We start from the raw sequence: 51,845 nt of genomic DNA on the forward strand, positions 1-51,845 counted from the left end.
AGACGGTCGCGGAGCGGGTGAAGGAGCGGGGGTGGCGGCACACCTGGTTGCGGGTGAGTCACGCGTTCCACTCGCCGCTGATGGAGCCGGTCTTGAAGCGGTTCCGGGAGGCGATCGCGGGTGTCACCTTCAGCGCCCCGACCATTCCCTTCGTGTCCACCGTGGACATCGACGCGGCTCCGGTGGACGCCGACTACTGGGTGCGCAACGTCCGGGACACGGTCCGTTTCGCCGATGCGGTGGCTCACCTGCACGAACAGGGCGTCAGCACCTTCCTGGAGGTAGGCCCGGACACCGCGCTGACCGCCGCCGGGCCGGGCTGCCTGCCCGAGGAGAGCACGGCGGCGTTCGTCTCGCTGTTCCGCCGCGACCAGCCGGAGGTCCGTGCCCTGGCCACGGGTCTGGCCCGCTTCCAGGTGCACGGTGGGACGGTCGACTGGGCACGGTACCTGCCCGCCGCGGCCCGGGTCGAGTTGCCCACCTACGCCTTCCAGCGCCGCCGCTACTGGCTGGAATCGGTCGCCGGTGGCGATCTCGGCGCCGTAGGGCTGCTCCCGGCGGGCAACCCCCTGCTCGGCGCGGTCACCGCGTTGGCCGGGTCCGATGCCTACTTGCTCACCGGCCGGCTGTCGGTGCTGTCCCAGCCCTGGCTGGCCGACCACCGTGTCTCCGGAGCGATCGTGCTGCCCGGCGCGGCGTTCGTGGAACTGGCCGTGCAGGCCGCCGACCGGGTCGGCTGCGACCGGGTCGAGGAACTCGTCCTGCGGGCGCCGCTCGTACTCCCCGACAGCGGCGCGGTGCGGCTGCAGCTGGCCGTCCGCGAAGCCCAGGACTCGGGCCGTCGTGCCGTTGACATCTACTCGCTGGCCGTGGACGCGCCCGAGGACGAGCCGTGGACGCTGCACGCCACCGGCACCCTCGCCACCGGCCCGGCCGAACCCGTCGTAGCGGAAGAGGCCTGGCCACCGCGGGACGCCATCCCGCTGGCCGTGGACACCGCCTATGCCGATCTCGCCGCCCGCGGCCTGGACTACGGCCCCGCGTTCCAGGGCCTGCGTGCGGCCTGGCGGCGCGGCGCGGACATCCTCGCCGAGGTCGCCCTGCCCGACGAACACCGTGCCGGGGCCGGCGCGTTCGGCCTGCACCCGGCGCTGCTGGACGCCGCACTGCACGCGCTCGCGCTCACCGACGACAGCGGCACCGCGCGGCTGCCGTTCTCCTGGGCCGGCATCCGGCTGCACGCCGCCGGAGCGTCCGTCGCGCGGGTCCGGCTCACCCCCACCGGGGAGGGCAGCGTGGCCCTGGACCTCTTCGACGCCACCGGCTCCCCGGTCGCCTCCGTCGGTGCGCTCACGTTGCGTGCCACCACCGGCCGCACCACCACCCGGGTGGACCGCGACTCGCTGTTCCGGCTGGACTGGGACACCATCCCGGCCCCCGCCGAACCGGCCACCGGCTCCTGGGCGGTCGTAGGCACTCTGCCCGAGACCCTGGCCGACGCCCTGCGTGCGACCGGAGTCGATCTCGTCGCCGACGCTGCCGCCGTGGGCGACGACGGTGCCGCCGAGGGGAAGCACGGTGCCGCCGAGGTCACCGTGCTGGCCGTTCCGCCGGGGCAGCCCGCCGAGCAGGTGACCTCCGCCGTGCTGCGGCAGGTGCAGGACTGGCTGGCCGCCACCGCCGCGCCCGCCCGGTTGCTGGTGGTCACCGACGGGGCGGTCGCCACCGAACCCGCCGACCACCCGGCCGATCCGGGCGGCGCGGCGGTGTGGGGGCTGCTGCGCGCCGCGCAGGCCGAGCAGCCCGACCGGATCGTGCTGGCCGACCTCGACGGCACCACCGCATCCCGCCGCGCACTCCCGGCCGCTGCGTCCACCGGGCAACCGCAGGTGGCGCTGCGCGACGGCGCGCTGCTCACCCCCCGGCTGGTCAGGCCCGAGCTGGTGCCGCCCGCGGACCCGCACTGGCGGCTGGCCGTCACCCGTCCGGGGACCCTCGACAACCTCGCGCTGGTGCCTGCCCCGGCCGCTTCCGCCCCGCTGGAGCCGGGCCAGGTGCGCATCGCCGTGCGCGCCGCCGGGCTGAACTTCCGCGATGTGCTCATCGCCCTCGGGATGTACCCCGGGGAGGTGCCCCTCGGCGGGGAGGGTGCCGGTGTGGTCACCGAGGTGGCCGCCGACGTCACCGACCTCACCCCGGGCACCTCGGTCACCGGACTGTTCGGTGACGCGTTCGCGCCGGTCGCGGTGGCCGAGCGGGCCGCCGTCGCGCCGATCCCGGACGGCTGGACCTTCGAGCAGGCCGCCGCCATGCCGATCGCGCACCTCACCGCATACCTCGGCCTGGTCGAACTCGCCGGGCTGCGGGCCGGCCAGTCGGTACTGATCCACTCCGCGGCCGGCGGCGTCGGCATGGCCGCCGTGCAGCTCGCCCGGCACCTGGGTGCCGAGGTCTACGGCACCGCCAGCCCCGGCAAGTGGCACGTGCTGCGCGAACTCGGCCTGGACGACGCGCACATCGCCTCCTCCCGCGACACCGGCTTCGCCACGAGGTTCGGCCCGGTCGACGTCGTCCTCAACTCGCTGTCCGGCGAGTTCGTCGACGCCTCGGCGGGACTGCTGCGCCCCGGAGGCACCTTCCTGGAGATGGGCAAGACCGACCTGCGCGACCCGGCCGGCTTCCCGGAGATCGGCTACCGGCCGTTCGACCTGATGCAGCTGCCGCCGTACGAGATGCAGCGGCTGCTGGTCGCGGTGCTGGACCTGTTCGCCGCGGGCGCCCTGACCCCGCCGCCGCTGTCGGTGTGGCCGATCGCCCGCGCCACGGACGCCTTCCGGTTCCTCAGCCAGGCCCGGCACACCGGCAAACTGGTGCTCACCCTGCCCCGCCCGCTCGACCCCGAGGGCACCGCACTGATCACCGGCGGCACCGGCACCCTCGGCGGGCTGGTCGCCCGGCACCTCGTGCGCGAGCACGGCATACGGCACCTGCTGCTCACCGGCCGCCGCGGCAGCGCACCCGAACTGGCCGCCGAGCTGACGGAACTCGGCGCCGAGGTCCGCGTGGTGGCCTGCGACGCCGCCGACCGGGACGCGCTCGCCGCGCTGCTCGCCGGCATCCCCGCCGAGCACCCGCTCACCGCCGTGGTGCACGCGGCCGGGGTCGCCGACGACGGGCTGTTCAGCGCGCTGACCCCGGAACGCCTGGCGGCGGTGCTGCGGCCCAAGGTGACCGCCGCGGTGCACCTGGACGAGCTGACCCGCGGGCACGACCTGGCCGCGTTCGTGCTGTTCTCCTCGGCCACCGGCACGCTCGGCGGCCCCGGCCAGGCCAACTACGCCGCCGCCAACGCCTGCCTGGACGCGCTGGCCGGCCGGCGGCGCGCCGCCGGGCTGCCCGCCCAGTCGCTGGCCTGGGGCCTGTGGGCCCCGCCCAGCGGCATCACCGGCGACCTGTCCGCGGCCGACCTGGCCAGGATGGCCCGCGCCGGAGTGCAGGCGCTGTCGGCCGAGGAGGCGCTGGCGCTGTTCGACACGGCGCTGACCCTGGACGACCCGGTGCTGCTGCCGGCCAAGGTCCGGTTGCGCACCGCCGACCCCGCGCTGCTGCCACCGCTGCTGCGCGCTCTGGTCCGCGACCGCCGCCGGACCGCCGCGGCGACCGAGCCCGGTACGGTGAGGCCGGCCGAACCGACGGCCGAGGAGCTGCTGGCGCTGGTGCGCGCCGAGGCCGCCGCCGTCCTCGGTCACGCCGACGCCGACGCCATCGACCCGCAGGCGGAGTTCCGCGCGCTGGGCGTGGACTCGCTGTCCGCTGTGGAACTGCGCAACCGGCTCACCGCGGCCATCGGCGCCCCCCTGCCGGCCACGCTCGTGTTCGACTACCCGACCCCCGCCGCGCTGGCCGGCCACCTGCGCCGGGACCGGCCCGAGGAGACGGCCCCGGCCGTGCGGCCCCCGGCGCGCACCGGCGCCGACACCGACGAGCCCATCGCGATCGTCGGCATGGCCTGCCGGTTCCCGTCGGAGATCCGCTCCCCGGAGCAGCTGTGGCAGTTCCTGCTCGACGGCGGCGACGGCATCACCGAGTTCCCCGCCGACCGCGGCTGGGACCTGGACGCGCTGTTCGACCCCGACCCCGACCGGCCGGGCACGTCGTACACCCGGCACGGCGGCTTCCTGCGCGACGCCGCCGGCTTCGACGCCGAGTTCTTCGGCATCAACCCGCGCGAGGCGCTGGCCACCGATCCGCAGCAGCGGCTGCTGCTGGAAACCTCGTGGGAGACCTTCGAACGCGCCGGGATCGACCCGGCCTCGGTGCGCGGCAGCAGGACCGGCGTGTTCGTCGGCGTGATGCGCCAGGACTACGGGCCGATGCTGCACCACGCCGCGGACGGCGTGGAGGGCTACCGGCTCACCGGCAGCGCGGCCAGCGTCGCCTCCGGCCGGCTCGCCTACACGTTCGGTCTGGAAGGCCCCACGCTCACCGTGGACACCGCCTGCTCGTCCTCGCTCGTGGCGCTGCACCTGGCCGCCCAGGCGCTCCGTCGCGGCGAGTGTGACCTGGCGCTGACCGGCGGCGCCACCGTGATGGCCACCCCCGGGCTGTTCGTGGAGTTCTCCCGGCAGCGCGGCCTGGCCGCCGACGGCCGCGTGAAGGCGTTCTCCGCCACCGCCGACGGCACCTCGTGGTCCGAGGGCGCCGGCATGCTCCTCGTGGAGCGGCTGTCCGACGCGCGGGCGAACGGGCACCCGGTGCTGGCCGTGGTGCGCGGCTCCGCGATCAACTCCGACGGCGCGTCCAACGGGCTCACCGCGCCCAACGGCCCCTCCCAGCAGCGGGTGATCCGCACCGCGCTGGCCGCGGCCGGACTGTCCGCGCAGGACGTCGACGCGGTGGAGGCGCACGGCACCGGCACCACCCTGGGCGACCCCATCGAGGCCCAGGCCCTGCTGGCCACCTACGGCCGCGACCGGGACGGCGAACCGCTGTGGCTCGGCTCGGTCAAGTCCAACCTCGGGCACACCCAGGCCGCCTCCGGCGTCGCCGGGATCATCAAGATGGTCCTGGCCCTCCGGGAAGGCCTGCTGCCGCGCACGCTGCACGTCCGCGAACCCAGCCCGCACGTGGACTGGGCCTCCGGCGCGGTGTCCCTGCTCACCGAACCGCGGCCCTGGCCCGAGACCGGCCGCCCCCGCCGCGCCGCGGTGTCCTCGTTCGGCGTCAGCGGCACCAACGCCCACATCATCATCGAACAGGCCCCGGCCGAGGCACCGGCGGCGGCACCGGCCCGGGCGGTCCTGCCGCTGCCGGTCGTGGTCTGCGCACGCACCGCACCGGCGCTGCGCGCCCAGGCAGCCCGGTTGCTGACCCACCTCCGCGAACACCCCGACGTCGAACCGGCCGTGCTGGCGCACTCGCTGCTGACCACCCGCACCGCGCACCCGCACCGGGCCGCGATCCTCACCGACCCGCCCGCCGGGCTGGCCGCCCTCGCCGACGGAACTCCCCACGCCGACGTGGTCACCGGCATCGCGGCCGACGCCGGGAAACTGGCCTTCCTCTTCCCCGGCCAGGGCTCCCAGCGCCTCGGCGCCGGCCGCGAACTGGCCGCGGAGTTCCCCGCCTACGCCGCCGCGTTCGACGCGGTGTGCGCCGAACTCGACCGGCATCTGCCCCGGCCGCTGCGCGAGGTGCTGTTCGCCGCCGAGGGCAGCCCCGAGGCCGAACTGCTCGAGCGCACCGACTTCACCCAGGCGGCGCTGTTCGCCGTAGAGGTCGCGCTGGTCCGGCTCGTGGAGAGCTGGGGCCTGCGACCGGACCTGGTGGCCGGCCACTCGGTCGGCGAGATCGTCGCCGCGCACGTCGCCGGGGCGCTCACGCTGCCCGACGCCGCCGCGCTGGTCACCGCCCGCGGCAGGCTCATGGCACGGGCCACCCCCGGCGGCGCGATGGTCGCCGTCCAGGCCACCGAGGCCGAACTCGCCCCGATGCTGGCCGAGCACGCCGGACAGGTGCGGCTGGCCGCGGTCAACGGCCCCGGCTCGGTGGTGGTGTCCGGCGACGCCGACGCGGTCGCCGCGATCGGCGCGCACTGGCGCGAACGGGGCCGCCGCACCCGGCAGCTGCGGGTCAGCATGGCCCCGCACTCCCCGCACGTGGACGGCATCCTGGCCGAGTACCGGGAGGTCGTCACCCGCATCCCGATCACCGCGCCGCGGCTGCCGGTGGTGTCCACGGTGACCGGGGCGCCGCTGTCGGAGCGGGAGATCACCGACCCGGAACACTGGGTGGCCAACGTCCGCGACAGCGTGCGCTTCCTGCCCGCCGTGCGCGCCCTGGCCGAGGCCGGGGCCACCGCGTTCGTCGAGATCGGCCCGGCCGCGGCGCTGACCGCGATGGCCCGCGACTGCCTGCCCGGCGCGGACGGCGGCCTGTCCGGCGCGGACGGCGGCCTGACCGGCGCGGGAGGCGGTACCGCACCCGGCACCGGACCCGCTGTGGAACGCATCGTTCTCCCCACCCTGCGCGACGGCCGGGACGAGACCCCGGCCCTGCTGGACGCGCTGGCCCGGCTGCACGTGCACGGCATCTTCCCGGACTGGGCCGCGGTCACCGAAGGCCGCGCACCGGCGCCCGTCGCGCTGCCCACCTACGCGTTCCAGCACCGCCGGTTCTGGATGACCGGCGAGACGGCCGCCGACGCCGGCGCGGTCGGCCTCGGCCCGGTCGGGCACCCGCTGCTCGGCGCGGCCGTCACGCTGGCCGACGGCGCAGGCGTGCTGTTCACCGGACGGCTGTCCACCACCACCCAGCCCTGGCTCGCCGACCACGTGGTGGCCGGCCGGATCGTGCTGCCCGGCACCGCGTTCGTCGAGCTCGTCGCCCGCGCCGGGGACGAACTGGGCTGCGGCCGGATCACCGACCTGACCCTGGACGCGCCGCTGGTGCTGGCCGAGCGGGGCGGCGCCGCGGTGCAACTCGTGCTCGGCGCGCCCGACGAACACGGCCGCCGCGCGGTGACCCTGTACTCGCGGGCCGAGGCGGGCACCACCGACGAGCCGTGGACCCGGCACGCCGCCGGCACCGTCGAGCCCCCGGCCGGCACCGCGCCGACGCAAGCGGACCGGCCCCCGGCCGAGACGGCCGGCACCGAGTGGGACGAGACCGACCCGGGCGAGCTGTACGAGGTGCTGGCCGACCGCGGTCTGGCCTACGGACCGGTGTTCCGCGGGCTGCGCGCGGCCCGGTGGCGGGACACCGGCACCGGCACCGAGGTGTTCGCCGAGGTGGAACTGCCCGCCCCGGCCGAACCCGGCGGCTATGGGGTGCACCCGGCGCTGCTGGACGCAGCGTTGCACGCCCTGGCCACCGACCCCGGGGCGAGCACGGCCGCCCTGCCGTTCGCCTGGACCGGGGTGACCGTGTGGCAGCCCGGTGCCGCGACGCTGCGGGTGCGGCTGACACCGGTCGACGGCGGTGTCGCGATCGCCGCGTACGACGCCCACGGCGCTCCGGTGATCACCGTGGAAAGCCTGACGCTGCGCCCGATCCCGGCCGGACTGGGCACGGCGGACCCCGGCTCCGAGGCGCTGCACACCGTGGCCTGGATACCGGTGCGCACCGGCGCCCGAGGACCCGCGCCTACCGCACTCGGTGCCGCTGTGTCCGGCGGCCTTGGTGCCGAGGGTTCTGTGCCCACCGGACTCGGCGTCGAAAGTTCCGTGCCCACCGCACTCGGTGCCGAAGGTTCCGTGCCCACCGGACTCGGTGCCGAAGGATCCGCGCCCACCGCGCTCGGCGCCGTAGGATCCGTGCCCACCGCGCTCGGCCCCGAAGGACCTGTGCCCACCGCACTGGGCCCCGATCTGGACCTCGCCGCGGTGACCGAACCGGGGGAGTGGCTGCTGGCCGCGCTGCCCGCCGCGGCGGACGGCCCGGCCGGGATCGCCACCGCCACCCACCGGGTGCTGTCCCTGCTGCAGGCGTTCCTGGCGGAGGAGCGGTTCGCCACCACCACGCTGGTGCTGCGCACCTCCGGCGCCACCGACGGCACCGACCTGGGCGCAGCGGCCGCCTGGGGCCTGGCCCGCTCGGCCCAGTCGGAGAACCCGGGCCGGATCGTGCTGCTGGACAGCGACGACAGTGTGCCCGACCCCGTCGCCCTCGTCACCGGCGAACCCCAACTCGCCGTCCGCGACGGCGCGGTGCTCGTTCCGCGGCTCGTCCGCGGCAGTGCCGGTGAGCCCGCCGCATGGCACCCCGACGGCACCGTGCTGATCACCGGCGGCACCGGCGCGCTCGGCTCGGTACTGGCCCGGCACCTGGCCGCCGAGCACGGCGTACGGCACCTGCTGCTCGCCGGGCGCCGGGGCCCCGACACCCCGGGCGCCGCCGAACTGGTCGCCGACCTCGCCGCTCTCGGCGCCACCGCCGAGGTGGTGGCCTGCGACGCCGCCGACCGGGACGCGCTGGCCGCGCTGCTGGCCGGCATCCCCGACGAACACCCGCTCACCGCCGTGGTGCACACCGCCGGGGTGCTGGACGACGGCATGCTCGCCGCGCAGACCCCCGAGCGCGTCGACCGGGTGCTGCGGCCCAAGGCGGACGCCGCGCTGCACCTCGACGAGCTGACCCGCGGGCACGACCTGGCCGCGTTCGTGCTGTTCTCGTCGGCCGCCGGGATCCTGGGCAGCCCCGGGCAGAGCAACTACGCCGCCGCCAACGCCGTGCTGGACGGCCTGGCCGTCAGACGACGCGCGGCCGGCCTGCCCGCCGTGTCGCTGGCCTGGGGCCTGTGGGCCGGCGCCGGCGGCATGGGCGACACCGCGGACGGCGCCGCCCGGCAGCGCATCGAACGGCTGGGTGTGGTGCCGCTCGACCCCGCCGAGGGGATGCGGCTGTTCGACGCCGCCGTAACAGGCGGGACCGCGCTGGCCGTCCCGGTCAAGCTGAACCTGCCCGCGCTGCGCGAACAGGCCCGCACCGTCCCGCCGGCCCCCGTGCTGCGCGCGCTGGTCCGCGTCCCCGCCCGGCGCACCACGGGCACCGGCGCACTGCGGACCGCGTTCACCGGGCTCGACGAGGCCGCTCGAACCAGGCTGGTCCACGACACCGTACGCACCGCGGTGGCCGCCACCCTCGGCCACGACGACGCGACCGCACTGGGCGACCGGCGCGCCTTCACCGACCTCGGGTTCGACTCCCTGACCTCGGTGGAACTGCGCAACCGGCTGGCCGCCGCCACCGGACTGTCCCTGCCCGCCACGCTCGCCTTCGACCACCCCAGCATCTCGGCCACCGCCGAGTACCTGCTCGGCAGACTCACCGCGGCCGCCACCCCGGCGCGCACCGCACCCCGCCCCAGCGGCCCGGCCGACGAGCCGATCGCCATCGTCGGCATGGCCTGCCGCTACCCGGGCGGCGTGCGCTCCCCGGAGGACCTGTGGCGGCTGGTGGCCGGGGACGGCGACGCCATCTCACCGTTCCCCACCGACCGCGGCTGGGACACCGAACGCCTCTACGACCCCGACCCCGACCGGGCCGGGCACACCTACCTCACCTCGGGCGGCTTCCTGCACGACGCGGCCGAGTTCGACGCCGCGCTGTTCGGGATCTCGCCGCGCGAGGCGCTCGCCATGGATCCGCAGCAGCGGCTGCTGCTGGAGACCTCCTGGGAGGCGCTGGAACGCACCGGCATCGACCCCCTGTCACTGCGGGACACCGACACCGGCGTGTTCGTCGGCGTCATGTACCACGACTACGCCACCCGGCTGCCCAGCACGCCGCAGGACGTGGAGGGCTACCTCGGCGCGGGCACCGCGGGCAGCGTCGCCTCCGGCCGGATCGCCTACACCTTCGGCCTGCAGGGCCCGGCGGTCACCGTGGACACCGCCTGCTCCTCCTCGCTGGTCACCCTGCACCTGGCGGCGCAGGCACTGCGCGCCGGGGAGTGCTCGCTGGCGCTGGCCGGCGGCGCCACCGTGATGTCCACGCCGGGCACCTTCATCGAGTTCTCCCGGCAACGCGGCCTGGCCGCCGACGGCCGCGTGAAGGCGTTCTCCGCGGACGCGGACGGCACCGTCTGGTCCGAGGGCGTCGGCCTGCTCGTGGTGGAGCGGCTGTCCGACGCACGCCGCAACGGCCACCGGATCCTCGGCGTGCTGCGCGGCTCCGCGGTGAACCAGGACGGTGCGTCCAACGGGCTCACCGCGCCCAACGGCCCCTCCCAGGAGCGGGTCATCCGCACCGCGCTGGCCGCCGCCCACCTGTCCCCCTCGGACGTCGACCTGGTGGAGGCGCACGGCACCGGAACCGCGCTCGGCGACCCGATCGAGGCGCAGGCGCTGCTGGAGACCTACGGCCAGGGCCGCGACGACGACCCGCTGTGGCTCGGCTCGGTCAAGTCCAACCTCGGGCACACCCAGGCCGCCGCCGGCGTCGCCGGGGTGATCAAGGTCGTACAGGCGATGGAGCACGGCCTGATGCCGCGCACCCTGCACGTCGACGAACCGACGTCGCACGTGGACTGGTCGGCAGGCGAGGTGCGGCTGCTCACCGAGGCGCGGCCCTGGCCGGAACGGGACCGGCCGCGCCGGGCCGCGGTGTCCTCGTTCGGGATCAGCGGCACCAACGCGCACGTGATCCTCGAGCAGGCCCCGCAGACGCCGCCCCCACGGACCCCGGTGCCCCGGCGGGTGGTGCCGGTGCCGCTGTCCGGCAACAGCGAGGCCGCGTTGCGCGCCCAGGCCGGCCGACTGCTCGGCTGGCTGGCCGCCGAACCGGACGCCGGACTGGTCGACGTGGCCGCCGCCCTGGCCACCGGGCGCTCCGCACTGACCCACCGCGCCGTGGTGGTCGCGGCCGACCGCGCGGACCTGCTCACCGGGCTGACCGCGCTGGCCGCCGGGGACACCGCGTCCCACCTGGCCACCGGAACCGCCGGGGCCACCGGTCGCACGGTGTTCGTGTTCCCGGGTCAGGGTGCGCAGTGGGCGGGGATGGCGGTCGGACTGCTGGAGTCGTCGCCGGTGTTCGCGGCGCGGATGGCCGAGTGCGCGTCGGCGTTGGGCGAGTTCGTGGACTGGTCGTTGCTGGGTGTGCTGCGGGGGGAGGCCGGGCAGCCCGGGTTGGACCGGGTCGATGTGGTGCAGCCGGTGTCCTTCGCGGTGATGGTGTCGCTGGCGGAACTCTGGCGGTCGTTCGGGGTCGAGCCGGACGCGGTGGTCGGCCACTCGCAGGGTGAGATCGCGGCCGCCTGTGTGGCGGGGGCGCTGTCCCTGCGCGACGCCGCGCTGGTGGTCTGCGTACGCAGCAGGCTGATCGCCGAGGAACTGACCGGACACGGCGGGATGGTGTCCGTGGCGCTGCCCGCCGACGAGGTGACCGGCCTGCTGCCCGCCGGGGGCCAGGTGACCGTCGCCGCGGTGAACGGCTCCGCCTCCACGGTGGTCTCCGGCGACCCCGCGGCCCTGGACCGGCTGCTGGCCGACTGCGCCGAACGCGCGGTACGAGCCCGCCGTGTCGCGGTGGACTACGCCTCGCACTCCGCGCACGTGGAGCGCATCGAGACCCGCCTGGTCGACGCCCTCGCCGGGATCCAGCCGCGGGCGGCACAGGTGCCGATGTTCTCCACGGTCACCGCCGACTGGGCCGACCCGGCCGAGCTGGACGCCGGCTACTGGTACCGCAACCTGCGCCGCACCGTCCGGTTCGAACAAGCCGTGCGCGCCCTGGCCGAGCAGGGGCACCGCGCCTTCGTCGAGGTCAGCCCGCACCCGGTGCTGGCACCAGGGATCGACGAGACCCTGGACGAGGTGACCGTCGTGGGTTCGCTGCGCCGCGACCGGGGCGGCCTCGACCGGTTCCTGCTCTCCGTCGCCGAGGCGCACGTCGCGGGGCTGCCGGTGCGGCCGACCGCCGCCTTCGACGGCCTGCGGACCGCCCCGGTGGACCTGCCCACCTACGCCTTCCAGCGGCAGCGCTACTGGCTCGCCGCCCCGGAGCACACCGGGACCGGCGCGGCGGACGGCGCGTTCTGGGCGGCGGTCGACGGCGCCGACCCCGCCGACCCGAAGGTGCTGGCCGACCTGCTCGGCGTCCCCGCCGAACCCCTGGCCGAGGTGCTGCCCGGACTGGCCGCCTGGCGCGCCGCCCAGGAGACGGCCGCCACATCCGACGACCGGCGCTACACCGTGGGCTGGCGACCCGTCGAACCGGCCGAGGCGGTGCTGACCGGCACCTGGCTGGTGGTCGCCCCGGACGGCTCGGACCTGGCCGCGGACTGTGCCGCCGCGCTCACCCGCGCCGGAGCCGCGGTCCGCCTGGTCGGCCCGGACGCCGTGGCGGCCGAGGCCGGTACGGCGTCCGGGGTGGTCTCCCTGCTGGGCCTGGCCGAGGGCCCGCACCCGGAGCAGCCCGCCGTACCCGCCGGCCTGGCCGCCACCCTGGAACTGGTCCGCGCCCTGGCCGCCACCGACACCACGCTGTGGCTGGTCACCACCGGCGCGGTCGCCGCCACCCAGGCCGACCGGCTGCCCCACCCCGAACAGGCCATGCTCTGGGGCCTGGGCCGCACCCTCGCCCTGGAACAGCCGAAACTGTTCGGCGGCATCGTCGACCTGCCCGAGGACCCGGGCCGCGCCCTGGACCGGCTGGCCCCGCTGCTGGCCGGCACCACCGAGGACCAGGCCGCCCTGCGCGACACCGGGGTGCTGGTGCCGCGGCTGGCGCACGCCCCGCTGCGCGGGCGCACCCCGGCCCGGCGGTGGCAGCCCACCGGCACCGTGCTGGTCACCGACGGCCTCGGCCCGATGGGCCTGCCCGTGGCCCGCTGGCTGGCCGCGAACGGCGCGCAGGCGCTCGTCCTGACCACCGACGACCCGGCCGCCACGGCACCGGACGACCTCGGCGTCCCGGTCACCCTGAGCACCTGCGACCCGGCCGACGAGGCCGCGCTGGCCGCACTGCTCGCCGGGATCCCGGCGGACCTGCCGCTGACCGCGGTGGTGCACGCCGCGGGCACCCTGCGCTCCGGCACGCTGACCGGCACCGACCTCGCCGAGGTCGCCGCCACCCTCGACACCAAGGTCCGCGGCGCGGCCAACCTGGACCGGCTCACCGGCGAGCTGGACGCGTTCGTGCTGTTCTCCTCCGTCGCGGCCACCTGGGGCGGCAGCGAACAGGGCGCGTTCGCGGCGGCCAACGCCTACCTCGACGCCCTGGCACAGCAGCGGCACGCCCGCGGGCTGCCCGCCACCGCCATCGCCTGGGGCCCGTGGAAGGGCGCCGGACTCGGCGGGGCGGACGCCGACACCGAGGCCGAGCGCCGCGAGCAGCTGCGCCGCCGCGGTGTGCTCGCGCTGGACCCCCAGCAGGCGCTCGTGGCCCTGGCCGACGCGGTGCGGCACGCCGACACCGTGGTGACCGTGGCCGATGTGGACTGGGCCGGCTTCGCGCCCGCGTTCACCGCCGCCCGGCCCAGTCCGCTGCTCGGCGAACTGCCCGAGGTCCGCGAGAGCCTCGCCGCCGACACCGACGAACCGGCCGCGGCCGAACCCGGGCTCGCCGCCCGGCTCGGCGCGCTGCCCGAGGCCGACCAGCAACGCGAACTCGTCGAACTGGTGCGCAGGGAGGTCGCCGTCGTCCTCGGCCACGACGACCCGGACGCACTGCCCACCGGGCGGCCGTTCACCGAGCTCGGATTCGACTCGCTGGCCGCGGTGAACCTGCGTAACCGGCTCGGCGCGGCCACGGGCGTGCGGCTGCCGGCCACCGCGGTCTTCGACCACCCCACCCCCGCCGGACTCGCCGATCACCTGCGCAAGCAACTGGTGGTGCCCGCCACGGCGGCCGTCGGCTCGCTGGACGAGGAACTCGACCGGCTGGCCGGAGTGCTGGCCGAGGTGTCCGGCGAGGACGACCGGCGGCGCGCGCTGACCCGGCTGCAGGGCCTGGTCAGCCGGCTGAGCCCGCGCTCGGACGGTACCGGCGACTCGGTCACCGAGCAGCTCGGGGCCGCCAGCGACGAAGAGATCTTCCGGTTCATCGACTCGGAGTTGAGCTGATCATGAGTGATGTCAACCGTCTCCGCGACTACCTGCGCAAGGTCACCGTCGACCTGCACGAGACCCGGCAGCGGTTGCGCGCGTACGAGCAGCGCGACGCCGAGCCGATGGCCGTCGTCGGCATGGCCTGCCGCTTCCCGGGCGGCATCACCTCCCCCGAGGACCTGTGGGAGGTGGTGGCCTCCGGCCGCGACGTGATGTCGGCCTTCCCCACCGACCGCGGCTGGCCGCTGGACCGCCTCTTCGACCCCGACCCGGACCGGCCCGGCACCACCTACGTCAAGCAGGCCGGGTTCCTGCACGACGTGGCCGACTTCGACGCCTCGTTCTTCGGCATCTCCCCGCGCGAGGCGCTGGCCATGGACCCGCAGCAACGGCTGCTGCTGGAGACCTCCTGGGAGGCGCTGGAGCGCGCCGGCATCGACCCGCTGTCCCTGCGCGGCAGCCAGACCGGCGTGTTCGTCGGCAGCGGAGCGCAGGACTACGGGATGCTCGCGGCGCAGGCCGCCGAGGACCTGGAGGGCTACCTGCTGACCGGCAACGCCATCAGCGTGCTGTCCGGTCGGCTGTCCTACACCCTGGGCCTGGAGGGACCGGCGCTGTCCGTGGACACCGCCTGCTCGGCCTCACTGGTCGCCCTGCACCTGGCCTGCCGTTCGCTGGCCCGTGGCGAGTGCTCGCTGGCGCTGGCCGGGGGAGCGTCGGTGCTGTCCACCCCGGCCGGGTTCGTGGAGCTGTCCCGGCAGCGCGGCCTGGCCCCCGACGGCCGCGCCAAGGCGTTCGCCGAGGCCGCCGACGGCACCGCCTGGTCCGAGGGCGCCGGGATGCTGGTGGTGGAGCGGCTGTCCGACGCGCGCCGCAACGGTCACCGCGTGCTGGCCGTGGTGCGCGGCTCTGCGGTCAACCAGGACGGCGCGTCCAACGGGCTGACCGCCCCCAACGGGCCCTCCCAGGAACGGGTCATCCGCGCCGCGCTGGCCGACGCGGGCCTGGCCGCCGCCGACATCGACGCGGTCGAGGCGCACGGCACCGGCACCGCGCTGGGCGACCCCATCGAGGCCAACGCGCTGCTGGCCACCTACGGCCGCAACCGGCCCGCAGACCGCCCGCTGTGGCTGGGATCGCTGAAGTCCAATCTGGGCCACGCCGGTGCGGCCGCCGGGGTCGGCGGAGTGATCAAGATGGTGATGGCGCTGCGCGGCGACCACCTGCCGCGCACCCTGCACGTCGATGCGCCCACCTCCAAGGTGGACTTCTCCTCCGGCGCGGTCGCGCTGCTGACCGAGCCGCAACCGTGGCCGGAGACCGGCCGCCCGCGCCGCGCCGGGGTGTCCGCGTTCGGCATCAGCGGCACCAACGCGCACGTACTCCTGGAACAGGCCGACGAGTTCGCCGCACCCGAGCCGCCGGACAGCCCCGACACGGGTCAGGCGGCACCGGCCGGCACGAGTGCACTGGACGGGCCGAGTGCGCCGCGTGGTACGACTGCCCCCGTTGGCACGATTGCCCCGGCTGGCACGGCGGTCCCAACTGGCACGGCTCCGGTGGGCACGGCCAGCCCGACTGGCACGACCCCAGTGGGCGCGACTGTCCCAACTGAATCGACCGCCCCGGCAGGCACGACCGCACCGTCCGGTGCCACTGCCCCGGCGGGCGCGCCCGCCCCGGCCGCGACGACCGGCCCGCCCCGTCCGGTGCCGCTGGCGGTGTCCGCCCGTACCCGAGAGGCGCTGCGCGCTCAGGCCGAGCGGCTGCTGCCCCTGGTGCGGCGCGGCACCCCGCTGCCCGACCTCGCCGCGGCCCTGCTGCACCGCCGCTCCACCCTTGAACACCGCGCCGTCGTCGTCGCCGACGACGCCGACACCACCGCCGAGGGCCTGCGCGCCCTGGCCGAGGGCCGGCCGCACGACGCCGTGGTCAGCGCCGCCGCCGCGCCGACCGACCGGGTGGTGTTCGTCTTCCCCGGCCAGGGCTCGCAGTGGGCGGGCATGGCCGCCGAACTGCTGGACTCCGCCCCGGTGTTCGCCGCGCACCTGGCCGAGTGCGACACCGCGGCCCGCGCCTTCGTGGACTGGTCCATCGCCGACGTACTGCGCGGCGCGCCCGACGCGCCCGACATGGAGCGCATCGAGATCCTGCAACCGGTGCTGTTCGCGGTGATGGTGTCGCTGGCGGAGCTGTGGCGCTCCTACGGCCTCACCCCGGCCGCCGTGGTCGGCAGCAGCCAGGGCGAGATCGCCGCCGCCTACACCGCGGGGGCGCTGTCCCTGCACGACGCGCTGAAGATCGTGGTGCTGCGCAGCCAACTGTTCGCCGACGAACTGCGCGGCAACGGGGCGGTGGTGTCGGTGGCCGCGTCCGAACAGCAGGTCCGCGCCCGGCTGGCCGCCCAGGGCGACGCGCTGCACATCGGCGGCGTCAACGGCCCCAACGCGGTCACCGTGGTCGGCGCGTCGGCCGCACTGGAGCGGTTCGTCGCCGAGGCCACCGCCGACGGGCTGCGCGCCCGGCTGGTCGGCTCCACCGTCGCCTCCCACTGCGACCAGGTCGACCCGCTGCGCGAGCGGATCCTGGACATGTTCGCCGATGTGCGGCCCACCGCCGCCGCGGTGCCGTTCTGCTCGACCGTCACCGGCACGTTCACCGACACCACCACCCTGGGCGCGCCGTACTGGTTCGACAACGCCCGCCGGCCGGTGGCCTTCGACCCTGCCGTGCGTACCCTGCTGGACTCCGGGCTGCGGTTCTTCGTCGAGGTCAGCCCGCACCCGGTGCTGCTCACCGCGGTGCAGGACATCGCCGAGGACGCCGGGGCCGACGCCGCCGTGGTCGGTTCGCTGCGCCGCGACCAGGGTGGCCTGGACCGGTTCCTGCGCTCGGTGGCCGACGCGCACACCCGCGGCGCCCCGGTCGATCTCGGCGTCGCCCTGGCCGGCCGGGACACCGCCTGGGTGGACCTGCCCACCTACCCCTTCCAGCGGCAGCGCTACTGGCCCGAGCCCGACCCCACCGCCGTACCCGCCACGGCCGACCCGGTGGAGTCCGGCTTCTGGGAGGCGGTGGAGAACGCCGACCTGGCCGGCCTCACCGATGTCCTGGAACTGGACGCCGAACCACTGGCCGCCGTGCTGCCCGCGCTGTCGGCCTGGCGGCGGCAGCGTCGCGAGCAGTCCGTCGTGGACTCCTGGCGTTACGCGCTGGACTGGCGGCCGGTGTCCGACCCGGCGAGCGTCCGGCTGTCGGGCGACTGGCTGGTCGCCGTGCCGCCCGGGTACACCGGGCCGGAACCCGACGCACTGGCCCGGCACGGCGCCCGGGTGATCCGGGTCGAGGTCACCGCCGACCCGCCGGCCCCGGAAGCCCTGCGCGGCGCGCCGGCCGGTGTGCGGCCCACCGGCGTGCTCGCCCTGCTGGGCTGGCCGGCCGCCGTGACCCTGGTCCGCGCCCTGGTCGAGCTGGGCGTGGAGGCCCCGCTCTGGTTCACCACCACGGGAGTGGTGGCACTGGACGCCGAACCGGACGGTGACCCGGACCAGGCCGCGCTGTGGGGCCTGGCCCCGACGGTGTCACTGGAACATCCCGGCCTCACCGGCGGCGTCGTCGACCTGCCCGCCCGGCCCGACGAACGCGCGCTGACCCGCTGGTGCGCGGCGCTGTCCGGGCGGACCGGGGAGGAACAGCTCGCCGTCCGCCCGGCCGGGCTGTTCGCCCGCCGCCTGGTGCGCAGCCCGCTGACCGGGCTGACCGGCGCCGCCTGGCGGCCCACCGGCACCACCCTGGTCACCGGCGCGGACACCGCCATGGGCGCGACCGTGGCCCGCTGGCTGGCCGCGGCGGGCGCCCCCGCGCTGCTGCTGGCCGTCGACCCCGGCGGCGCGGTGCCCGAGGACACCACCGCCGAGCTGCGCGAACTCGGTACCGATGTGCGCACGGCCGCCTGCGACCTGACCGACCGTGCGGCGCTGGCCGCGCTGCTGGCCGGCGTCCCCGCCGGACATCCGCTCACCGCCGTGGTGCACACCGCCGTACCGCTCAGCGAGGCGCCGCTGACCACCCTCGACGGCGCCGCCGCCGCGGCGGCGCTGCGCCCCGGCGTCACCGCCGCGTGGCATCTGCACGAGCTGACCCGCGACGCCCCGCTCACCGCGTTCGTGCTGTTCTCCTCCCTCTCCGGCACCTTCGGCGGCGTCGGCCAAGCCGCGTACGCGGCGGCCACCGCCGCGCTCGACGCGCTGGCCGAGCACCGTGCCGCGGCCGGGCTGCCCGCCCTGTCGGTGGCCTGGGCACCCTGGGCCGACCCGGCCGACACCACGGGGGTCGCGGCCACCCGCCGGGAACGGCTGGCCGGCCGGGGGATCGCGGTGCTGGACGAGCAGCGCGCCCTCGCCGCGCTCGGCGACGCGCTCACCGCCGGGGACACCCGTCTGATGCTGGCCGACGTGGACTGGCCGCGGTTCCGTGGCGCGTACACCCTCACCGGCCCGCGCCCGCTGATCGCCGAGTTCACCCCCGACCGCGGCGGCCGGGAGGCCACCGGACCGGCCGGCCCGGACGCCGGCCAACTGGCCGCGCTGCCGGCCGCCGAGCGGTTCGGCGCACTGCTGTCCACGATCACCGGGCAGGCCGCGGCCGTCCTGGGCTTCCCGGACGGCTCCGCGATCGACCCGGCCCGCCGGTTCCTGGAACACGGCTTCGATTCGCTGACCAGCCTGGAGCTGCGCAACCGGCTGTCGGCGGCCACCGGCGTGCGGCTGACCGCGGCCACCCTGTTCGAGTACGACACCCCCGAGGCGCTGGCCCGCCACCTGCAGGGCGAACTCGGCGCGGAACCGGCCGCCACCACCGGGGCCGGACCCGGCTTGTTCGGAGCCCTCTACCACGAGGCGGCCGAGGCCGGGAAGACCGGCGAGTTCGTCGAGGTGCTCGGCGCCGCCGCCAAGCTGCGCACCACGTTCGGCTCCGCCGAGGAGGCCGGCGCGCTGCCCGAACCGGTGGAGCTGACCGCGCACGAGGACGGCCCCGTGCTGGTCTGCCTGCCCACCGTGCTGGCCACCTCCGGCCCGCACCAGTACGCCCGGTTCGCCGCCGGGCTGCGTGACCGGCGCGCGGTCTCGGCCGTCACGCTGCCCGGCTACCTCGACGGCGAACCCCTCCCCGCCGACCGGCCTGCCGCGATCGAGGCCGTCACCCGCCAGGTGCGGGCGGTGGGGGAGCGGCCGGTGGTGCTGGTCGGCTACTCCTCGGGCGGCCTGCTGGCCAACGGCGTCGCCGCCCGGCTGGCCGCGCTGGGCCGCCCGGCCGCCGGACTGGTACTCATCGACACCTTCGTGTTCGGCCCCGAGCTGACCACCACCGGCGCCGCACTGTTCGAGCAGATGTTCGCGCGGCTGGCCGACAGCGGCGCCGTCACCGACGCGCGGCTCACCGCGATGGGCGCCTACCTGCGGCTGCTCACCGACTGGGAGCCCGTCGACTGCGCGACCCCCATCCTGGTGGCCCGCACCACCGAGCCCCTCGCCGGATTCGACCGGCCGCCGGCCGACTGGACGTACCCGCACGACGCGGTGGAGCTGGTCGGCGACCACTTCACCGTCCTCGAAGAGCACGCCGACCGTACTGCCCAGGCGGTGCACGAGTGGTTGGAGAAGCGATGACGCGACGCACTACCGTCCTGGTCGTCGGCGCGGGCCCGTGCGGCCTGGCCATGGCCGCGCAGCTGAGCCGGCTCGGCGTCCAGGTCACCGTGGTGGACGCGGCGGAACACCCCCACACCGGCTCCCGGGCGATCCTGCTGTGGCCGCCGGTGCGGGAGGTGCTCGGCGAACTCGGCCTGGCCGAGCGTGCCGCCCGGGACGGCATCCGCCCCGCCGCGCTCCACTACCACCTGGGCTCCGGCGGCAGCGCGCGGGTGCCGCTGACCGACGTCAACGCCCCGCTGGTGCTGCCCCAGGAGCGCACCGCGCGGCTGCTCGCGGAGGCACTGGCCGACCGCGGCGCAGGCGTCGAATGGGGCACCCGGGTCACCAAGGTCGTCCCCGACGAGCACACGGTCACCGTCACCGCGACCCGCGCGGACGGCGGCACCACCGAGATCGAGGCCGACTGGGTGGTGGGCGCGGACGGACTGCGCAGCCAGGTGCGCACCCAGTTGGGCATCGACTTCTCCGGGGCCCGCTTCCCGGCCACCTACCTGCTCGCCGAGGGACGCATCGCCGGAAAGATCAGCACCGAGGAGATCCACTACTTCCTCGCCGACACCGGCGTCGCGCTGATCGCCCCGCTGCCCGGAGGCGAGTTCCGCATCTCCGGCGCCGTCCCGGCGGGCACCGAGGCCACCGCCGAGCACGCCCAGGCACTGCTGGACGAGCGCGGCCCCGGTGGGCTCCGCTTCACCGAGGTGCGCACCGTGACGCTGTTCTCCAGCGACGAGCGGGTGGCCGGCGCGCTGCGCTCCGGCCGCTGCTTCCTCGTCGGCGACGCCGCGCACGTCCACAGCCCGATCGGCGGCCAGGGCCTCAACCTGGGCATCCCGGACACCCGCAACCTGGCCTGGAAGCTCGCCGGCGTGGTGCACGGCCGGCTGCACGAGTCGATCCTCGACAGCTACGACCCGGAGCGGCGCGCCGCGATCGCGCAGACCCTCCGGGCCACCGGCCGGATGGCCCGGCAGGCCGAGGCCGGCCCGATGGCCCGCCGGGTCCGCGACCTCACCTGGCGGCTGCTCCAGGCCACCGGCGCGCTGGCCCACGGCTACGCGCCGATGCTGGCCGGCTGGCGCAGCCGCTACCCGGACGTGCTGCTCGGCGACCCGGCCGGCGGCCGGGACCGCACCCGGCCGCGCCCCGGAACCAGGGATCCCCGGTGGATCCCCAAGGCCTCCGACGAGCTGGCCGGCCGGTTCCAGCTGATCACCTACGGCGGTCCGTCCGGCGAACTCGCCGCCGCGGCCGCCGAGTTGGCCGACCGGTTGCCCGAGCTGGTCGCGCACTTCCCGCTGAACGGCCGTACGCAGCGGTTCGTGCTGCTGCGCCCGGACGGCTACGTGGCCGCCTCCGGTGGCGCCGACCGGCTCCCCGGCGTCGCCGCGAAGCTCGCCGCGCTGGTCCCCACCCCGTCGTCCCCGGCCGCCACCGCACGGTGACGGCCGACCACCAACGATGAAAGGACACGACATGCCCAACCCCGACGGTGATGTGGCCACCGGCTGTCCCGTGCACGCCGACGCCGCGGCGGGCCCCCGCCCGTGGACGCCCGGGCTCCCCGAGCCCCGCCCGGTGGAACAGCTGCTGCTGCCCGACGGCAACCCGGTATGGATGATCACCCGGTACGAGGAGGCGCTCGCCGCGCTGAACAACCGCAAGCTGAGCAAGAACTTCGACAACGCGCTGCCCGAGCTGTGGCCCGCACTGGGCTACGACGGCCGCAAGTCCATCCTCAACCAGCACATGAACCTCGCCGACCCGCCCGAGCACACCCGGCTGCGCAGACTGGTGTCCAAGGCGTTCACCCCGCGCCGGGTGGCCGACCTCGAGGAGCGGATACAGCAGATCACCGACGAGCTGCTCGACGCGGTCGCCGAGGCGGGCACCGCCGACCTGAAGGACGCGTTCATCTCGCCGCTGATCTCGACGGTGCTGTACGAGATGCTCGGCGTGCCCCTGGCCGACCGCGACGAGTTCGAGCGCAACACCTACATCTTCGTCGGCCTGGGCAACTCCTCCAGCCCCGAGGAGGTCATCGCCTCGGTCGGCTGGTTCGAGGAGTACCTGACCAACCTGACCGCGCAGCGCCGCGCCGACCCCGGCCCGGACCTCATCTCCGGCCTGGTGCAGGCCAACGAGGACGGTGACGCCCTCGCCGACCTGGAGATCCGCTCCACCGTCATGCTGCTGCTGCTCGCCGGCGCGGAGACCACCATCAACCTGCTGTCCAACGGCATCCTCGCGCTGCTGCGCAACCCCGAGCAGCTGGCCGAGCTCAAGAACGACCCCGAGGCGCTCGGCCCGGCCATCGAGGAGCTGCTGCGGCTGACCAGCCCGGTGTTCACCGTGGTGTACCGCTTCGCCACCGAGGACATGGTGCTGGGCGGCGCGCACGTCAAGGCGGGCGAGCACGTGATGATCTCGCTGGCCGCGGCCAATCACGACCCCGGCCAGTTCAGCGACCCGGAGACGCTGGACATCCACCGCGACGCGTCCAAGCACCTGGCGCTGGGCCACGGCACGCACTTCTGCATCGGCGCCCCCCTGGCCCGGCTCAAGGCCCGCATCGCGCTGCGCACCCTGTTCGACCGGTTCGACGATCTCCAGCTGGCGGTTCCGGAGGTAAAGCTCACCTGGACGCCCAGCCTGGTGGCCAACAGCCTCGACCACCTGCCGGTCACCTTCACCGCGGCCACCCCGGCCGCCGCGGGGTGACACCCGGCGCAGCACCCCGCACTCCCCGGCCGCCGCAGGCTGACACCCGGCCCACCCCGAACACCTCTGGCGCCCGCACCACCACCCCGAACCGAGACGACACCTTTCCGCGCGGCGACCGCCGTCCCGCGCGGGGTTGGGAACGCGAGACATGACCGAAGCACCCATGCTCGACCCGGGCTTCATCGCCCAACTCCTGCCCTTCGACCCCTTCGACCCGGCCTTCCTGGTCAACCCCTACCCGAGCTACGCGCAGGTCCGCGACAAGGGTCCGGTGACCCGCACCCCGCTGGGGCTGTGGGCGGTGACCGGGCACGAGGCCTGCTCGGCGGTGCTGCGCGACCAGCGGTTCGGCTGGGGCGACGGCGCCACCGTCGCCGACCACTTCCGCACCGAGGCCGACGGCTCGGTGGTCCGGCCGTTCATCTTCTCCGACCCGCCCGAGCACACCCGGATCCGTGCCCTGGTCAGCAAGGCGTTCGCCGCGCGCCAGGTCGACCGGATGCGCGCCACCGCCGAGCGGGTGGTGCGCGAGCTGATCGAGACCGCCCGCGCCGAGGCGGGCGACGGGCCGATCGACCTGATGCGCGCGATAGCGCACCCCCTGCCCGGCCGGATGCAGAACGCGCTGCTCGACGTCCCGGCCGAGCACGCCGCCCGGTTCGACGAGCTGTCCGGCGACATCGCCCGCGGCCTGGACCCGAGCTTCCTGCTCACTCCCGAGGAGATCGCCAAGCGGGACGACGCCCGGGCCGAGCTGTACCGGTACATCGGCGAGCTGGCCGAGCAGCGCCGGGCCGCGCCCGGCACCGACCTGATCAGTGAGCTGGTCGCCGTCGAGGAGGGCGGGGACACGCTGACCCCGCACGAGCTGGAGGTCACCTGCACACTGCTGCTCTCGGCCGGCTACGCCACCACGGTCAACCTGATCGGCAACGGCATGTTCGCGCTGCTCAACCATCCCGAACAGCGGGACTGGCTGCGCGCCCACCCGGACCGGGTGCCCGCCGCGGTGGAGGAGATGCTGCGCTTCGACGCGCCGGTGCAGATGATCGCCCGGGTCGCCGTGGCCGAGGCCGAGATCGCCGGGCACACCGTCCAGCCGGGCGAGCAGGTCATGCTCATGATCGGTGCGGCCAGCCACGACCCGGCGGTCTACGACGACCCCGACGAACTCAAGCTGGACCGGCCGGCCGGCCGCAACCTGGGCTTCGGCCTGGGCATCCACTTCTGCGTCGGCGCGCCCCTGGCCCGGCTCACCGCACAGGCCGCGGTGTCCGCCCTGACCGCGCTGGACCTGGAACTGGTGACCGAAACGCCGCCCCGGGTGCCCAACATCATCATGCGCGGCCTGGCCGAACTCCCCGTCCGCGTCACCGGCTGAAGCGCACCGCACCGGGCGGATCCCGGTTTCGGCGAAGGAACACGGACCTGGACACGTGAGCACCGGACGTCTCCGGTGCTCACGTGTCCCGGAGTGAGTGCCCCAGGCGCAACGACCACCACCATCATGACGAACGGATCGCCTCGCCATGTCCGATGAGACCCACCCCATGCCCGAACCGTCCGCCGAGGCACGGGAGTTGCCGCACAGGGACGGAGCGCGCACGTGCTGACGGATCTGGCCGACCTCCTCGAGTCTGCGAACGTCCCCTCCGAAGACGTCGCCTCCTTCCCCCTTCCCTCCTCCTACCGAGCGGCTGTGGTCCTCCGGGACGAACAGCACATGTTCGACCACCTGCCCGTCACCGAGCGGGAACCCCGCAAGTCGCTCCATGTGAGGGAGGTACCGGTCCCGGAGGTCGGTCCGGGCGAAGCCCTGGTGGCCGTGATGGCCTCCTCGGTGAACTACAACACCGTCTGGTCGTCCATCTTCTCGCCCCTTCCCACGTTCACGTTCCTGGAGCGCTACGGCCGCACCAACGAGCTGGCCAAGCGGCACGACCTGCCGTACCACATCCTCGGTTCCGACCTCGCGGGCGTCGTCCTGCGCACCGGCCCCGGCGTCCGACGGTGGAAGCCCGGCGACAGGGTCGTGGCGCACTGCCTGTCCGTCGAGCTGGAGTCCTCCGACGGTCACAACGACACGATGCTCGACCCCGAGCAGCGCATCTGGGGCTTCGAGACCAACTTCGGCGGGCTCGCCGAGATCGCGCTCGTCAAGTCCAACCAGCTGATGCCGAAGCCGGACCACCTCAGCTGGGAGGAGGCCGCCGCCCCGGGCCTGGTCAACTCCACCGCCTACCGCCAGCTGGTCTCCCGCAACGGCGCCGGCATGAAGCAGGGCGACAACGTCCTGATCTGGGGCGCCAGCGGCGGCCTCGGCTCCTACGCCACCCAGTTCGCCCTCGCCGGCGGCGCCACGCCCATCTGCGTGGTCTCCAGCGAGCAGAAGGCCGAGATCTGCCGCTCGATGGGCGCCGAGCTGATCATCGACCGCGACGCCGAGGGCTACAGGTTCTGGAAGGACGAGAACACCCAGGACCCGAAGGAGTGGAAGCGCTTCGGCAAGCGCATCCGCGAGCTGACCGGCGGGGAGGACATCGACATCGTCTTCGAGCACCCCGGCCGCGAGACCTTCGGCGCGAGCGTCTACGTCACCCGCAAGGGCGGCACCATCACCACGTGTGCCTCGACCTCGGGCTACGTGCACGAGTACGACAACCGCTACCTGTGGATGTCGCTGAAGCGGATCATCGGCTCGCACTTCGCCAACTACCGCGAGGCCTGGGAGGCCAACCGGCTGATCGCGAAGGGCAAGATCCACCCCACGCTGTCGAAGGTGTACGCACTGACGGAGGTGGGCCAGGCGGTGGACGACGTGTACCGCAACAGGCACTGCGGCAAGGTCGGCGTGCTGTGTCTGGCACCCATGGAGGGAGGAGGAGTGGACGACCCTGCCATGCGGGCCCGCCACCTGGAGGCCATCAACCGTTTCCGCCGTACCTGAGGGAGGGGAGCAGCACCGCGGCGCCGACGGGGAAGACCTGTCAGTCGGCGGTGCTGTTCTTCCGGATGACCAGCTCGGCGATCTCCCCGAGCAAGGTGATCTGGCCAGGGGTGAGATGTCGAGGAAGTAGCGTCGGACGTCCTCCACATGGCGCGGGACAGCGGCGGTGATGGCGTCTCGGCCCGCCGGGTGACCACCACGAACGTCGCACGCTTGTCGCCTGGTGGCTCGGGTTCGCCCAGGCCAGAACATCGAGAGGGACGGCGAGGAGCCCTGGGCGTCGGCGGAAGCCGTGTACCCGCCCGAGGAGACGGTGTGCGCGCTGTCGGTGCCGGGCCTCTACCTCGTCTGCGATCGGGAGTTCATGATCGATCGCCCGTCGCAGCTCTCCGAGCACCTCGTGTCGTCCAGCCGGGGCCGACGGCTCTACCTCCATGCGATGCACAGCGTCGTCGACTGGCTGGCTTTCGCCATCCGGGAAGACGGGCGACTGCTGCGCTCACTGAGTCTGTCCCCGGACACCGGCATCATCGAGGACATGGGCGAACGGCTTGCGTTCGAACTTCCTTACTGGGAGGGCCGACACCCGATGGCGCCCTGTCCATCCGACGGGGACGAGGAGCCGTACCCCCGGCCGTTCCACCCACTCGATCTGGGCGAGCGGGCGATGCTGGAGTTCTTCGGCTTCTACGTGGAAGGCAGCTGTGCCGGGGACGAAGCCGCCGATCCGGTGGTGGACGCCTGGGGTGTCGAACTACACGGCTTTCGCGTGACACGCGCCTCATGAACGGGGCTGACCATGAAGTCCCTCATCGCACCGCGGTGTCGAGACGGCCCCCCACCTCGCCGGTTCGCGGTGCTCAGTCGAGACAGAACTCGTTGCCCTCGATGTCCTGCATCACGATGCACGAATCGTTGCCGTCGTACAGCAGTCGCACGCGTACCGCGCCGAGCGGGAGCAGCCGTGCGCACTCGGCTTCGAGCGTGGCCAGGCGCTCCTCACCCACGAGCCCGGTGCCGACCCGCACGCACAGATGCACCCGATTCTTGACGACCTTGCCTTCGGGAACGCGCTGAAAGAACAGTCGCGGGCCCACACCTGAGGGGTCACTGCAGGCGAACCATGAACCCCGATCCTCAGGAGACCGGGAGCGGTCGAAATCATCCCACGTGGCGAACCCTGCCGGTGGCGGCGATACGACGTACCCCAGCACCTCGCACCAAAAACGAGCGAGGCGCTCAGGTTCCGCGCAGTCAAAGGTGACTTGAAACTGCCTGATCGATGACACAGGCGCACCTTAACAGGGGGGACCCTCTCGCCGATGGCGGTGTTGGGCCGGCCGGAGCGCAGGGCTCGTTCGGCGCGCAGGCGGGCCCGCCCGGTGACGGTGACTCCCTCACGCGGACGGCACCACGTCCGCGTGACACCGGCCTCGGCCAGTGCGGACGCCTGCTCACCCCTGGCGAGGGCGCCGGGCCGGACGAGCCGATGGGACAGCGCTTTCGCGCAGTTGCCCATATGCGCCGGCTCGCCGGGGCGGACGTAGCATCGACGCCTGTTCCCCACCGGTTCAGTTCGGGTTCGCCCGGCACGCAGTGCACAGGAGTGTCAGAACGTATGGATGGGACATCGGACGGCCCTTGGTCGGGAACCGGTCTGGACCCGCTGGGCGGACGGGTGCTGGAGTACCTGGTGACCGTGCCGTCGGCGGACGCGGCCCAGGTGGCGGCAGCGGTGGGGGTGCCCGTGGCGGAGGCGGAAGAGGCACTGCGGCACCTGGAGGACGTCTCGCTGGCGTTGCGCGTCGGCGGCGGGGCGGCGCGGTGGGCGGCAGGCCCCCCGCGGGCGTCGCTCGGCGCGCTGCTGGCCCGGCGGCGGGCCGAACTCGCGCGCGCCGAGGCGCTGGTGGAGCGGCTGCACGAGACGTACGAGGCGATCTCCGGGCCGCGCACGGCGCATCTGGTGGAGGTGCTGGAGCGCGAGGAGGAAGTGTCGGCGCGCTACGGCCAGTTGCTGAAGGGCAGTGCGGCCGAGGTGCTGCACCTGGCGAAGCCGCCGTACGTGACGGGGCCCGACATGTCGGCCGGGGACCTGGGCGTGGCGGACGGGGTGCGGATGCGCTCGGTGTACGAGACGGAGGCTTTCACCGATTCGGTGTCGCTGGAGACGGCGTTGCGCGGGACGGCGGAGGGGGGCGAACTGCGGCTGGCGTCACGGCTGCCGGTGAAGCTGGTGGTGTTCGACCGGGCGGCGGCGCTGCTGCCGGTGCGCGGGGACCGGCCGGCTGCGGGCTCGCTGGTGGTGCACTCGCCCGCCCTGGTCGAGGCGCTGGTGGCGCTGTTCGAGAGCGTGTGGGAACGGGCTGAGCCGGTGCCGCTGGCGAGCCGGCGCGACGATTCGGTCCCGCTGGGCGACCGGCCCGAGGGGCCGGTGCCGGAAGGGGGCCCGAAGACGGTGGGGCCGGACGCTCGGACGCGGGAGATCCTGCATCTGATGGCCACCGGGATGAAGGACGAGACGATCGCCCGTGTGCTCAGGGTGAGCCGCCGTACGGTGCAGAAGCACGTCAGCGAGGCGGGGACCCTGCTCGGTGCCCGGACCCGGTTCCAGATCGCGCTGCTGGCGGCGGAGCGGGGATGGCTGGGGGAGCAGCCCTGACAGAGCATCCCTGGCAGGTTTCAGGTTTCAGGCGGGCCGGGGACGGTGCCGTATCCATGCCGGATACGGCACCGTCCGTGCGTTCCGCGGGTACGGAAGGTGGGGTTCAGCCCGCGGTCACGGCCGCGTCCGCAGGGGTGCGGCGGCCGTCGGCCCCGCGGCCTCGAGCGCGAGGTTCTTCCGTGTGACCCGGTCGCCGTGCACCACGGCCCGCCGGGTGAGCGGCTGGTAGCCGTCCGCCGTCACGCGCAGGGCGTGCACGCCGGGACCGGCCGTGAACAGCGTGTACAGGCCGTCGCCGACGGCCGGGTCCTCCGGCGTGGCCACGGTGAGCGCGCCGGCGCCGGGCGCCGAGGCGTCCGTGACGGTCGCGCCGACGACACCGCGGCCGGTGCCGGCGTCCCTGACGGTGCCCACGGTCAGCCCGCCCGGTACCGGCTGCAGCGTCCGGCTCTCCACGGTCACGTCGTCGACCTGCCAGAAGTAGGCCCAGTTCGCGACGAAGTGGAAGCGCAGCCGTACGGACGGCTGCCCGGCGAACTGCCGCAGCGGCACGTTCACCGTGAGATGGTCCGCCTGGCCGCCCGCCTTGGGACCGGCCCACACGTTCCGCCAGGTTGCGCCGTCGTCGGTGCTGGCGTCGACGGTCATGTGCTGCTGGCTGAGGTTGGTGATGTAGCCGGTCTTGAACGTGAGAGCGGCCGACTGCGCGCCGGACAGGTCGTAGGCGGGACTGATCAGCGAAGTGTCCTGGTGCGGTCCGAAAGGCCCGCTGTCGCTTTCGATGACCGCGAAGGCACCGCTGCCGCCGGTGGCGTTGCCCCGCTCGTTCGGATCGTCGAACTGCCAGCCGTTGTCGCTGCCCGCCGCGGTCGTCACCGACCAGCCCTGCGGAGCGGCCGTGGTGGAGTCGAAGCCCTCGGTGTGCTCCGTGCGGTGGAGGCCGTAGCCGACGGCGGTCGCCGCGTCGGGGTCGGCGGTCAGTGCCGCGTCCGCCGTCACGGGCTTGCCGCCCAGCGTCACCTCGCGGGTGAGGGGTTCGTAGCCGGGCAGCGCGGCGGTGATGTCGAGCGTGTAACCGGCGTTCTTCGGCAGCGAGACGGTGTAGTCACCGGTCACCGGGTCGGTCCAGACCGGCGCCTCCGGCGAGCCCTCGACGGCGACCTTGGCGTAGAGCGGCCAGCCGTGCCCCGAGCCGTCCCGCACGGTCCCGCGCACCTGGGTGCGGGGCAGCGCCTTCAGACTGAAGTCGCGGGTCACGGTGCTGCCGTCCTCGATCTCCACGGTGACGGGGGCCGTGGACGCGTAGCCGAACGCCTTGACGGTGAGCCCGCCGACCTCACCGGCGGGCAGGTTCAGCGTGTACGTGCCGTCGGCGCGCGTCGTGGCCACGTCGAGTCCGGAGCCTACGGTGGCGCCGGCCACGGGCTCACCGGTCTTCGCGTCCGTCACCGTGCCCGACATGGTGCCGCTCGGGCCGCTGCGGAAGGCCGCCAGGCCGGCCGGGGTGCCGAGGCCCGTGGGGCCGTCGTAGCCGGTGCCCGCGGTGCACAGGTACGCGGTGGCGCAGGTGCCGTTGGACCCGGAGGTGATGTCGTTCAGCCCGGAGCCGCCGGTCGCGTACGGGTAGGCGTTGGGGTAGGTGCCCGGGCGGGGCGGGCCGGCCAGCGCGTAGGCGCCCGCTATCACCGGAGTGGACGCGCTGGTGCCGCCGTAGCGCTGCCAGCCGGTGCCCAGCGAGCCGAACGTCGAGTAGACGGCAACGTTGTCAGCGACCGCGGACACGTCGGCGACACTGCGTCCCGAACAGCCGGTGTCCTTCTGGAACTCCGGTTTGGTCTGGTACGTCGCGCAACCCGAGCCGGGGCCGTAGGAGTTCCGCTTCCACACGGTCTCGTCCCAGCCGCGCGGGCTGGCCGGGTCGGCGGTCAGATTCGTGCCGCCCACCGCCGTCACGGTGGAGAGCGTGGCGGGGAACGCGACGCCGTAGCCGTTGTCACCGCTCGCCGCCACGATCGCGACGCCGGGATGGTCGTAGGAGGAGCCGTAGGTCTGCTGGTCCGTGGCGAAGTCGCCCGCGCGGCCGTAGGAGTTGGAGACGTACTTCGCGCCCAGCTCCACGGCCTTGTCGACACCGGCCGCGAGCCGGTCCAGACCGTCGTTGTCCGTCTCCACGAGCAGGATGTGCGCCTGCGGGGCGACGGCGGAGACCATGTCGAGGTCGAGGGCTATCTCACCGGCCCACATGTCGTTCGACAGCGGATAGTCGGTGCCGCCGCGCTGGTCGACCTTCTTGAAACAGCCGTTGGCCGTGGTGCACGGCGGCAGCCCGTACTGGGCGCGGTAGACCGCCAGATCCGCCTCCGCGTTGGGGTTGTCGTACGCGTCGACGATGGCGATGGTCTGCCCGGCGCCGCCGTCGGCCGGGAGGCTGTAGGCGCTCTGGATGTCCTGGGGGCCGAGCCCCGGCGGGGTCTGTGCCGCGGTCAGCCGGAGCAGCGGGGCCTCGTCGGCGGAACGCATGGCGAAGCAGGTCGCGTGCCCCTTGGCGGGCGTGCCGCACACGGGAGCCAGGTCGGCGCCGGCCGGATCGGCGGCGTCGGAGGCGGTGTCGAGGCGGACCGGCGGGGTGGTGGTCCCGGAGTCCGGGAGCGGCGCGGCGAGCGCGGGTGAGGAGACCCCGAGGAGAACAAGGGTGGTGAGTCCCAGGGTGGCGACGCCGTGCCTGAGCGCCTGAGAGACGGTTATTCGCTCTCTTCGGAGCGAGGATTTGTTCACGTCGTACCTATCATGACGGACCCTCGAATGCGGGCCGGTGAACGGGCAAACACTTCCGGACAATTAGCCGGGCGAAATGAAGAGCTGTCAACACTGCATTCGTTACGCGTTCATGTCGGGGCGTCAGGGGCATGTGCGCCAAGGCCGGTACGCGGTCGACCTTGGCGCCGGCGGCAGAACTTTGTGGTGGTACGCAACGGTTTCAGAGGAGGTGGAGACCCGACGTCGTCAGGGTTCTCACTTGTGCAGGAGCACGTATTCCCACAACGCCGTGCTTGCCCGTCCGTCGTTCCGGTGACCAGAATGGGCCGACAAGAAGCTCCACCTGGTCCGTCTCCCGGCGAGAAACCCGGTGTGAAACAGAAACGAGGTTCCGGAGGCGTCCTCGATCGCCGGAACCGAAATTCGTCCGGTGCCGTCACGCACCCCTGCATATCCGCGGCGTCCAGGCGCCGCACCGCCTTTGGGGCCTGCCGCACGCGCGGCAGGCCCCTTTGCCGTGCCGCGCGCGGACGGGGGAGCGCCCCGCGGCCGGCCGGCGGCGGCAACGGACCGGCCCGACAGGGGGATTGACAAGCAACCAGCCGCGGAAGGAAAGTTTCAGCTTGCAAGGATCGGTGTGAAAGTTTCTTTCGGAGGTCCTGTCGTGCCACTGGAACAGCCCGGAAGCCTCGGCGCGCCCGACCGGCTCGGGGTCAGCCGGCGCCGGTTCGGAGCGGGAGTCCTGTCCGTGGGCGGCGCGCTCGTGCTCGCGCCCCTGGGGACCGGATCGGCGGCGGCGGAGGGCAGCGGTGACACACCGCCACCGCCGGGACCGGCAGCCGCTCCCGGACCGACTCTGCGACGCGGCTCCGCCGTCCGGGCCGGGCTGCTGCCGGAGCCTCTGGCGGAGGTCGTCACCGTCGCCGAGCGGTACCTGCAGCCCGCACCCAAGCATCCGTACTGGTCCAGCGCGGTCGTCCTCGCCGGGCGCGGCCGAACCGTCGCTCTGGAGAAGGCCGTCGGCAAGGCGGTGCGCTACCAGGACTACGACCCCGCCACCGACACCGGCATCGAGTTCCCGCCCGACCAGCAGCTCGACACCACTCCCGACACGGTCTACGACCTGGCCTCCCTGTCCAAGCTCTTCACCTCGCTCGTCGCCGTCCAGCTCATCGAGCGCGGCCGAATCGAGCTGGAGGCCCCCGTCGCCCGGTACGTGCCCGAGTACGCGGGGGGCGGCAAGCAGGACATCACCGTCCGGCAGCTGCTCACCCACACGGCCGGGCTCCAGGCCGACATCGCCTTCTACCGACTGGGCAGCCGGCAGGAGATGCTGCAGGCCCTCTGGGACGAGAAGCCCATCCACCAGCCGGGGACCGTCTACCTGTACTCCGACCTCAGCATGATCTCCCTCCAGCAGGTCGTCGAGCGGGTCACCGGAAAGCCGCTCGACGACCTGGTCGCGCAGGGGATCACCGGGCCGCTCGGCATGACCGCGACCCGCTACAACCCGCCCGCCTCCTGGCGGCCGCACATCGCGGCCACCGAGGTCGCCCGGCAGCCCTGGTCGGGTCTGGACCGGGGCCTGGTGTGGGGCGAGGTGCACGACGAGAACGCCTACGCGTTCGACGGCGTCGCCGGCCACGCCGGTGTCTTCTCCCGTGCCTGGGACCTGGCGGTCCTGGCCCGGACCCTGCTCAACGGGGGCGCCTACGGCGGAGTGCGCATCCTCCGCAGGCAGTCGGTGGAGCTGCTGTTCACCAACTTCAACACCGCCTTCCCCGGCGACGACCACGGCCTCGGGTTCGAGCTGTACCAGCACTGGTACATGGGCGCGATGGCCTCGCCGCGCACCGCCGGGCACACGGGCTTCACCGGAACCAGCATCGTCCTCGACCCGACGACGGACTCCTTCCTCGTCATCCTGGGCAACTCCGTGCACCCGGTGCGGACCTGGCGGTCGGGTTCGGCGCCGCGGGTGGCCGCCGGGGACCGTATGGCACGCGCCGTTGCGGTGCGCCCCGCCCACGGGGAGGCGGCATGGTTCGGTGGCACGGCCAACGCGAGTACGACCACGCTGACCCTGCCCGCCCTCGACACCTCGGCCGGGGCCCGGCTCACGGGCGACCTGTGGTGGGACACCGAGCCCGGCTCCGACGCCCTGCACGCGGAGACGTCCACCGACGGCGGCGCGACCTGGCAGCCGCTGCCGTTCACCACCCGGGCGCCCGACGCCACCGGTACCACGGCTCACGACGACGGCACCGTCTCCGGCTACAACGGACGTGTCTGGCACAGGCTCGACGCGGCCCTTCCCGCCGGCTCCGCTCTGCTGCTGCGCTGGCGGTACGCCACGGACGCGCTGTACGTGGGTCGAGGCGTGTACGTCGGGGCACTGAAGGTGGAGTCCGGGAGCACGCTGCTGTACTCCGACGCCCGGCCGGGCGACATCTCCCGGGTGAACGCCGTCGGGTGGACCCGCCGGCAGGACTGACCCGGGTACCGGGTGGCACCCGGTACCCGCCGCGAACGTCAGGCCGTGGCCTCGTCCAGGAGTTCCAGCACGTGCCGGTAGGGGTGGCCCGTGGCCCGGGTCATCCCCATCTCGCAGGTGCGGTTGCAGGAGGCGTAGGCGTCGTACGTCCCCGCGTCGATCTCGGCGGCCTGGGCCGCGACGGCGGACGCGGTGATCTCCGGGTGGAGCAGACCGCGGTCCCCGGCGAACGCGCAGCAACCCCAGGTGTCGGGGACGGTGACCTCGTCGCTCACCGCCGCGGCCACGGTGCGCAGCGCGTCGTCGACACCGAGGTGCACCGTGGAACAGGTGGGATGCAGGGCGAGGCTGCCCAGGCGGCGGGGTTCGGGCAGGGCGGGGAGCAGGTGCTCGGCGGTGAAGGCGACGCTGTCGACGAAGCGCAGCGACGCGAAGCGGGCGCGGCCGGATTCCGGGAGCGCTTCGTGCAGTCGCTCCAGGCCATGGGTGCAGGACGAGGCGTCACAGACCACCGGCAGCCGGCCGTGGTCGCTCTCCTCCCACAGCGCCTCCAGGGTGCGGGCGGCCATGGTGCGGTGCCCGGCGGTGTATCCCTTGGACTGCCAGGGCGTGCCGCAGCACAGACCGGCCAGCCCGGAGGGCACGGTGACGGGGACACCCGCCCGTTCGCACAGCCGTAGAAAGGCCGCCGCCGCCCCGGCCGCCTCTCCGGCCGCCGCGTTCGTCGCCCCCGGCGCACTCCCCTCGGGCGCGAAGACGCTGCCGATGCACGCGGCGAAGAACACCGCACGCGCCTTCGCCGGGTGCCGGGGCGCGGGACGGGCCGGGCCACCGCGCGGGATGTCGTCGGCCCAGGCGGGCACCAGCTCGTCCGCGCCGAGCCGGCGGAGCGCACCGGTGGCGGTGCGCAGGACCGGGGCGGGTACGGCGTGGGCGGTGTTCAGCCCGGCGCGCACGGCCTTGACGGCGGTCCCCCAGTGCCGGGCGACGGCGTCCCCGGCGCGCTGCGCCGCGGCACCGTGCCGCTCGGCGCGCAGGCGTTTCATGACCGCCCCGGTGTCGATGGTGACCGGGCAGGCGGTGACGCAGAGGCTGTCGGCCGCGCAGCTGTCGACGGCCGCGTAGGCGTAGTCCTCCGTCAGCGCACGGCGCCGCTCCTCGTCCCCCGTCGCCGCGGCCAGCGCGATCTCACGCTGGAGGGCGATGCGCTGACGCGGCGTCGTCGTGGCGCCCGCGGTCGGACACACCGGCTCGCAGTAGCCGCACTCGACACACGCGTCCACGGCGGGATCGACCTCCGGAATGCTCTTGAGGTTGCGCAGGTGCGCGGCCGGATCGTCCTCCAGGAGCACGCCAGGGTTGAGCACACCGTGCGGGTCGCACAGCCGCTTCAGCTCGCGCATCACGTCGTACAGCTCGTCGCCGTACTGGCGGCGGACGAAGGGCGCCATGGCCCGGCCGGTGCCGTGCTCGGCCTTCAGCGTGCCCCCGGCGTCCAGGACGAGGTCGACCATGGCGTCGGTGAACCGGGCGTAGCGCTCGACCTCCGGGGCGGAGTCGAAGTCCTGGGTCAGCATGAAATGGAGATTGCCGTCGCGGGCGTGACCGAAGATCACCGCGTCCTGGTAGCCGTACCGGTCGAAGAGGCCGGTCAGGCCCTCGCACGTGCGGGTGAGGCGGTCCATCGGCACGGCGATGTCCTCCAGCAGCGCGGTGGTGCCGGGTCGGCGCGCGCCCGCGACCGCGGTGTACAGGCCCTTGCGCAGGTGCCACAGCCGGGCCCTGAGGCGCGGGTCACCCACGAGCGAGGACCCGGTGACGGTCGGCAGGCGGTCCAGGGGCTGCCGCGCGGCGGCCACCCTCTCCGCCAGCGGCTCCGCGCCCGCCTCGGCGAATTCGACCAGGAGGGCCGCGTGCCCCTCCACGCGCAGGCCGCGCACGTCGTCGACGGGATCGGGGGACCGCTGCGCCACCCGCAGCGATGCGGCGTCGAGCAGCTCGGCGGTGCGGGCACCGGCGGCCAGCAGGGCGGGCAGGGCGTCGGTGGCCTCGGCGAGTCCGGGCAGCACCAGCAGGCCGGTGGCGGTGTGCGGCAGCAGGGGAACGGTGCGGAAGACGGCCTCCCCGACGAAGCCGAGGGTGCCCTCGCTGCCGATCATCAGGTGGGCGAGGATGTCGGCCGGTTCGTCGTGGTCCAGGAACGAGTTGAGCCCGTAGCCCATGGTGTTCTTCATCGAGAACAGCCGTTCGACGGTGGCGCGGGAGCGGGCCGAGGCGCGGACGCGGTCGCGCAACCGCAACAGCCCCGCGTGCAGTTCGGGCTCGCGGGCGCGCAGCGCCTGGTCGGCGTCGGGGAGCGCGGTGTCGACCACGGTGCCGGAGGGCAGCACGAACTGCAGGGACTCCATGGTCCGGTAGGCGTTGTCCTGGGTGCCGCAGTTCATGCCGCTGGAGTTGTTGGCGACCAGGCCGCCGATGGTGCAGGCGGACTCGCTGGCCGGGTCCGGGCCGAGCCGGCGCCCGTACCGGGCGAGCCGCGCATTCACCTGACGCACCGTCAGCCCTGGCTGCACCCGGATGCGCAGGCCCTCGTCGAGGACCTCCGCGGTGCGCCATTCGCTGCGGACGTCCACGAGGATGCCGTCGCCGCCCGCCTGCCCGGAGAGGCTGGTGCCGCCCGAGCGCAGCGTGAGCGGCAGCCCGGCCGCGCGGGCGCCCGCCATCAGGGCACCCACCTCGGCCGCCGACGCGGCACGCACCACGGCCCGCGGTGTGAACAGATACGGCGAGGCGTCGTGCGCCGCCGCGACCCTGCGGGGCACGTCGGTCGTCACTCGGGCCGGGTCGCTGACACATGCGGCCAGCAACTCGGCCAGGCGGTCGGGCCGGTCCAGGGCCTCAGAGGCGGCCGGCGCGGAGGAAGGTGTGGCGGCGGAGGGGCTCATGGGTCCTTGCCGGTCGAGTCGGGGTCAGGGGATGGGGTCAGGGGATGATCCGCAGCAGGTGCGGCGGCTGAGCGACGGGTTCGGGCAGCCGCAGCGGCGCCCGGCCGGGGGTGATGCTGCCGAGCAGCGTGGCCCGGGAGGCGCCGGTGGCAGAGGGATGGGTGCCGGGCAGACCGTGGACCGTGAGGAAGCCCAGGACGGCGAAGGCCAGGGCCTCCTTGGCGTCGGAGGGCAGACCGAGGTCGTCACTGCTGCGCACCGGCACGCCGGGCAGCTCTTCGGTGATCATGCGCATGAGCACCGGGTTGCGGGTGCCGCCGCCGGAGGCGACGAGTTCGGTGACCCCGTGGGCACGGCAGGCATCGGCCACGGTCACGGCGGTCAGCCGGGTCAGCGTGGCCAGTACGTCGTCAGGGGCGGGCGTGGGCACCGCGTCGAGTGCCCGCCGCAGGTAGGGCAGATGGAAGTGCTCCTTGCCGGTGCTCTTCGGTGCGGGCCTGCGGTAGTAGGGGTCGTCCAGCAGGAAGCGGAGCAGCTCGGGGCTGACCCGTCCGGCGGCGGCCCGGCGTCCGTCCGCGTCGTAATCGGCGGCGCCGCCGGTGAAGTGCCGTACGGCCGCGTCGAGCAGGGCGTTGGCGGGGCCGGTGTCGAAGGCGAGCGGCTCGGCGCCGGGCGCGAGGACGGTGACGTTGGCGATGCCGCCGAGGTTCAGCGCCGCGGGAGTGCCGGGCAGGGCGCGCAGCAGCAGGCTGTCGGTCATGCCGACCAGCGGGGCGCCCTGGCCGCCGGCCGCGACGTCCCGGCCGCGCAGGTCGGAGACGACGGGCAGTCCGGTGGCCTCGGCGATCCAGGCCGGCTGGCCGAGTTGCAGGGTGCCGCGGACGATGCCGCCCTCGACCCAGTGGTGCATGGTCTGGCCGTGCGAGACCACCAGGTCAGCGGCGCCCGCGCACAGTTCCCGCAGGGCACGCGCGGCCGCGCCGGCGAAGGCCTGCCCGATACCGGTGTCCAGGGCGCAGACCGCCTGGGTGGTGGTGGCGGCCGGCGGCAGGGAGGCGGCGATCAGGTCCCGCAGGTCGTCCGGATAGGGCACGGAGAGATGCCCGAGGGGCCGCAGGAGCAGGGTGTCGTCGTCCAGGGTGAGGTCGGCGGCGGCCGCTTCGATCGCGTCGTATGAGGTGCCTGACATCAGGCCGATCACCCGCATGACGCCTCCTGGTTCGCTACCCGCACGGCGGGCGGAGTGGGCTGGGGCATGGTGCCTTCCGAGAGGGTTCGGGGGTGCGGGGGCGCTGGGCGCTGGTCCCGCGTGCGGTGCGGTGCGGTGCTGGTGCGGTCCGTGCGGAGTACCGGTGCGGTCCGGTGCCCAGGTGGTGCTGTGGGCTGGTGCGATCCGGTGCGGGCGATCCGGTGCGGGTTGTTGGTGCGGTCCGTGGTGGGGGAGTGCGGGCGTATTGGTGCGGTCGGGTGCCGGAGTGCGCGGGCCGGGCTGGGGCCGGGGTACGGCCCCGGACTAGGCCGGGCCGCCGGTGCGGGCCCGCACCGGCAGGTGGCCGGCGCGGTCCCGCACCCGGTGGGTGGGCGTTGAGTCCTGGTGCCCCGCACCCGGGGGGTGGGGTCAGTCCTGGTGGGCGGACGCCGTGATCCGCCCCTGGTCGGGGCCCGGCTCGCCGTCGCCCACCGGGACCTCCGTGGCCTCGGGAGCGCGGTGGAACAAGCTCATCAGGCCACCGACGACGAGGGTGACCACCACGCCGATCGGGACCAGCCACTGCGCGGCGATCGCCGTCGGCACGGTGGTGCCGGCCGCCGTGGTGACGTCGATCTTCACCTCGCGCACGATGTACGTCATCAGCGCCACCGTCACCAGGAACGCCACGACGGAGTCGATCTCGTTGGCGCGCCGCACGATCCGCCCGAGCAGGAACGCGCCGAGCAGGGCGCCGTAGGTGTAGCCGGCGATGGTCAGGCCGGTGAGGTAGACGTTGCCGGTGCTCGTGCTGAACGCGCAGGCGAAGACCGCCATCAGCGCAGCCCACACCAGCGTCATCACCCGGGCGAGCTTCAGCAGCGACGCCTCGGAGGGTGTCGTGCGGAAGAAGCTGTGGATGATGTCGGCGACGGTCGAGTTCGACATGGAGTTCAGCGCCGAGGACAGCGAGCCCATGGCGGCACCGAGGATGCCGGCCACCAGCAGACCGGATACCACCACGGGCAGCCCGTGCAGGATGAAGTGGGGGTAGAGGTTGTCCGAGCTGTTCAGGCCCAGCTCCTGGAAGCTCTTGCCCTGGTTGTACGCCCACAGCAGCGCGCCGACGAGGGAGAAGGCCGCGAACTGGAAGGTGACGAAGACACCGGAGGCGATCATGGCCTTCTGGCCGTCGCGCAGTGACCGGGTGGCCAGGATGCGCTGGACGATGAGCTGGTCGGAGCCGTGACTGGCCATGGCGAAGATCGCACCGCCGACGATGGCGGTGGGCAGGGCGAACGGGCTGGTCATGACGTGCGCCAGGCCGAAGTCGGTGTCGAACAGCTTGAACTCGCCCGCGTGCAGGGCGCGCGTGAAGCCGGCGCCGCCGACGTGCCCGGAGAGGACGGCGATGGTGAGGACCGCGCCGCCCAGGTAGAGGCCCATCTGGATGGCGTCGGTCCAGATGACCGCCTTGATGCCACCGAGATACGTGTAGACGACGGTGATCACGGTGAGCACGATGATGATGAGGCGGTAGCTCGTGTGCACCCCGAACTCGTCGAGCAGCAGCTTGATGGGGATCGCGGAGGCGAAGAGCCGGACGCCCTCGGCCAGGAGGCGGGTGAAGACGAAGGTGACCGAGGCCAGCCCCTGCAGTCTCAGCCCGAAGCGGGTGCCGAGGTACTGGTAGGCGCTGACGAACCCGCCCCGCTTGTACAGGGGGATGAGCACGGTGGCGACGACGACGCGGCCCACGACGTAGCCCAGGGCCAGTTCGACGTTGCCGAAACCCTGTCCGCTGTAGGCGCCGCCGGGCACGCTGATGACGGTGAGCACGCTGGTCTCGGTGGCGACCACGGAGAACGAGACGGTCCACCACGGCATGCTGCCCTCGCCGACGAAGTAGTCCTTCGACGTCTTCTGCCGGCCGGCCAGGCGCAGTCCGATCACGGCGATCGCCACCAGGTAGACGACGATCACCACGAGGTCGAGTTGGCGCACACTCTCTCCTAAGCAACGGCCGGCGGGGAGACCGGCGGGGTGGGGACAGCGGGGAAGGGCGCCGTCCGCCGGACGCGGACGACGTGCGGTTCGTGCGGCGTACGGGCATTCAGGGCCAGCAGGCGCGCACCGTCCAGTGGGTCCCCGAGCGCGGGCCGCGGGTGGAGGGGGCGCGGGAAGCCGGCGAGCGCCGAGCGCAGCGGCCCGAGCAGCGGTTCACCGAGGCCGGTGAGCCCGCCGGTGACGGTGACGCCGAGGCCGTCGCCGCCGATCCGGCGCGCCGCGGCGAGCACGGCCTCGCCGAGTGCGGTGGCGGCGTCCCGGATGATCGCCGAGGCCGTGGTGTCACCCGCCGCCGCCGTGCGCGCGACGTCCGGGGCGAAGGACGCGGCGGTGCGGGCCGGGTTGCCGTCGCGGCCCAGGGCCAGCGGCAGCCGGTCGGGGTCGCCGAAGCGCTCGACCGCGGCGGCCAGCAGCGCCGTGTCCGGTCCGCGTCCGTCGTGGGCGCGCAGCGCGGCACGCAGTCCGGCGGCGCCGATCCAGGCGCCGCTGCCCTCGTCCCCGAGCCAGGGGCCCCATCCGTCGACGCGGGCGTACGACCCGTCGTCCCCGATGCCGATGGCCACCGAGCCGGTGCCGATCGCGAGGACCACGCCGGTACGGCCGCCCAGGGCGCCGGCGTGGGCGGTGACCGCGTCGCTGGTGACGGCCACCTCGTCCGCGGGCAGGTCCGCGAGGAGCAGGCCGGCCAGGGCGCGGGCCGCCTCCGGTGCGGCGGCGGCCCCGGCCGCGCCCACGCAGACGACCGCCGGCCGGACCGACGGCTTCTGCTCCAGGAGGGGGAGGACGGCGGCGAGTACGGCCGTACGGGCCGTCTCCACTCCGTTGTCGGAGGCGAGCCCGGGGGCACCGGGCACCTCGTGAACGTCGAGGGCAGGTCCGGTGCCGTCCCACAGCAGGGCACGGCAGCCGGTCTTGCCCAGGTCCACCGCGACTGCTGCTGTCATGCGGCACGCCTTCGTGTGTCCAGGGATCCGTCACGTCGAACGGTCACAGAGCGGCCAGGAGGCCAGTGGCCGGCGCGGATCGCGGTGCAGCGAGTATCAGAAGACGAACCTCCGGATGTCAATAAGTAACCTCATCGAGTGAGGCGCGTAAATTTTTGACGTGCGGGCGGGGCGTGGTTACTGTGGCGCCACCCACCCAGGAGGAGCGGTCCATGGCCGGCCAGAAACCACCCCGCACCCCGGCCCGGCCGGCGGACGAGTCTCCCGCCGGCACGCTGGCCCGCATCCGCGCCGAACTGCCCGCCATGGCACCGTCGGAACGGCGGGTGGCCGATGTCGTCCTCGCCGATCCGGCGCAGGCGTCGGAGCTGTCCATCAGCGCGCTCGGCAAGCGGGCCGACACCTCGGTGGCCACGGTCATGCGCTTCTGTCGCACGATAGGCATCACCAACTACCCCCAGCTGCGCCTCGCACTGGCCGCGGCCGCGGCCCGCGAGCACGCCCTCGACGGCGAGCGCCCGATACCGAGCACCGACATCAGCGCCACCGACACGCTGAGCGAGATCGTCCACAAGATCGTCTACAACGAGGTCCGTGCCCTGGAGGACTCCGGGTCCGGGCTCGACATCGACGTCCTGGGCCGCGCGGTGGACGCCGTGGCCGCGGCGCGCAGGATCGACATCTTCGGCGTCGGCGCCAGCGCCTTCGTCGGCCAGGACCTGCACCAGAAACTGCACCGCATCGGCCACATGGCGTTCATCTGGACCGACCGGCACGCCGCCCTCACCGCAACCGCCCTGCTCGGACCCGGCGACGTCGCCCTGGCCATCTCCCACTCCGGAGAGACCGAGGACACCGTCGAGCCGCTCCAGGCCGCCGCCGAACGCGGCGCCACCACCATCGCCCTCACCAACGTCCCCCGCTCCGCGCTGGCCAGGAGCGCGGACCTCGTACTGACCACCTGCGCCCGCGAAACACCCTTCCGCTCCGGTGCGACGGTCAGCCGCATCGCCCAACTCGCCGTTGTCGACTGCCTGTTCGTCGGCGTCGCCCAGCGCGGCTTCGACGCCGCGACCGCGGCGCTCCACGAGACCTACCAGGCCGTCCAGCGCCGCAGACCCCCACAGTCACCACGGCGCGCGCCGACCGGTGACTGACGGCAGCCCCGCCTCCGTACGGCCTGACGCCCGCGCAGCCCTGACTTCCCCGACCGCCTGACACCCGCACAACCCTGACGCCCGCGCAGACTCCCCGCGCCGCCCGAGACCTAGCGCACCGCCCCCGCTTCTCCGCACCGCCCGAGACCTACCGCACCGCCCAGGAAAGGAACAGCGCCGTGGACCTCAGCACTCTCGGCACCGAGACCCGCAACGAGCGGACCGCCGACCTGGACCGCATGCCGGTCCGCGAACTGCTGTCGGTCATGAACGACGAGGACCGGACCGTCGCGCTGGCGGTACGCGACGCCCTCACGGACATCGAAGCCGCCGTCGAGGCCATCACCGAGTCGCTACGGCAGGGCGGACGGCTGATCTACCTCGGCGCCGGCACCAGCGGCCGCATCGGCCTGCTCGACGCCGTCGAGTGCCCCCCGACCTTCGGCACCGCACCGGAACAGGTGGTGGGCCTGCTCTCCGGCGGCCCGGGCGCCTTCGTCGTCGCGGTCGAGGGCGCCGAGGACGAACCCGCCAGGGCCGCCGCCGATCTGGACGAGATCGGCGTGAACGACCGGGACACGGTCGTCGGGCTCGCCGCCAGCGGCCGTACCCCCTACGTCGTCGGCGGCCTGCGGCACGCCGCCGCCAAGGGTGCGGCGACGGTGTCGGTCGCCTGCAACCGCGACGCGGTGGTCAGCCGCTACGCCGACATCCCCATCGAGGTCCCCACCGGGCCGGAGATCCTCACCGGGTCGACCCGGCTGAAGGGCGGCACCGCCGAGAAGATGGTCTGCAACATGCTCTCGACCGCCTCCATGGTGCGCCTGGGCAAGGTCTACGGGAACCTCATGGTCGACGTCCGGGCCAGCAACGAGAAGCTGCTCGACCGCGCCCGCCGCATGGTCGTCGAGGCGACCGGCACCGACCCCGACACCGCCGCCGAGGCGCTGCGGGCGGCCGACGGCCATGCCAAGACCGCCATCGTCATGCTCCTCGCCCACTGCACCGCCCAGGAGGCCGCCCAGCGCCTCGAAAAGGCCGACGGTGACACCCGAACGGCCATCGACCGCCCCTGACCGCCCCCTGCGGCCCGGCCTCCGCCAGCCCAAGGCCCGGCGATCCGGCGACGGTGACCGTGCCGCACGGCGGTCTTCTCTCCGCCCGCCGTCGACGCTAGGGTCCTTCCCTGCACGATCCGCTCTTCGCTCTCGATTCCTAGCTCTCGATTCCTCGATCTCAGCACTCAACATTTCTGCCGGCGCTGGAGCCGACGCCGACCGGGACTTCGATTCCGTCCCGTCCGCGTCACCATGGACGACTCCTGGCGGCGGGAGGCGGTGCCCGCGACGGGCGTCCTTCTCCCGGACCGCCCCACCGCGCAGCGGAAGGTTCACGTTGACACCGCGGCACTGGTTCCGCCGTACCGCACCGCATTTCTTCCGTACGGCACGGAAGTCTCGCGCTACCGCACCGGCTCGGGCGGGAACCGCCTCCTACCGTTCAGCCCTGCGGACCCCCGGCGCGGCGGCCTTCTTCCTGGCCGCGGCTCCCGCCCGGGTCGGGGTGGCCATGGCCGGCCTCGGCATCGTCTGGCTGGTCCATGCCGAGACCGGGTCCTTCGGGGTGGCCGGCCTGGTCACCGGCTCGTTCGCCGTGGCGGAGACCCTGGTGGGCCCGCAGACGGCCCGCCTCATGGACCGTCTCGGACAGCCGCGCGTCCTCGTACCCCTCCTGTGCGCCCACGCCGGAGCGATCGCCGCCCTGGTCGCGCTGGTCCTGGCCGGGGCGCCCACGGTGCCGCTGATGGCCGCCGGCGTCGCCGCCGGGGCGACCATCCCGCAGTTCGGCGCGCTCTCCGCGGCCCGCTGGTCGGCCTTGCTGCACGGCAGGGCCGAACTCACCCCGGCCTTCGCACTCGAGACGATCAGCAACGATGCGGCCTTCCTCCTCGGTCCCGCCCTCGCAGCGCTGACGGCAACCGAGTTGCACCCGGCCGCGGGTACGGTGCTGGCCGGGGCGCTCGTCCTCGGCGCCGGACTGGTCTTCGCGGCGCTACGTCGTACGGCCCCGGCGCCCGCCGCGACGCCCGCCCCGGATCGTACGGCCGCCCGGGGTCCGGGGACTCTCTGGACCCGGAACTTCGCCACCCTGCTGGCGGTCAATCTGGCCCTGGGCGTCTTCTTCGGCTCGATGCAGGTCTCGGTGAGCGCCTTCGCCGACGTCCACCACGCCGCCGCGACAGCAGGATTCCTGTACGGACTGATGAGCGCGGCAAGCCTGCTGGCCGGCCTGGTCTACGGGCGACACCGCCCGCACACCCCGCCCGCGGCCCAACTGCCCCTGATCCTGGCCTTTCTGGCCTGCGCATCGCTGCTGCCGCTCCTGGCCGGCGCCCCCTGGCAGCTCGGTCTCGCCCTCCTGCTCCCCGGTGCGGGCGTCGCCCCGTGCATCATCGTCTCCTCGACGCTTGTCGAGTCGGTCATGGAGCGGTCGGTCCTGACCCAGGCCTTCACCTGGACGAATTCCGCGAGCGCGGCGGGCATCGCCGTCTCCGCCGCCGCGGTCGGCCGACTCGTCGACGGCCCGGGCGGCACCCGAGCCGGCTTCACCGTCCCCTTCCTCGCCCTGACCGCGACGGCAGCCCTGACCTGGTCCAGCCGCCACGCCCTCACGACGCCCCCCACAGCCCCAGGCAGCCACCGGCAAAGCCCGGCCCGAGGCCGCCACCCCCTGACCGACCCTCACGTGGAACCTGATGGTGAAACCAGCCAAGGCTGACGCGTCGACACCGCCTCCACGGCTTGCGAACAATGCCATCCGTTCCCCCTGATGTCGTTGTGGAGGGAGGACCTTCCGCGCCCGCCTGCACAGCCGCGGGATCAAGACCCGCGCTGGTCGCGGACCCGAAGGCGTTCCTGACCTGCAACCACGACGCACCTGGCCGATCCGAAGTGGGCGGACAGGCACGCCGACGCGGACCCCCGGGCGCTGTCGCCGCTGCGGTCGGCCGGTGGCTGCCGCCTCGCTCGGTTTCGGTTCAGTCGTGGTGTGGGGGCGGCGGGACTGACTCTCGTGTCGAGGCAGCCGGGTTGTGTCCGGGGGTGCTTTGGCTGGCAGCCCAGGAGGCTAGGAGGGCCAGGCCGTCCTGCGAGGCGGATCCGGGTTCGGCGGTGTAGGTGATCATCGTCAGGCCGGGTTCGGCTGCCAGATGCATGAGGTCGTAGCGCAGGTCGAGGGGGCCGACGAGGGGGTGCTGGAAGCGTTTGGTGCCGCGACCGTAGGCACGTACGTCGTGGCGGGCCCAGAGCTGGCGGAAGGTGTCGCTGCGGGTGGACAGCTCCCCGATGAGGTCGGTGAGATGGCGGTCGTAGGGGGTGGCGCCGGCGGCGGCGCGCAGGTGCGCGACGAGGTCGTCGGCGACGCGGTGCCAGTCACGCCAGAACTGCTCGGCCTGGGGGGCGAGGAAGGTGAACCGGGCGAGATTCGGCCGCTCGCTGCCGTCGGTGTACAGCTCGCTGTACAGGGCGCGGGCGAGGGCATTGGTGGCGACCACGTCGAGGGTGGGGCTGCGCACCAGGGCGGGGACGCCGACGAGGGCGTCGAGGACGCTCTGCAGCTGCGGGGCGATCGCCGCGGGCGGGTTACGCCGGGGGCGGGACGGAGCCGCGTGGCTCTGCCCGGCGCGGGCGAGGGCGATCAGGTGGGCCTGTTCGGTCTCGTCGAGCTGCAGCGCGCGGGAGATGGCGGTCACGACGCTGTCGGAGGCATGGGTGAGCGCGCCGCGCTCCAGGCGGATGTAGTAGTCGACGCTGAGCCCGGCCAGGGCGGCGACCTCTTCGCGGCGCAGCCCGGGCACGCGCCGCTTGCGCCCGGCCACGGGCAGCCCGACCGACTGGGGGCTGATCCGTGCCCTGCGGGAGGCGAGGAATTCCTGGATCTGGCGGCGATGGTCCATGTCTTCCACGGTAGGCACCCCCGTTCGAGGTTAAGGAGGACTTGCCAGTACCCCCTTCAACGCGTCCTGCCGCACCGCGCGCGATGTTGGTTGCCTGGATGCCATGACGAACAAGACCACGCCTGCAGCCCCGGCCCGGGTAGCTGCGGCTCCCGCCTCCGCTCCTGGCTCGCGCGGCATGAACGGGCCGTTGACGCTGCTGTTCGCGCTGGCCGGTGGTGCCGCGGTCGGCAACCTGTACTGGGCCCAGCCACTGCTGAACACGATCGCCGGCTCGCTGCACATCAGCCCCGGCTCGGCCGGGCTGTTGGTCACCCTGACGCAGATCGGCTACGCGATCGGTGCGTTCTTGGTGGTGCCGCTGGGTGACCGGCTCAACCGGAGCCGGCTCATCCCGGTGATCATGCTGGCGTCGGCCCTCGCCCTGGCGGCCAGCGCCGTCGCTCCGGGCTTCACGGCGCTGCTGGTGACCTTCGCACTGGTGGGGGTGACGACGGTGGCCGGGCAGCTGCTGATCCCGCTGGCGGGCGATCTGGCTCGCGATGACCAGCGTGGCCGAGTCGTGGGCACCGTCGCGTCCGGGATCCTGATCGGCATTCTCGTCTCCAGGGCGATCAGCGGCGTGGTCGCCGACGCGTTCGGCTGGCGCACCATCTACTGGGCGGCCGCCGCCCTCATGGTTGTTCTCGCCGCGGGCCTGGCCCGCGTGCTGCCAGCGATGCCGTCGCGGACCTCCACCAGCTACCCGGCCCTGCTGGCATCGGTGATCACCACCGTGCGGCGCCACCGGCCGGTGCAGGTCACGCTGGTCCTGGGGGCCGTCGCGATGATGGTGTTCACCCTGTTCTGGACCGCCCTGACCTTCCTGCTCAGCGCCACCCCCTTCGACTGGTCGGCCACCCAGATCGGTCTGATCAGCCTCGTCGGCCTGGCCGGCGCCCTGGTCGCCCAGCGGGCCGGCCGTCTGCACGACCGCGGCTGGTCGGTGCCGGCCACCGGCGCGGGACTCCTGCTGGCCCTGGCCTCAGTCGTGCTCGGCGCCGCCGGCGCCCACTCGATCGTCATCGTCCTGATCGTGGTCCTGTTGCTGAACACCGCGATCCAGGCGGTCAACGTCCTCAACCAGACCCGGCTGATGAGCATCGAGCCCCAGAGCCGCAGCCGGCTGAACACCGCCTTCGTCACCTGCAACTTCATCGGCGGCACCATCGGCTCCGCGCTGGCGGCCGCCCTCTGGCAGACCGGCGGATGGGTCCTGGTGATGGGCGGCGCTGCCGTCCTGTTCGTCGTCGCGCTGATCGTCTGGGCGGTTGCGCGACGGAGCCTGTCGGTCGCCTGACGCTTCCCCCACGACCCGGCCATGTGCCGCAGATCAGCAAAGCCCCACAGAACGCCCACCTGCGAGCAGGGCACCTCTCTGCCTGGCGTTCTCCTGAGAAAGGACCACCATGGCCCTCGGAACCGCAATCATTGTCGGCGTCGGACCCGGCCTCGGCCTGGCGCTCACCCGCACGTTCGCCGATGCCGGGTACCCGGTCCCGCTCCACACGCCGGCGTTGTGGATGACCGCATCCAGCGGCTCGGCGTCGTTCAGTTCGGCGGTGATACGCCGTACGGCGACACGGTCGGTGAAGTCGCCGACCACCAGGTGCGCCCCGCGGCCGACCAGCGTGTCGAGACCTGCTGCACGCTCGGGGCTGCGGGCGTGGACGATGACGTCGTGTCCTGCGGACAGCAGGGATTCGGCCGCGGCGCGTCCGAGACCGTCCGCGGAACCGGTCACCAGGATCCGGCTCACGAGCGCACCCCCTGTCCAAGTTTGCTTCTCCCATCTGGCTGTTCCTTCCCTTCGTCGCTGCCCGCGGGGTCCGGTCGGGCTTCGCTGGAGCGCCTTGTGCCGCCGGGCGTGAAATCGCCCGGCGGCACAAGGCGCAGTTGGCGGGATTGGTGAAGACCTGCTTGGCGACCGTGATCGCGGTCATGGCCTTGGGCCCGCCGGCGTAGAAGGCGAGCTACTTGTCACTTCACCGTAGCTTCGCGAAAACAGGGCCCAGACGGGCTGGGCCGGAATCGCGTTCGCGAGGGTCTGGTCAGGGGTGGGAGGCATCCTGGTGGGTTTCGTCCGGGCTGGTGGCGGCCCAGGATGCGAGCAGGCGTAGCGCGTCGTGGTGGGGTGTGCCTGGTTCGGCGCTGTAGGCGGTCAGCGTGAGGCCGGGGTGGGCGGGCAGTTCCATGGCGTCGAAGTCGAGGGTGATCTCGCCGATGGCTGGGTGGCGGAAGGACTTACGGCCGGTGTGGTGCAGGCGCACGTTGTGTTTGGCCCAGGCCGCGCGGAACTCGTCGCTGCGGGTGACGAGTTCGCCGATCAGCCCGGTCAGTTCGGCATCGCCCGGGGCTCGGCCGGCTTCGGTGCGCAGCAGGGACACGGTGGTGTGGACGGAGGCGTTCCAGTCGGGGAAGAAGTCGCGGCTGGTGGGGTCGAGGAACTGGAAGCGGGCGATGTTGACCGGGCGGGCCGAGCCGGTGAACAGGGGGGCGTAGAGGGCCCGCCCGAGCGGGTTGACGGCGAGGATGTCGAGACGGCCGTTGCGGATGAAGGCCGGGGCGTCGGCCATGGAGTCCAGAACGCGGGTGAGGCTGGCCGTGACGGGCGTTTTGGTCTTGCGGGCGGCGCGGCGCGGTGGGCGGTGACGCTGGGCGGTGGCCAGATCGTGCAGGTGGGCGTGTTCGGCCTCGTCGAGCTGGAGGGCGCGGCTGAGAGCGTCGAGGACCTCCTCGGAGGCGCCGGCGAGCTGGCCGCGCTCCAGGCGGGCGTAGTAGTCGATGCTGACACCGGCGAGCATGGCGACTTCCTCGCGGCGCAGCCCGGGCACTCTGCGGTTCGCGCCGCCGAAGGCCGGCAGCCCGGCCTGCTGCGGGGTGATCTTCGCGCGGCGGGTGGCGAGGAACTCTCGGATCTCGTGGGCGGTGTCCATGCCGTCCAGGCTAGGCCGGGTGGCACAGCCCTGGGGGGTCCTGTCAGTACCTGTAACAGCAGTGCCTTCCGTACGGCTGTGAGCTGCGGTTTCCTCGATGGTGGCAGCGGATGCGGTCCGGTACGCAAGGGGTGGGAACCCGCTTGCGGATGCTGTCCGGCCCGGTGCGGCCGACAGTGAGCAACGCCGCATCCATGATCGAACCATCGCAGGGAGTGACCCCAATGGCGAAGCAGTCCGCGCCGCAGGAGCTGGCCGGTATCGCGCCGAAGCTCGTCGAGATCACCGACAACGTGCTGTTCGCGGATGTCTGGGAACGGCCCGGGCTCTCCCCGCGAGACCGCAGCCTGGTCACGGTCAGCGCGCTGGCCGCTCTGTACCGCAGCGAGCAGCTGCCCTACCACCTGGGCGTTGCCCTGGACAACGGGCTGAGTGTGGAGGAGCTGTCGGAGGCGATCACGCACCTGGCCTTCTACGCCGGATGGCCTAACGCCATGACTGCGATCACCCAGCTGAAGGAGATCGCGGACGAGCGTTCCGCCTGATCACGGCACGTGCAGCGCAACGATGCCCCGCACGGTCAGCGGGGCGGATCGAATCCAAGGAAAGAACGAGATGGCTGTCAACGATTTTGATCAGATTTTCCCCCTGGGGGAGAAGAACGACGCCTTCGCGCAGTACTTCATCGGCCAGAGCTACCTGGCTCCGCTCGCTTCGGGGAGCGTTCCGGTCAGCAACGTCTCCTTCGAGCCGGGCTGCCGCAACAACTGGCACATCCACCACGGCACGGGCGGCGGCGGTGACCAGATCCTGCTGTGCACGGCGGGCAGCGGCTGGTACCAGGCCGAGGGCGAGGACCCCGTCAGCATGGAGCCGGGAACGGTCGTCCGCGTTCCGGCGGGCACGAAGCACTGGCACGGCGCGAAAGCCGACTCGTGGTTCTCCCACGTCGCCTTCATCACGCCGGGCGAGGGCGTCAGCAACGAGTGGCTCGAGCCGGTCACCGACGAGGTGTACGGGCAGCTGAAGAAGAACGGAGCACACGCATGACCGTCCTGGACGAGACCTACACGCTGGCAGGCGGCGTCGAGATTCCCAAGCTGGGGCTCGGCACCTGGTTCATCGACGACGACAAGGCGGCCGACGCGGTCCGCGCGGCCGTGGAGATCGGCTACCGGAACATCGACACCGCCCAGGCGTACGGCAACGAGCGCGGTGTCGGCGAGGGCGTGCGCACATCGGGGGTGCCCCGTGACGAGCTGTTCGTCTCGACCAAGCTCGCTGCGGAGATCAAGGACTACGATCAGGCGCTGGCTGCGATCGACGGCTCTCTTGAGAAGCTGGGCCTGGACCACGTCGACCTGATGCTGATCCACAGCCCGCAGCCGTGGGACGACTTTCGCGGCGGCGACTACGCCCAGGGCAACCGCGAGGCATGGCGTGCCCTGGAGGAGGCCCATCAGGCCGGCAAGATCCGGTCCATCGGCGTCTCCAACTTCCAGCAGCACGACCTGGAGAACATCCTGCAGGGCGCGACCATCGCCCCGCACGTGAACCAGCTGCTCGTGCACGCGGGCAACACCCCCTCCGAGCTGCTGGCCTACTGCGAGAGCAAGCAGATCCTCGTCGAGGCGTACTCGCCGATCGCCCACGGCGCGATCCTGAACAACGCCGAGGTCCAGGAGATGGCGCAGAAGTACGGCGTGTCCGTCCCGCAGCTGTGCATCCGCTACACCCTGCAGCTGGGCACCGTGTCGCTGCCCAAGACGGCGAACCCCGACCACATGCGGTCCAACGCCCAGGTCGACTTCGAGATCTCCGACAAGGACATGGACGCCCTGCGGGGCCTGCGCGACGTGGACTACGGCGAGCACAGCGCCTTCCCCGTCTACAGCGGCAAGTGACGCCGGACGAGCGCCACCTCGCGCCGGCACGGGTCGGCCCTGATGCACCGGGCCGGATGCGTCCGCGCCGCCGGCGTCAACGCCGAGGCGACGTTCACTGACGCGTCGGGTCGACCCGTGCGCCGCACGGTGCGGCCCCGCCCCCTTGCAGGGGGCCGGGACGTCGGTTCTGACTGAAGAAAGGCACCACCATCATGCGCGGAGCGATTCTGCACGCACCGGGCGACGTCCGCTTCGAGGAGCGCGACGACCCCAAGATCATCGATGCCACCGATGCGGTCATCCGCACGACGGCGACCTGCGTGTGCGGGTCGGACCTGTGGGACTACCGCGGCATCAACCCGGTCGAGCAGCCCACCCCGTTCGGGCACGAGTACGTCGGCATCGTCGAGGAAGTCGGCGACGGGGTGAAGAACATCAAGCCGGGCCAGTTCGTCGTCGGCTCCTTCTTCGCCTCCGACAACACCTGCCCGAACTGCCGCAACGGCTACCAGAGCAACTGCCTGCACCGCGAGTTCGTCGGCGCCGGCGGCTGCCAGGCCGAGAAGATCCGTATCCCGCTGGCCGACGGCACCCTGGTCGCCACCCCCGAGGTGCCCGACGAGAAGTACATCCCCAGCCTGCTGGCCTGCTCGGATGTGATGGGCACCGGCTGGTACGCGGCCAAGGCCGCCGACGTCGGCCCCGGCGACACCGTCGCGGTCGTCGGTGACGGCGCGGTCGGCCTGTGCGCCGTCATCGCCGCCAAGGAACTCGGCGCCAAGCGGATCATCGCCATGTCACGGCACGAGTCCCGCCAGAAGCTGGCCCGCGAGTTCGGCGCGACCGACATCGTCGCCGAGCGCGGCGACGAGGGCGTCGCCCGCATCAAGGAGATGACCGGCGGCATCGGCGCCGACCGTGTCCTGGAGTGCGTGGGCAACGAGCAGTCGATGCAGCAGGCCCTGAACTCCACCCGCCCCGGCGGCAACGTCGGCTTCGTCGGCGTCCCGCACGGTGTCTCCCTCGACGGTGAGCAGCTGTTCTACTCCCATGTCGGCCTGCGCGGCGGCCCGGCCCCCGTTCGCGACTACCTTCCCCATCTGATCGACCTGGTTCTGTCCGGACGCATCAACCCGGGCAAGGTCTTCGACCTGGAACTGCCCTTGGACCAGGTGGCCGAGGGCTACAAGGCGATGGACGAGCGCCGCGCCATCAAGACCCTGCTCAAGCCCTGACCCGTAGCACTGCCGGGGGGGGGGGGGGGGGGGGGGGGGGGGGGGGGGGGGGGGGGGGGCGGCGCGCCGGGCCGCGCGGGGGGGGGCGCGCCGGCCCAACCCGGGCCGGGGGCGGGCGGGGGGCGGAGGCGGGGGAGCGGGTCGCG

26 protein-coding genes are annotated in these 51,845 nt (G+C 73.6%); 17 read left to right on the top strand and 9 right to left on the bottom strand.

The features are described 5' to 3' along the window. Nucleotides 1–53: 53 nt before the first annotated feature. The 7 genes from ACGFRF_RS34725 to ACGFRF_RS34755 all read left to right on the top strand — a co-directional run bounded on the left by ACGFRF_RS34725 (nucleotide 54) and on the right by ACGFRF_RS34755 (nucleotide 26,220). Nucleotides 54–14,066 carry a type I polyketide synthase gene (locus ACGFRF_RS34725; protein WP_393746902.1) on the top strand — a complete coding sequence of 4,671 codons (14,013 nt, stop codon included), beginning with the start codon at nucleotides 54–56 and terminating at the stop codon, nucleotides 14,064–14,066. A 2-nt stretch (nucleotides 14,067–14,068) separates the two neighbouring features. Continuing rightward, a complete protein-coding gene (locus ACGFRF_RS34730; protein WP_393746904.1) occupies nucleotides 14,069–19,720 on the top strand; it encodes an SDR family NAD(P)-dependent oxidoreductase in 5,652 nt (1,883 codons plus the stop codon). Next, nucleotides 19,717–21,207 (top strand): FAD-dependent oxidoreductase, encoded by a 1,491-nt coding sequence (locus ACGFRF_RS34735; protein ID WP_393746906.1) that lies wholly within the window; start codon nucleotides 19,717–19,719, stop codon nucleotides 21,205–21,207. The genes ACGFRF_RS34730 and ACGFRF_RS34735 overlap by 4 nt, the downstream gene beginning before the upstream one ends. 31 nt (nucleotides 21,208–21,238) lie before the next feature. Then, the gene (locus ACGFRF_RS34740; RefSeq protein ID WP_393746908.1) at nucleotides 21,239–22,483 is read left to right on the top strand and encodes a cytochrome P450; all 1,245 of its coding nucleotides are present in this window, start codon (nucleotides 21,239–21,241) and stop codon (nucleotides 22,481–22,483) included. Nucleotides 22,484–22,634: 151 nt separating this feature from the next. Next, entirely contained in the window at nucleotides 22,635–23,867 is a 1,233-nt protein-coding gene (locus tag ACGFRF_RS34745) for a cytochrome P450 (protein WP_393746910.1), read from the top strand. Nucleotides 23,868–24,095: 228 nt separating this feature from the next. Continuing rightward, the gene (gene ccrA / locus ACGFRF_RS34750; RefSeq protein WP_393747090.1) at nucleotides 24,096–25,433 is read left to right on the top strand and encodes a crotonyl-CoA carboxylase/reductase; all 1,338 of its coding nucleotides are present in this window, start codon (nucleotides 24,096–24,098) and stop codon (nucleotides 25,431–25,433) included. Nucleotides 25,434–25,653: 220 nt separating this feature from the next. Continuing rightward, nucleotides 25,654–26,220 (top strand): DUF6928 family protein, encoded by a 567-nt coding sequence (locus ACGFRF_RS34755; protein ID WP_393747092.1) that lies wholly within the window; start codon nucleotides 25,654–25,656, stop codon nucleotides 26,218–26,220. 73 nt (nucleotides 26,221–26,293) lie between these two features. Here ACGFRF_RS34755 and ACGFRF_RS34760 read toward each other — a convergent pair whose 3' ends face one another. After that, a complete protein-coding gene (locus ACGFRF_RS34760) occupies nucleotides 26,294–26,722 on the bottom strand; it encodes a VOC family protein (RefSeq protein ID WP_393746912.1) in 429 nt (142 codons plus the stop codon). A gap of 329 nt (nucleotides 26,723–27,051) precedes the next feature. Between ACGFRF_RS34760 and ACGFRF_RS34765 the strand changes: the two genes are divergently transcribed. Beyond that, nucleotides 27,052–28,092 carry a LuxR C-terminal-related transcriptional regulator gene (locus tag ACGFRF_RS34765; RefSeq protein WP_393746913.1) on the top strand — a complete coding sequence of 347 codons (1,041 nt, stop codon included), beginning with the start codon at nucleotides 27,052–27,054 and terminating at the stop codon, nucleotides 28,090–28,092. A gap of 117 nt (nucleotides 28,093–28,209) precedes the next feature. Here ACGFRF_RS34765 and ACGFRF_RS34770 read toward each other — a convergent pair whose 3' ends face one another. Further along, on the bottom strand, nucleotides 28,210–30,870 hold the full coding sequence (locus ACGFRF_RS34770) for a carboxypeptidase regulatory-like domain-containing protein (protein ID WP_393746914.1): 2,661 nt from the start codon (nucleotides 30,868–30,870) through the stop codon (nucleotides 28,210–28,212). Nucleotides 30,871–31,516: 646 nt separating this feature from the next. On the opposite strand from ACGFRF_RS34770, the gene ACGFRF_RS34775 reads away from it, so the two are divergent. Continuing rightward, nucleotides 31,517–33,346, top strand: a complete 1,830-nt coding sequence (locus ACGFRF_RS34775) for a serine hydrolase (protein ID WP_393746916.1) — start codon at nucleotides 31,517–31,519, stop codon at nucleotides 33,344–33,346. A gap of 38 nt (nucleotides 33,347–33,384) precedes the next feature. Here ACGFRF_RS34775 and ACGFRF_RS34780 read toward each other — a convergent pair whose 3' ends face one another. The 4 genes from ACGFRF_RS34780 to ACGFRF_RS34795 form a co-directional block, all read right to left on the bottom strand. After that, nucleotides 33,385–36,291, bottom strand: a complete 2,907-nt coding sequence (locus tag ACGFRF_RS34780; RefSeq protein ID WP_393746918.1) for an FAD-binding and (Fe-S)-binding domain-containing protein — start codon at nucleotides 36,289–36,291, stop codon at nucleotides 33,385–33,387. 37 nt (nucleotides 36,292–36,328) lie between these two features. Then, on the bottom strand, nucleotides 36,329–37,498 hold the full coding sequence (locus ACGFRF_RS34785; RefSeq protein WP_393746919.1) for an anhydro-N-acetylmuramic acid kinase: 1,170 nt from the start codon (nucleotides 37,496–37,498) through the stop codon (nucleotides 36,329–36,331). A gap of 411 nt (nucleotides 37,499–37,909) precedes the next feature. Next, nucleotides 37,910–39,484 carry a sodium:solute symporter gene (locus ACGFRF_RS34790; protein WP_393746921.1) on the bottom strand — a complete coding sequence of 525 codons (1,575 nt, stop codon included), beginning with the start codon at nucleotides 39,482–39,484 and terminating at the stop codon, nucleotides 37,910–37,912. Between the two features lie 8 nt (nucleotides 39,485–39,492). Continuing rightward, nucleotides 39,493–40,491 (bottom strand): N-acetylglucosamine kinase, encoded by a 999-nt coding sequence (locus tag ACGFRF_RS34795; protein ID WP_393746923.1) that lies wholly within the window; start codon nucleotides 40,489–40,491, stop codon nucleotides 39,493–39,495. Between the two features lie 212 nt (nucleotides 40,492–40,703). On the opposite strand from ACGFRF_RS34795, the gene ACGFRF_RS34800 reads away from it, so the two are divergent. The 3 genes from ACGFRF_RS34800 (at nucleotide 40,704) to ACGFRF_RS34810 (ending at nucleotide 44,426) form a co-directional block, all read left to right on the top strand. Continuing rightward, complete coding sequence (locus ACGFRF_RS34800) at nucleotides 40,704–41,648, top strand: MurR/RpiR family transcriptional regulator (RefSeq protein ID WP_393746924.1); 945 nt, start codon at nucleotides 40,704–40,706, stop codon at nucleotides 41,646–41,648. A 179-nt stretch (nucleotides 41,649–41,827) separates the two neighbouring features. Beyond that, complete coding sequence (gene murQ, locus ACGFRF_RS34805; RefSeq protein ID WP_393746926.1) at nucleotides 41,828–42,724, top strand: N-acetylmuramic acid 6-phosphate etherase; 897 nt, start codon at nucleotides 41,828–41,830, stop codon at nucleotides 42,722–42,724. Nucleotides 42,725–43,184: 460 nt separating this feature from the next. Continuing rightward, nucleotides 43,185–44,426, top strand: coding sequence for an MFS transporter (locus ACGFRF_RS34810; RefSeq protein ID WP_393747094.1), 1,242 nt, complete (start codon nucleotides 43,185–43,187; stop codon nucleotides 44,424–44,426). 259 nt (nucleotides 44,427–44,685) lie between these two features. On the opposite strand, the gene ACGFRF_RS34815 is transcribed toward ACGFRF_RS34810, so the two are convergent. Further along, on the bottom strand, nucleotides 44,686–45,603 hold the full coding sequence (locus ACGFRF_RS34815) for a helix-turn-helix transcriptional regulator (protein ID WP_393746928.1): 918 nt from the start codon (nucleotides 45,601–45,603) through the stop codon (nucleotides 44,686–44,688). A 103-nt stretch (nucleotides 45,604–45,706) separates the two neighbouring features. On the opposite strand from ACGFRF_RS34815, the gene ACGFRF_RS34820 reads away from it, so the two are divergent. Continuing rightward, the gene (locus tag ACGFRF_RS34820; protein ID WP_393746930.1) at nucleotides 45,707–46,942 is read left to right on the top strand and encodes an MFS transporter; all 1,236 of its coding nucleotides are present in this window, start codon (nucleotides 45,707–45,709) and stop codon (nucleotides 46,940–46,942) included. A 33-nt stretch (nucleotides 46,943–46,975) separates the two neighbouring features. Here the strand turns inward: ACGFRF_RS34820 and ACGFRF_RS34825 are convergent, their stop codons facing one another. Together ACGFRF_RS34825 and ACGFRF_RS34830 are read right to left on the bottom strand one after the other, a co-directional pair. Further along, nucleotides 46,976–47,401: an SDR family NAD(P)-dependent oxidoreductase gene (locus ACGFRF_RS34825; RefSeq protein ID WP_393746932.1), complete on the bottom strand. Its 426-nt coding sequence runs from the start codon at nucleotides 47,399–47,401 to the stop codon at nucleotides 46,976–46,978. A gap of 292 nt (nucleotides 47,402–47,693) precedes the next feature. Further along, nucleotides 47,694–48,578, bottom strand: coding sequence for a helix-turn-helix transcriptional regulator (locus ACGFRF_RS34830; protein ID WP_393746933.1), 885 nt, complete (start codon nucleotides 48,576–48,578; stop codon nucleotides 47,694–47,696). 224 nt (nucleotides 48,579–48,802) lie between these two features. Between ACGFRF_RS34830 and ACGFRF_RS34835 the strand changes: the two genes are divergently transcribed. From ACGFRF_RS34835 to ACGFRF_RS34850, 4 genes are all read left to right on the top strand, one after another. Continuing rightward, complete coding sequence (locus tag ACGFRF_RS34835; RefSeq protein ID WP_393746935.1) at nucleotides 48,803–49,123, top strand: carboxymuconolactone decarboxylase family protein; 321 nt, start codon at nucleotides 48,803–48,805, stop codon at nucleotides 49,121–49,123. A 70-nt stretch (nucleotides 49,124–49,193) separates the two neighbouring features. After that, nucleotides 49,194–49,628, top strand: coding sequence for a cupin domain-containing protein (locus ACGFRF_RS34840; RefSeq protein WP_393746937.1), 435 nt, complete (start codon nucleotides 49,194–49,196; stop codon nucleotides 49,626–49,628). Next, nucleotides 49,625–50,482 (top strand): aldo/keto reductase, encoded by an 858-nt coding sequence (locus tag ACGFRF_RS34845; RefSeq protein WP_393746939.1) that lies wholly within the window; start codon nucleotides 49,625–49,627, stop codon nucleotides 50,480–50,482. Before ACGFRF_RS34840 ends, ACGFRF_RS34845 begins: the two co-directional genes overlap by 4 nt. Nucleotides 50,483–50,676: 194 nt before the next feature. Continuing rightward, nucleotides 50,677–51,699 carry a zinc-dependent alcohol dehydrogenase family protein gene (locus tag ACGFRF_RS34850; protein WP_393746941.1) on the top strand — a complete coding sequence of 341 codons (1,023 nt, stop codon included), beginning with the start codon at nucleotides 50,677–50,679 and terminating at the stop codon, nucleotides 51,697–51,699. Nucleotides 51,700–51,845 lie beyond the last annotated feature (146 nt).

It is taken from the genome of Streptomyces sp. NPDC048521 (assembly GCF_043199855.1).
GTDB lineage: Bacteria > Actinomycetota > Actinomycetes > Streptomycetales > Streptomycetaceae > Streptomyces.

What these genes read in the sequence shown, in the direction of transcription:
- ACGFRF_RS34795 (WP_393746923.1), bottom strand. Translation starts at nt 40,491, where the DNA reads ATGACAGCAGCAGTCGCGGTGGACCTGGGCAAGACCGGCTGCCGTGCC.
- ACGFRF_RS34845 (WP_393746939.1), top strand. Translation starts at nt 49,625, where the DNA reads ATGACCGTCCTGGACGAGACCTACACGCTGGCAGGCGGCGTCGAGATT.
- ACGFRF_RS34800 (WP_393746924.1), top strand. Translation starts at nt 40,704, where the DNA reads ATGGCCGGCCAGAAACCACCCCGCACCCCGGCCCGGCCGGCGGACGAG.
- ACGFRF_RS34850 (WP_393746941.1), top strand. Translation starts at nt 50,677, where the DNA reads ATGCGCGGAGCGATTCTGCACGCACCGGGCGACGTCCGCTTCGAGGAG.
- ACGFRF_RS34740 (WP_393746908.1), top strand. Translation starts at nt 21,239, where the DNA reads ATGCCCAACCCCGACGGTGATGTGGCCACCGGCTGTCCCGTGCACGCC.
- ACGFRF_RS34765 (WP_393746913.1), top strand. Translation starts at nt 27,052, where the DNA reads ATGGATGGGACATCGGACGGCCCTTGGTCGGGAACCGGTCTGGACCCG.
- ACGFRF_RS34820 (WP_393746930.1), top strand. Translation starts at nt 45,707, where the DNA reads ATGACGAACAAGACCACGCCTGCAGCCCCGGCCCGGGTAGCTGCGGCT.
- ACGFRF_RS34735 (WP_393746906.1), top strand. Translation starts at nt 19,717, where the DNA reads ATGACGCGACGCACTACCGTCCTGGTCGTCGGCGCGGGCCCGTGCGGC.
- ACGFRF_RS34815 (WP_393746928.1), bottom strand. Translation starts at nt 45,603, where the DNA reads ATGGACCATCGCCGCCAGATCCAGGAATTCCTCGCCTCCCGCAGGGCA.
- ACGFRF_RS34780 (WP_393746918.1), bottom strand. Translation starts at nt 36,291, where the DNA reads ATGAGCCCCTCCGCCGCCACACCTTCCTCCGCGCCGGCCGCCTCTGAG.
- ACGFRF_RS34730 (WP_393746904.1), top strand. Translation starts at nt 14,069, where the DNA reads ATGAGTGATGTCAACCGTCTCCGCGACTACCTGCGCAAGGTCACCGTC.
- ACGFRF_RS34840 (WP_393746937.1), top strand. Translation starts at nt 49,194, where the DNA reads ATGGCTGTCAACGATTTTGATCAGATTTTCCCCCTGGGGGAGAAGAAC.
- ACGFRF_RS34745 (WP_393746910.1), top strand. Translation starts at nt 22,635, where the DNA reads ATGACCGAAGCACCCATGCTCGACCCGGGCTTCATCGCCCAACTCCTG.
- ACGFRF_RS34830 (WP_393746933.1), bottom strand. Translation starts at nt 48,578, where the DNA reads ATGGACACCGCCCACGAGATCCGAGAGTTCCTCGCCACCCGCCGCGCG.
- ACGFRF_RS34785 (WP_393746919.1), bottom strand. Translation starts at nt 37,498, where the DNA reads ATGCGGGTGATCGGCCTGATGTCAGGCACCTCATACGACGCGATCGAA.
- ACGFRF_RS34835 (WP_393746935.1), top strand. Translation starts at nt 48,803, where the DNA reads ATGGCGAAGCAGTCCGCGCCGCAGGAGCTGGCCGGTATCGCGCCGAAG.